Annotated in this window: 57 protein-coding genes, 1 pseudogene and 1 riboswitch (2 of these 59 only partly in view); of the genes and pseudogenes, 55 read left to right on the forward strand and 3 right to left on the reverse strand. The window is 54.9% G+C overall.

Annotated features, from left to right (window positions below; all coding sequences use genetic code 11):
* The 22 genes from ftsZ to KNP67_RS02220 form a co-directional block, all read left to right on the forward strand.
* Positions 1-1,099, forward strand: the 3' portion of a protein-coding gene (ftsZ, locus tag KNP67_RS02115) for a cell division protein FtsZ (protein WP_021067047.1). It extends 47 nt beyond the left edge of the window; only the last 1,099 of its 1,146 coding nucleotides appear in the window; its start codon lies off the left edge, out of view; it ends in the stop codon at positions 1,097-1,099.
* A gap of 54 nt (positions 1,100-1,153) precedes the next feature.
* The gene (gene pgeF / locus KNP67_RS02120; protein WP_214713829.1) at positions 1,154-1,915 is read left to right on the forward strand and encodes a peptidoglycan editing factor PgeF; all 762 of its coding nucleotides are present in this window, start codon (positions 1,154-1,156) and stop codon (positions 1,913-1,915) included.
* A complete protein-coding gene (locus KNP67_RS02125; protein ID WP_214713827.1) occupies positions 1,912-2,565 on the forward strand; it encodes a YggS family pyridoxal phosphate-dependent enzyme in 654 nt (217 codons plus the stop codon). Before pgeF ends, KNP67_RS02125 begins: the two co-directional genes overlap by 4 nt.
* 23 nt (positions 2,566-2,588) lie before the next feature.
* Positions 2,589-3,056 (forward strand): cell division protein SepF, encoded by a 468-nt coding sequence (locus tag KNP67_RS02130; RefSeq protein ID WP_029595732.1) that lies wholly within the window; start codon positions 2,589-2,591, stop codon positions 3,054-3,056.
* A gap of 4 nt (positions 3,057-3,060) precedes the next feature.
* Entirely contained in the window at positions 3,061-3,333 is a 273-nt protein-coding gene (locus KNP67_RS02135; protein ID WP_021067051.1) for a YggT family protein, read from the forward strand.
* Complete coding sequence (locus tag KNP67_RS02140) at positions 3,334-4,104, forward strand: YlmH family RNA-binding protein (RefSeq protein ID WP_214755774.1); 771 nt, start codon at positions 3,334-3,336, stop codon at positions 4,102-4,104.
* A gap of 18 nt (positions 4,105-4,122) precedes the next feature.
* Entirely contained in the window at positions 4,123-4,668 is a 546-nt protein-coding gene (locus KNP67_RS02145; protein ID WP_021067053.1) for a DivIVA domain-containing protein, read from the forward strand.
* A gap of 271 nt (positions 4,669-4,939) precedes the next feature.
* On the forward strand, positions 4,940-7,666 hold the full coding sequence (gene ileS / locus KNP67_RS02150) for an isoleucine--tRNA ligase (protein WP_214755775.1): 2,727 nt from the start codon (positions 4,940-4,942) through the stop codon (positions 7,664-7,666).
* Between the two features lie 58 nt (positions 7,667-7,724).
* On the forward strand, positions 7,725-8,198 hold the full coding sequence (gene lspA / locus KNP67_RS02155) for a signal peptidase II (protein WP_214710567.1): 474 nt from the start codon (positions 7,725-7,727) through the stop codon (positions 8,196-8,198).
* A complete protein-coding gene (locus KNP67_RS02160; protein WP_214755777.1) occupies positions 8,198-9,109 on the forward strand; it encodes an RluA family pseudouridine synthase in 912 nt (303 codons plus the stop codon). Before lspA ends, KNP67_RS02160 begins: the two co-directional genes overlap by 1 nt.
* Before the next feature lie 201 nt (positions 9,110-9,310).
* On the forward strand, positions 9,311-9,844 hold the full coding sequence (gene pyrR, locus KNP67_RS02165; protein WP_021067057.1) for a bifunctional pyr operon transcriptional regulator/uracil phosphoribosyltransferase PyrR: 534 nt from the start codon (positions 9,311-9,313) through the stop codon (positions 9,842-9,844).
* A gap of 49 nt (positions 9,845-9,893) precedes the next feature.
* On the forward strand, positions 9,894-11,195 hold the full coding sequence (locus KNP67_RS02170) for a uracil-xanthine permease family protein (RefSeq protein ID WP_058763338.1): 1,302 nt from the start codon (positions 9,894-9,896) through the stop codon (positions 11,193-11,195).
* A 130-nt stretch (positions 11,196-11,325) separates the two neighbouring features.
* Positions 11,326-12,231 (forward strand): aspartate carbamoyltransferase catalytic subunit, encoded by a 906-nt coding sequence (locus KNP67_RS02175; RefSeq protein WP_021067059.1) that lies wholly within the window; start codon positions 11,326-11,328, stop codon positions 12,229-12,231.
* Positions 12,228-13,508 (forward strand): dihydroorotase, encoded by a 1,281-nt coding sequence (locus KNP67_RS02180; protein ID WP_131471142.1) that lies wholly within the window; start codon positions 12,228-12,230, stop codon positions 13,506-13,508. The genes KNP67_RS02175 and KNP67_RS02180 overlap by 4 nt, the downstream gene beginning before the upstream one ends.
* Positions 13,486-14,568 carry a carbamoyl phosphate synthase small subunit gene (locus KNP67_RS02185; RefSeq protein WP_029595727.1) on the forward strand — a complete coding sequence of 361 codons (1,083 nt, stop codon included), beginning with the start codon at positions 13,486-13,488 and terminating at the stop codon, positions 14,566-14,568. The genes KNP67_RS02180 and KNP67_RS02185 overlap by 23 nt, the downstream gene beginning before the upstream one ends.
* A gap of 1 nt (position 14,569) precedes the next feature.
* Complete coding sequence (gene carB, locus KNP67_RS02190) at positions 14,570-17,773, forward strand: carbamoyl-phosphate synthase large subunit (protein ID WP_214713816.1); 3,204 nt, start codon at positions 14,570-14,572, stop codon at positions 17,771-17,773.
* Positions 17,770-18,489 (forward strand): dihydroorotate dehydrogenase electron transfer subunit, encoded by a 720-nt coding sequence (locus KNP67_RS02195; RefSeq protein WP_058763343.1) that lies wholly within the window; start codon positions 17,770-17,772, stop codon positions 18,487-18,489. Before carB ends, KNP67_RS02195 begins: the two co-directional genes overlap by 4 nt.
* Complete coding sequence (locus KNP67_RS02200) at positions 18,486-19,412, forward strand: dihydroorotate dehydrogenase (protein WP_214755778.1); 927 nt, start codon at positions 18,486-18,488, stop codon at positions 19,410-19,412. Before KNP67_RS02195 ends, KNP67_RS02200 begins: the two co-directional genes overlap by 4 nt.
* Positions 19,387-20,091: an orotidine-5'-phosphate decarboxylase gene (gene pyrF, locus KNP67_RS02205; RefSeq protein WP_214755779.1), complete on the forward strand. Its 705-nt coding sequence runs from the start codon at positions 19,387-19,389 to the stop codon at positions 20,089-20,091. The genes KNP67_RS02200 and pyrF overlap by 26 nt, the downstream gene beginning before the upstream one ends.
* On the forward strand, positions 20,075-20,704 hold the full coding sequence (gene pyrE / locus KNP67_RS02210; RefSeq protein WP_029595723.1) for an orotate phosphoribosyltransferase: 630 nt from the start codon (positions 20,075-20,077) through the stop codon (positions 20,702-20,704). Before pyrF ends, pyrE begins: the two co-directional genes overlap by 17 nt.
* Positions 20,705-20,805: 101 nt before the next feature.
* The gene (locus KNP67_RS02215; protein WP_214755781.1) at positions 20,806-21,636 is read left to right on the forward strand and encodes a DUF4097 family beta strand repeat-containing protein; all 831 of its coding nucleotides are present in this window, start codon (positions 20,806-20,808) and stop codon (positions 21,634-21,636) included.
* Entirely contained in the window at positions 21,633-22,568 is a 936-nt protein-coding gene (locus tag KNP67_RS02220) for an FUSC family protein (RefSeq protein WP_021067068.1), read from the forward strand. Before KNP67_RS02215 ends, KNP67_RS02220 begins: the two co-directional genes overlap by 4 nt.
* Before the next feature lie 200 nt (positions 22,569-22,768).
* Here the strand turns inward: KNP67_RS02220 and KNP67_RS02225 are convergent, their stop codons facing one another.
* Positions 22,769-24,457 carry an Rqc2 family fibronectin-binding protein gene (locus KNP67_RS02225; RefSeq protein WP_214755945.1) on the reverse strand — a complete coding sequence of 563 codons (1,689 nt, stop codon included), beginning with the start codon at positions 24,455-24,457 and terminating at the stop codon, positions 22,769-22,771.
* Between the two features lie 131 nt (positions 24,458-24,588).
* On the opposite strand from KNP67_RS02225, the gene gmk reads away from it, so the two are divergent.
* The 14 genes and pseudogenes from gmk (at position 24,589) to KNP67_RS02290 (ending at position 38,466) form a co-directional block, all read left to right on the forward strand.
* A complete protein-coding gene (gene gmk, locus KNP67_RS02230) occupies positions 24,589-25,236 on the forward strand; it encodes a guanylate kinase (protein ID WP_029595720.1) in 648 nt (215 codons plus the stop codon).
* Positions 25,236-25,445 (forward strand): DNA-directed RNA polymerase subunit omega, encoded by a 210-nt coding sequence (gene rpoZ / locus KNP67_RS02235; RefSeq protein WP_021067071.1) that lies wholly within the window; start codon positions 25,236-25,238, stop codon positions 25,443-25,445. Before gmk ends, rpoZ begins: the two co-directional genes overlap by 1 nt.
* 59 nt (positions 25,446-25,504) lie before the next feature.
* Positions 25,505-26,695 carry a bifunctional phosphopantothenoylcysteine decarboxylase/phosphopantothenate--cysteine ligase CoaBC gene (gene coaBC, locus KNP67_RS02240; RefSeq protein WP_214755785.1) on the forward strand — a complete coding sequence of 397 codons (1,191 nt, stop codon included), beginning with the start codon at positions 25,505-25,507 and terminating at the stop codon, positions 26,693-26,695.
* Positions 26,692-29,016, forward strand: coding sequence for a primosomal protein N' (gene priA, locus KNP67_RS02245; RefSeq protein WP_131471150.1), 2,325 nt, complete (start codon positions 26,692-26,694; stop codon positions 29,014-29,016). Before coaBC ends, priA begins: the two co-directional genes overlap by 4 nt.
* Before the next feature lie 11 nt (positions 29,017-29,027).
* Positions 29,028-29,453 (forward strand): annotated as a pseudogene (gene def / locus KNP67_RS15530) (peptide deformylase); the annotation flags it as partial.
* Positions 29,454-29,498: 45 nt separating this feature from the next.
* Positions 29,499-30,413 (forward strand): methionyl-tRNA formyltransferase, encoded by a 915-nt coding sequence (gene fmt, locus KNP67_RS02250; protein WP_353048041.1) that lies wholly within the window; start codon positions 29,499-29,501, stop codon positions 30,411-30,413.
* Position 30,414: 1 nt separating this feature from the next.
* Complete coding sequence (gene rsmB, locus KNP67_RS02255) at positions 30,415-31,743, forward strand: 16S rRNA (cytosine(967)-C(5))-methyltransferase RsmB (RefSeq protein WP_021067075.1); 1,329 nt, start codon at positions 30,415-30,417, stop codon at positions 31,741-31,743.
* 2 nt (positions 31,744-31,745) lie between these two features.
* Positions 31,746-32,831 carry a dual-specificity RNA methyltransferase RlmN gene (rlmN, locus tag KNP67_RS02260; protein WP_021067076.1) on the forward strand — a complete coding sequence of 362 codons (1,086 nt, stop codon included), beginning with the start codon at positions 31,746-31,748 and terminating at the stop codon, positions 32,829-32,831.
* Positions 32,832-32,839: 8 nt separating this feature from the next.
* On the forward strand, positions 32,840-33,574 hold the full coding sequence (locus KNP67_RS02265) for a Stp1/IreP family PP2C-type Ser/Thr phosphatase (RefSeq protein WP_021067077.1): 735 nt from the start codon (positions 32,840-32,842) through the stop codon (positions 33,572-33,574).
* Positions 33,575-33,579: 5 nt separating this feature from the next.
* On the forward strand, positions 33,580-35,523 hold the full coding sequence (gene pknB, locus KNP67_RS02270) for a Stk1 family PASTA domain-containing Ser/Thr kinase (RefSeq protein ID WP_029595717.1): 1,944 nt from the start codon (positions 33,580-33,582) through the stop codon (positions 35,521-35,523).
* A gap of 44 nt (positions 35,524-35,567) precedes the next feature.
* Positions 35,568-36,452 carry a ribosome small subunit-dependent GTPase A gene (rsgA, locus tag KNP67_RS02275; protein ID WP_021067079.1) on the forward strand — a complete coding sequence of 295 codons (885 nt, stop codon included), beginning with the start codon at positions 35,568-35,570 and terminating at the stop codon, positions 36,450-36,452.
* Position 36,453: 1 nt separating this feature from the next.
* Positions 36,454-37,110, forward strand: coding sequence for a ribulose-phosphate 3-epimerase (gene rpe / locus KNP67_RS02280; protein WP_029595716.1), 657 nt, complete (start codon positions 36,454-36,456; stop codon positions 37,108-37,110).
* Positions 37,111-37,129: 19 nt separating this feature from the next.
* Positions 37,130-37,230: riboswitch (TPP riboswitch) on the forward strand.
* A 76-nt stretch (positions 37,231-37,306) separates the two neighbouring features.
* Positions 37,307-37,879 (forward strand): energy-coupled thiamine transporter ThiT, encoded by a 573-nt coding sequence (thiT, locus tag KNP67_RS02285; RefSeq protein ID WP_021067081.1) that lies wholly within the window; start codon positions 37,307-37,309, stop codon positions 37,877-37,879.
* Positions 37,879-38,466, forward strand: coding sequence for a thiamine diphosphokinase (locus tag KNP67_RS02290; protein ID WP_029595715.1), 588 nt, complete (start codon positions 37,879-37,881; stop codon positions 38,464-38,466). The genes thiT and KNP67_RS02290 overlap by 1 nt, the downstream gene beginning before the upstream one ends.
* Positions 38,467-38,524: 58 nt before the next feature.
* Here the strand turns inward: KNP67_RS02290 and rpmB are convergent, their stop codons facing one another.
* A complete protein-coding gene (rpmB, locus tag KNP67_RS02295; RefSeq protein ID WP_015881349.1) occupies positions 38,525-38,713 on the reverse strand; it encodes a 50S ribosomal protein L28 in 189 nt (62 codons plus the stop codon).
* 253 nt (positions 38,714-38,966) lie between these two features.
* Here rpmB and KNP67_RS02300 point away from each other — a divergent pair, with 253 nt between their 5' ends.
* The 11 genes from KNP67_RS02300 (at position 38,967) to rnc (ending at position 49,143) form a co-directional block, all read left to right on the forward strand.
* Positions 38,967-39,329: an Asp23/Gls24 family envelope stress response protein gene (locus KNP67_RS02300; protein WP_016509701.1), complete on the forward strand. Its 363-nt coding sequence runs from the start codon at positions 38,967-38,969 to the stop codon at positions 39,327-39,329.
* Between the two features lie 22 nt (positions 39,330-39,351).
* Complete coding sequence (locus KNP67_RS02305) at positions 39,352-41,043, forward strand: DAK2 domain-containing protein (RefSeq protein ID WP_029595714.1); 1,692 nt, start codon at positions 39,352-39,354, stop codon at positions 41,041-41,043.
* 63 nt (positions 41,044-41,106) lie between these two features.
* On the forward strand, positions 41,107-41,769 hold the full coding sequence (gene sdaAB, locus KNP67_RS02310; RefSeq protein ID WP_021067084.1) for an L-serine ammonia-lyase, iron-sulfur-dependent subunit beta: 663 nt from the start codon (positions 41,107-41,109) through the stop codon (positions 41,767-41,769).
* A 12-nt stretch (positions 41,770-41,781) separates the two neighbouring features.
* The gene (gene sdaAA, locus KNP67_RS02315) at positions 41,782-42,669 is read left to right on the forward strand and encodes an L-serine ammonia-lyase, iron-sulfur-dependent, subunit alpha (RefSeq protein WP_021067085.1); all 888 of its coding nucleotides are present in this window, start codon (positions 41,782-41,784) and stop codon (positions 42,667-42,669) included.
* Entirely contained in the window at positions 42,656-44,686 is a 2,031-nt protein-coding gene (gene recG, locus KNP67_RS02320; RefSeq protein WP_214755787.1) for an ATP-dependent DNA helicase RecG, read from the forward strand. The genes sdaAA and recG overlap by 14 nt, the downstream gene beginning before the upstream one ends.
* Positions 44,687-44,778: 92 nt before the next feature.
* On the forward strand, positions 44,779-45,348 hold the full coding sequence (gene fapR / locus KNP67_RS02325) for a transcription factor FapR (RefSeq protein WP_021067087.1): 570 nt from the start codon (positions 44,779-44,781) through the stop codon (positions 45,346-45,348).
* A complete protein-coding gene (gene plsX / locus KNP67_RS02330) occupies positions 45,345-46,334 on the forward strand; it encodes a phosphate acyltransferase PlsX (protein WP_021067088.1) in 990 nt (329 codons plus the stop codon). The genes fapR and plsX overlap by 4 nt, the downstream gene beginning before the upstream one ends.
* Positions 46,335-46,352: 18 nt before the next feature.
* The gene (gene fabD / locus KNP67_RS02335; protein ID WP_029595712.1) at positions 46,353-47,273 is read left to right on the forward strand and encodes an ACP S-malonyltransferase; all 921 of its coding nucleotides are present in this window, start codon (positions 46,353-46,355) and stop codon (positions 47,271-47,273) included.
* Positions 47,266-48,006: a 3-oxoacyl-[acyl-carrier-protein] reductase gene (fabG, locus tag KNP67_RS02340; protein ID WP_021067090.1), complete on the forward strand. Its 741-nt coding sequence runs from the start codon at positions 47,266-47,268 to the stop codon at positions 48,004-48,006. The genes fabD and fabG overlap by 8 nt, the downstream gene beginning before the upstream one ends.
* A gap of 59 nt (positions 48,007-48,065) precedes the next feature.
* Complete coding sequence (acpP, locus tag KNP67_RS02345; RefSeq protein WP_021067091.1) at positions 48,066-48,305, forward strand: acyl carrier protein; 240 nt, start codon at positions 48,066-48,068, stop codon at positions 48,303-48,305.
* Between the two features lie 58 nt (positions 48,306-48,363).
* Entirely contained in the window at positions 48,364-49,143 is a 780-nt protein-coding gene (gene rnc, locus KNP67_RS02350) for a ribonuclease III (protein ID WP_021067092.1), read from the forward strand.
* 51 nt (positions 49,144-49,194) lie between these two features.
* Here rnc and KNP67_RS02355 read toward each other — a convergent pair whose 3' ends face one another.
* Entirely contained in the window at positions 49,195-49,389 is a 195-nt protein-coding gene (locus tag KNP67_RS02355) for a DUF1128 family protein (RefSeq protein WP_021067093.1), read from the reverse strand.
* 115 nt (positions 49,390-49,504) lie between these two features.
* On the opposite strand from KNP67_RS02355, the gene smc reads away from it, so the two are divergent.
* The 8 genes from smc to rplS all read left to right on the forward strand — a co-directional run.
* Positions 49,505-53,062 carry a chromosome segregation protein SMC gene (gene smc, locus KNP67_RS02360; RefSeq protein ID WP_214755789.1) on the forward strand — a complete coding sequence of 1,186 codons (3,558 nt, stop codon included), beginning with the start codon at positions 49,505-49,507 and terminating at the stop codon, positions 53,060-53,062.
* Positions 53,059-54,060, forward strand: a complete 1,002-nt coding sequence (ftsY, locus tag KNP67_RS02365; protein ID WP_021067095.1) for a signal recognition particle-docking protein FtsY — start codon at positions 53,059-53,061, stop codon at positions 54,058-54,060. The genes smc and ftsY overlap by 4 nt, the downstream gene beginning before the upstream one ends.
* 96 nt (positions 54,061-54,156) lie before the next feature.
* Positions 54,157-54,480 (forward strand): putative DNA-binding protein, encoded by a 324-nt coding sequence (locus KNP67_RS02370; RefSeq protein ID WP_021067096.1) that lies wholly within the window; start codon positions 54,157-54,159, stop codon positions 54,478-54,480.
* A gap of 11 nt (positions 54,481-54,491) precedes the next feature.
* Complete coding sequence (gene ffh / locus KNP67_RS02375) at positions 54,492-55,832, forward strand: signal recognition particle protein (protein WP_021067097.1); 1,341 nt, start codon at positions 54,492-54,494, stop codon at positions 55,830-55,832.
* 81 nt (positions 55,833-55,913) lie between these two features.
* Positions 55,914-56,189, forward strand: coding sequence for a 30S ribosomal protein S16 (gene rpsP, locus KNP67_RS02380; protein WP_021067098.1), 276 nt, complete (start codon positions 55,914-55,916; stop codon positions 56,187-56,189).
* Between the two features lie 53 nt (positions 56,190-56,242).
* On the forward strand, positions 56,243-56,758 hold the full coding sequence (gene rimM, locus KNP67_RS02385; RefSeq protein WP_214755792.1) for a ribosome maturation factor RimM: 516 nt from the start codon (positions 56,243-56,245) through the stop codon (positions 56,756-56,758).
* Positions 56,748-57,464: a tRNA (guanosine(37)-N1)-methyltransferase TrmD gene (gene trmD / locus KNP67_RS02390; protein ID WP_214755793.1), complete on the forward strand. Its 717-nt coding sequence runs from the start codon at positions 56,748-56,750 to the stop codon at positions 57,462-57,464. The genes rimM and trmD overlap by 11 nt, the downstream gene beginning before the upstream one ends.
* 113 nt (positions 57,465-57,577) lie before the next feature.
* Positions 57,578-57,671 carry the 5' portion of a 50S ribosomal protein L19 gene (gene rplS / locus KNP67_RS02395; protein ID WP_021067101.1) on the forward strand. It continues 260 nt past the right edge of the window, so only the first 94 of its 354 coding nucleotides appear in the window; the start codon lies at positions 57,578-57,580; its stop codon lies beyond the right edge, outside the window.

Raw genomic sequence — 57,671 nt, forward strand, 5'->3', positions numbered from 1 at the left:
AATTGGAGTCGGGGGCGGCGGGTCAAACGCTGTCAACCGCATGATCGAGCACGGAGTACAAGGTGTCGAGTTCATCGCCGTCAACACGGACGCGCAAGCACTCAACATGTCGAAAGCGGACGTTAAGCTTCAACTCGGAGCGAAATTGACGCGTGGCCTCGGTGCCGGCGCGAATCCGGATATCGGTAAAAAAGCGGCGGAAGAGAGCCGCGAGCAGTTGATTGAAGCGCTCGATGGCGCGGATATGGTCTTCGTCACAGCTGGTATGGGCGGAGGAACCGGAACGGGGGCAGCACCTGTCATCGCCGAGATTTCAAAAGAAATCGGAGCGCTCACGGTCGGTGTCGTCACGAAACCGTTCATGTTCGAAGGACGCAAACGGATGCAACACGCCCAACACGGGATTCAAGCGTTCAAAGAAAAAGTCGATACACTCATCGTCATTCCAAACGACAAGTTGCTTGAAATCGTCGAGCGCAACACGCCGATGATCGAAGCGTTCCGTGAAGCGGATAACGTCCTTCGCCAAGGTGTCCAAGGGATCACGGACTTGATCGCCATTCCTGGTCTCATCAACCTTGACTTCGCTGACGTCAAGACGATCATGACGGAAAAAGGTTCGGCACTCATGGGTGTCGGTGTCGCCACTGGCGAGAACCGTGCCGTCGAAGCAGCGAAGAAAGCCATCTCATCTCCACTTCTCGAGTCTTCAATCGAAGGCGCGAAAGGTGTCTTGATGAACATCACAGGCGGACTTAGCCTCAGCTTGTATGAAGTCACGGAAGCAGCTCAAATCGTTCAAAGTGCCGCAGATGAAGAAGTGAACTTGATTTTCGGTTCGGTCATCAACGAAAACTTGAACGACGAGATTATCGTTACCGTGATCGCAACTGAATTCGCAGAAGAAGCGCAAGGGACGAACCCGTTCCTTCAACAACCGAAGAAACAACCGGAAGCTGAAGTGAACCGTGAGGCTCAACCGAAAGCGCAAGAAGCTGCGCCACAAGATGAAGGGAACTTCCATAGACCGGTCTATGGTGGGGACGTCCCAGACGAGACGATCAACATCCCAGCGTTCGTAAGACAACGCCGTAACTAAACAACAGGGGGTGCCGGTTCTCGGCATCCCCTTTTTCTAAAAAAGGAGAATCATATGCGACTGTTACATACATGGGAAACCGAAACGTATCGCTATCAGGCTTATGTGACGACCCGGACGGACGGACATAATGAAGGCAACGTCGGACTCCACGTCGGCGATGACGCAGATCAGGTCGTCGCCAATCGGGAGTACTTCTTTGACGCGGCCGGTCTTGCCCTCGCGGATTCGGTGTGGGCCGACCAAGTCCATCAGACGAACGTCGAAGTCGTCGGTGACGCCGACCGCGGCAAAGGCGCGTATTCCTATGACGAGACGATTCCGGCGACGGACGGCCTCATCACGACGGCCGACGCGTTGCCACTCGCCCTCGTCTTTGCCGACTGTGTCCCGCTCTTCTTCTGTGCCGAGGACCATGGCGTCATCGGTGTGGCCCATGCCGGGTGGAAAGGGACGGTCGGGAATATCGTCGCCGCGATGACGGATGCGTTCGCCACGCTCGGCGTTCCGGCCGAAGCCATCGACATGTTCGTCGGGCCGGCCATCACAGCCGAACATTATGAGGTCGACCGCCGCGTCCTGGATGCGGTCGAAGCGGTCTCACCGGCTGCGTATGCATCAGCGGTCATGGACGAACGAGCGGGCCATGCCCGTCTATCCCTGCAGCAAGTGAACGAGACGCTCGCTGTGGAACGAAATATCGAGGTCACCCAATCGAACTTGTCGACCGTTTCTGATCAGACGTTTTTCTCGTATCGGAATGGAGACGCCAAGCGTCGTTTTGCGGCCGTCCTCGTCAAGGAGAAGAAATCGTGAGTATAGCCAATAATGTGAAGCAAGTCAGACAGACGATCGACGCGCATCGGGCCGATCAAGCGGTGACGCTCATCGCGGTCACGAAATCGGTCGGTCCCGACGTGGCGAACGCCCTCTATGCAGAAGGCATCCGCGACTTCGGCGAAAATCGTCCCGAAGGATTGCTTGAGAAAGTCGAGCAGTTGCCGGCTGATGCCAAGTTCCATTTCATCGGCAGCCTGCAGACACGTAAAGTGAGACAAATTATCGACCATGTGGCAGCGATTCATTCGCTCGACCGCATCTCGCTCGCCGAAGAGATCGATAAACGCGCCCAAGGCGTGATCGATTGTTTCGTGCAAGTGAACGTATCGGGCGAAGCGTCAAAACATGGTCTCGAAAAAGAGGAAGTCATCCCGTTCATCGAGAACTGTAAACAGTATCCTCACGTGCGGATCATCGGCCTGATGACGATGGCCCCGTTCACAGAGGACGAGACGGTGATTCGGGAGACGTTCCGAAACTTGAGACAGTTGCGCGATGACGTCGCGCGTCATGCCTATGCGCATGCACCGTGTACCGAACTGTCAATGGGTATGTCGAACGACTACACGTTGGCAATCGAAGAAGGCGCATCGTTTGTTCGTATTGGAACCGTACTTGTGCAATAATATATTTTAAGGAGGAATCCGTTATGTCAATCAAAAACAAAATGAAGGACTTCTTTGGACTCGAGGAAGATCCGAACAACCAGTTCGAAGGAGACGAGTATGCTGTCGCCGAAACGAAGACACAACCGATGACGGAGGCAATCGTCAAAACGGAGGACCGTCCGAAAACATCGAACAATATCGTCGCGTTGAACACGAAGAAGAAAGAACGTTCAAAAGTCGTCTTGGCCGAGCCGCGTGTATTCGCTGAGGCCCAAGACATCAGCGACCAGTTGAAAGAAAACCGGGCCGTCATCGTCAACCTTCAACGGATGTCGAAAGAGCAGTCTCGTCAAGTCGTCAACTTCTTGTCAGGTGTCGTCTATGCGTTAGAAGGGACGATGACGTCGATTGGACATAACACGATTCTATGTACTCCGAACAACATCGAGTTGACGGGGTCGATCTCGAACTTGATTTCGGAGGACGAACTCAATAGTAAAGGGTGGTAACTGAATGGAAAATGCTATACCTGCGTTAGGCAACACGATCGTTACATTGCTTGGATATTATAGCTGGGTCTTGATTGCCTATATTTTATTATCGTGGTTCCCGAATGCGCGTGAATCAAAATTTGGTCAAATCTTGTCGTATCTGTGCGAACCGTTTTTGAATCCGTTTCGTCGCATCATCCCACCAATCGGCGGGATGCTCGACATCTCCCCAATCGTCGCTTTATTTGTGCTACGGATGGCGCAATTTGGAGTGCGTGCGATTTTCGGTATTTAAATGAGCGTCTTCGATCATTATCGACCGAATGAACGGGCATTTATCGAGCAAGTGCTCGATTGGGTTCAACAAGTCGAGGACAACTATATGTTGAAAGTGACGGACTTTTTAGATCCACGCGAGCAACAAATCGTCCGGCAACTCGTCGGCAAGCAGCTCGCGATTTACGAGGATGGCGGATTTGTCGGCGCGGAACGGCGTCGTCTCATCCTGGCCCCGGATTATTACGAGCTCGACCCGAACGACTTCGAGATTGCGATTCGTCAAATCGACTATCCGACCAAATTCGTCGAATTGACGCACCGTCAAGTGACGGGGACGCTCTTGAACGCCGGGTTGAAGCGGCAGAAGTTTGGAGACGTCGTCCTCGACGAGGGCATCGCGCAATTCGCCACGACGCGTGAGGCGGCCGGTTTCATCGAGATGAACGTCGATCGGGTCGGCAAGGCCCGGATTCGCATCTCAGAAGTGGCGCCCGAAGCCGTGCTCGTCGTACCGGAAGTCAAATGGAGCGATGAGTTCGGCATCGTCTCATCACTCCGATTTGACACGGTCGTCAGCGAAGTGCTCGGGTTATCCCGACAAAAAGCCCAGGCGCTCGTCAAACATGGAGACTGTAAAGTGAACCATAAACCGATCGATGATCCGAGCTTCATCCTTGAACCAGACGATTTGGTCTCGATCCGAGGGTATGGCCGTGTCAAACTGACGGCGATTCTCGGCTCGACAAAGCGTGAGAAAATAAAAATCCAGTATGGCATCATACGTTGAACTTAGGAGGAAAGTCGAATGGCGTTGACACCGATTGATATTCATAATAAAGAGTTCTCGACTCGTTTTCGCGGGTACGACATCGATGAGGTCAATGAATTTTTAGATCAAATCATTAAAGAATTTGAACTATTGATTCGTGAGAATAGAAGGTACGAAGAACTCGTCAACGATATGCAAGCTCGCATTGACTACTTCTCCTCGATGGAAGACACGTTGAACAAATCGATTATCGTCGCCCAAGAGGCAGCCGAAGAAGTGAAGACGAACGCGGCCAAGGAAGCGAGTCTCATTTTGAAGCAAGCTGAACGTGAGGCGCTCGCCCGTGAGGAAGAAGCGTCACGCAAAGAGCAGCTCGCCGAACGTGAAGTCATTCAAATGCTCAAGAAAGTCGAATTGTACCGGACCCGGTTCCGCGTCCTCGTCGATGCTCAGATGGAGCTCTTGAACAGTACAGAATGGGACACGATTGTCGGGGAGCCGCCGGTCCAGACGGTTCTTGACGATACGACCGAACTTGCGTATAATGACGACGAAGTCATACCAACAAAACATCACGGATAATACACAATACGTCGATTAGGACACGTCGATAAAGTCATACCTACGAAGCGACTTAGGGAAGGTGCAAGCCTAAGAGAAAGACTTTATCGGTATCCCCTATGAGTGTCGGGCTGAAGTTAGTAAGCGCGACCGCCTGACCTCGTTATCGGTTACCAAGAGCGGTCTCGAGGGTTTCCTTGAGATTAGTAGGGTGGTACCGCGAGTCGACCAACTCGTCCCTATTAGGGGCGGGTTTTTTTGTTGTCAAAAAAAAGTTGCAGGAGGAGTTTCAATGAACTACAAAGACACACTATTGATGCCTGACACAGAGTTCGCGATGCGCGGAAATCTGCCAAAACGTGAGCCAGCGATGCATGAGGCTTGGGAACAAATGGACCTATACAACCGCGTCCAAGAGAAAAACGCCGGGAAACCGCAATACATCCTTCACGACGGACCTCCGTACGCGAACGGCGACATCCATATGGGCCACGCGCTCAACAAAGTATTGAAAGACATCATCGTCCGTTTCAAATCATTGAACGGCTACCAGTCACCGATGATTCCGGGCTGGGACACACACGGTCTCCCAATCGAGAACGCGCTTCAAAAAGCGGGTGTCAACCGCAAAGAAATGACGGTCGCCGAGTTCCGTGAGAAGTGTGCAGCGTATGCGATGGAACAAGTGAACTCGCAACGTGAACAGTTCAAACGCCTCGGGTTGCTCGCTGACTTTGACAACCCGTACATCACGCTCCTCCCAGAATACGAAGCGGCTCAAATCCGTCTCTTCGGGACGATGGCCGAAAAAGGCTACATCTATAAAGGGAAGAAACCGGTCTATTGGTCACCTTCTTCTGAATCGGCGCTCGCTGAGGCGGAAATCGAATATTATGACAAGAAGTCACCGGCCATTTACGTGGCGTTCCAAGTCGTCGACGGGAAAGACGTTCTTCAGACGACCGATCATTTCGTCATCTGGACGACGACACCATGGACAATTCCAGCCAACCTCGGGATCGCGGTCAGCGACGAGTTGACGTATACGCGTATCGAGCATGACGGCAAAGGCTATATCGTCGCCGAATCGCTCGTGGAAGAAGTGACGACGGCACTCAAGTGGACGGATTACACGGTGAGCGGTTCTTGGAACGGACGTGAGTTCGAACACATGACGGCGCAACACCCGCTTTACGACCGGACCTCGCTCGTCATGATTGGCGATCACGTCACGGCTGATGCGACAGGTCTCGTCCATACGGCACCTGGACACGGGGAAGACGACTATCGTGTCGGACAAGCGTACGGACTCGACGTCTTGTGCCCGGTCGACGACCGTGGTTATATGACGGATGAGGCGCCAGGTTTCGAAGGCTTGTTCTATGAAGACGCGAACAAACAAATCGGGATGAAGCTCGAAGAGAACGGCTATCTCCTCAACTTGAAATTCATCAAACACTCGTACCCGCACGACTGGCGTACGAAGAAACCGGTCATCTTCCGCGCGACACCGCAATGGTTCGCCTCAATCAAAGACTTCCGTGCCGATATGCTCCGTGAAATCGAAGAAGTGAACTGGGTGCCGGAATGGGGCATGACACGTCTTTACAACATGGTCCGTGACCGTGGGGACTGGGTCATCAGCCGTCAACGTGCCTGGGGTGTTCCAATCCCGATCTTCTATGCCGAAGACGGAACGGAGATCATCACGAACGAGACGATCGAACATATCGCCAACTTGTTCCACGAGCACGGATCGAACGTCTGGTATGAGCGTGAAGCGAAAGACTTGTTGCCAGCAGGCTTCACACACCCGAACAGCCCGAACGGCGAGTTCCGTAAAGAGCTCGACATCATGGACGTTTGGTTCGACTCAGGTTCGTCACATGCGGGCGTACTCGAACAGCGCGACAACTTGCGCCGCCCGGCCGACTTGTACCTTGAAGGATCGGACCAATACCGCGGCTGGTTCAACTCGTCACTCTCGACGGCTGTCGCGACGACTGGCAAAGCGCCGTATCGCAACGTGCTCAGCCACGGTTTCGTTCTCGACGGAGACGGACGCAAGATGTCGAAGTCACTCGGTAACACGATTGCACCGAACGACCTCGTCAAACAGTACGGAGCAGAAATCGTCCGTCTTTGGGTGTCGTCGGTCGACTATCAGTCAGATGTCCGCGCGTCACACGATAACTTTAAACAAGTGTCGGAAGTATACCGGAAAATCCGCAACACGTTGCGCTTCTTGCTCGGTAACTTGAACGGATTCGACCCGTCGATGCGTGTCGCGTTCGAAGACATGCCGGAAGCGGACCGCTTCATGGCGACAAAACTCAAACAGCTTCAAGCGAAAGTCGTCAAAGCATACGACACGTTCGACTTCATGGCCGTCTATCACTTGAGCCATAACTTCTGTGTCAACGAGTTGTCGTCATTCTATCTCGACTTCACGAAAGATATCCTGTATATCGAGCGCGAAGATGATGCGCGTCGTCGTGCCGTTCAAACGGTCATGTATGACACGGTCGTCACGCTCACGAAATTGCTCGCCCCAATCCTTCCGCACACGGCGGATGAGGTGTGGCAAGAAGTGCCGGCGAAACAAGGGGATAGCGTCTTCTTGACGGACCTTGACGAAGTAGCGGCATTGTCGGAAGACGAGAAGGCGTTGCTTGCGAAATGGTCGAAGTTCCTCACGTTCCGTGACGACGTCTTGAAAGCGATCGAGATTGCACGTGGTGAGAAATTGATCGGGAAACCGCTCGAAGCGAAGTTGCTCGTCGCGCCGAAAGGTGAGACGAAACAGTTGCTCGAGACGATCGACAACGTGCGCCAATTGCTACAAGTGTCACAGCTTGATTACGTCGACTCGGCTGATGTCGATTATGCGACAGCCGAAATCAGCGTCTTGAAAGCTGATGGTGCCGCTTGTGCCCGCTGCTGGACGTACTCGATTGAACTTGGTCAAGACGAACAGCACCCAGAGCTTTGCCCGCGTTGTACAGAAGTCATCGCATAAGCCGGACCGGAGTGGCGATCGTCCACTCCGGTTTCTTATGACTTGAAAGGAGAATCTGATGAAACGTTACTACGGATTAGCACTTTTCCTCATTTTGCTCGACCAAGTGACCAAATGGATCGTCGTCCAGACGATGACGATCGGACAGTCGATTGAACTCATCCCTGAGTTGCTTTATTTGACGTCTTACCGTAATAAAGGTGCGGCTTGGGGCATGCTCGAAGGGCAGATGGTGTTCTTCTTTATCGTCACGGCCATCGTCGTCGTCGGTTTGATTTACTTCTTGCATAAAGAAGTGAACGGGTTCGATTTGCTCGGTTATAGCGTCGGGTTACTACTCGCCGGTGCCATCGGGAACTTTATCGACCGTCTCTTCCGCGGAGAAGTCGTCGACTTTGTCGACACGTACCCGTTCGGATACAACTTCCCCATTTTTAATGTCGCCGATATGGCGCTCACGTTCGGGGTCATCTTTATGATCATCGGCGTCTTGTTCGAAGAAAAATTAAACAAAGAAAGGGGACAATCGTAATGGAAACTTACACATTTGTCGCCGAAGAAAAGGCTCGTATCGATAAATGGATGAGCGAACAAAGTGATTGGTCACGTTCGCAAATCCAAGACTGGATCAAGGCGGGAGACCTGCTCGTCAATGGACAGATCGTCAAGCCGAACTATAAATTGCAAGAAGGCGACGAAATCGTCGTGACGGTCCCAGATGCCGTCGAACTCGAAGTATTACCTGAGAATATCCCGCTCGACGTCGTCTATGAGGACGAGGATGTCATCGTCGTCAATAAGGCACGCGGCATGGTCGTCCATCCGGCGGCCGGCCATACGTCAGGGACGCTCGTCAACGCGCTCCTTTACCACTGTGACGATTTGTCAGGCATCAATGGCGTCAAACGTCCAGGCATCGTCCACCGCATCGACAAAGACACGACCGGTCTTCTCATGGTCGCGAAAAACGATGTGGCCCACGAATCGCTCGCGAGCCAGTTGAAGGATCGTAAAATCAAGCGTGAATATATCGCCCTCGTCCACGGCGAAGTCGCCCATGAACTTGGGACAATCGAAGCGCCAATCGGGCGTGACACGAACGACCGTCAACGGATGACGGTGACCGACAAGAACGCGAAAGAAGCGATCACGCACTTCCGTCTGCTCGAGCGGTATAAAGATTTCACGCTCGTCGAGTGTAAATTGGAGACGGGACGGACGCACCAAATCCGCGTTCACATGCGTTATATCGGCCATCCGCTTGCTGGTGACCCGAAATACGGTCCACGCCGTACGATTCAATTGAACGGTCAGGCGCTCCACGCGGCGACGCTCGGTTTCTTCCATCCGCGCACGAACGAATGGCTTGAATTCGAGGCGAAACTCCCAGCCGACTTCGAGGCGGAGCTTGCCAAATTAGACAAAATCGAGAAAACGCGTTGACTTTCAACCGATTCCGATTTATAGTCTAGGAAGCATAACACCTTTAAACCCAGTCCAGAGAGGCTGTGAAAGGATTGTGGCCGCGGCCACGACACGTCGATTATTTGAGGCAGAGGTCTGCCCTCACATATGAAGACTTCCTTTTCCAGCCGGATGAGGAAGTCTTCTTTTTTTATATAATTTGTGAGAGGGGGGAACTAGTTGAAACGTTCCACCATTTTAGACGAAGCGGCCATCCGCCGCGCACTTACCCGAATCGCCCATGAGATTATCGAGCGAAACAAAGGGACGGACAACGTCGTACTCGTCGGGATTAAAACCAGAGGCGAGACGCTCGCCGACCGGCTCGCCCGCCGAATCGAAGAAATCGAAGGCAAACCGATTGCCCTCGGCAACTTAGACATCACGCTCTACCGGGATGACTTATCAAAGAAATCACTCGACCCGGAAGTGAAAGCGACCGAGTTACCGCATGATATCAACGGCAAGACGGTCGTCTTGATTGACGACGTCCTTTATACAGGCCGGACAGTGCGGGCTGCCATGGACGCGCTCGTCGACCACGGTCGGCCGGATTATATCCAGCTCGCCGTCTTGATCGACCGCGGACACCGCGAGTTACCGATTCGCCCCGACTTTGTCGGCAAGAACGTCCCGACGTCGAAGTCGGAACAAGTCGTCGTCAGACTCAGTGAAGTCGATGCGACAGACGAAGTATTCATCAAACAGCAATAATCAAAAAACCTTTAAGGTGGTCCAGAGAGGCCAGGAAGGAGAACCACATATGAAACCCATCCTCAACATCCACGAGCGTCCCGCTCACTTACCGCAATGGCTGCTCTTCAGCCTGCAACACGTCTTCGCCATGTTCGGAGCGACGATATTAGTCCCGATTTTGACGGGCCTAAGCACGTCCGTCGCCCTCGTCGCTTCCGGTGTGGCCACGCTCTCATTCCTAGCAATCACACGCTTCAAAGTCCCAACTTATCTCGGATCGAGCTTCGCGTACATCGCGCCGATTATCGCCGTCAGCCAACAATGGGGTGTCGAAGCCGCCTTGTTCGGAGGCATCATCGCCGGTTCCGTCTACGGCGTCGTCTCGCTCGTCATCTATAAGACCGGCGTGAACTGGTTGCTACGCTTGCTGCCGCCGGTCGTCGTCGGTCCAGTCATCATGGTCATCGGCTTATCGCTCGCACCGGTCGCCATCGACATGTCGATGAATAAGGACGGGGCATACAACGGAACGTTCATCACCGTCGCGTTGCTCACGCTCGGTATTACGATTCTCGCCATGACGACGCTCAAAGGAGTATGGGGCGCTGTTCCGATCTTGTTCGGAATCATCGGCGGTTACCTCATCGCCGCACTGTTCGGAATCATCGACTACTCGGCGCTCGGACAAGCGAGCTTGTTCCAACTGCCTGACTTCACGATGGTGTTCGTCGACTACATGCCGATGTGGCAAGTCGGGGCACTCCTCGCCATCGTCCCAGTCGCACTCGTCACGATGACGGAACATATCGGCGACCAGATGGTCACGTCGAAAATCATCGGCCGCGAGACGATGAAAGACCCAGGTCTCCATCGGACCCTCCTCGGCGACGGGGTCGGGAAAGCGGTCGCCTCGGCACTCGGTGGTCCACCGTGTACGACTTACGGTGAGAACAACGGGGTCATGGCTATCACGAAAGTGTATAGCGTCTACGTCATCGCCGGAGCGGCGCTCATGGCCATCAGTTTCGGATTCCTCGGACACGTCGAAGCGTTCATCTCGACGATTCCGAACCCGGTCAAAGGCGGCATCTCGATCCTCTTGTTCGGGGTCATCGCCTCGAACGGTCTCCGGACGATGGTCGAGAGCAACGTCGATCTCGCCGAGAAACGCAACCTCATCATCGCCTCGGTCATCCTCGTCATCGGACTCGGTGGGGCGATGGTCCAACTCGGTAGCTTCCCGGTCCAAGGGATGGCGCTCGCAACGGTCGTCGGGATTCTCTTGAACGCCTTCTTGCCAAAAGCGGAAAGCGTGGAAGAACCTGCTGCCGAAACAACTGAAGACACACGACAAGCAAGTAACTTTTAATTCGATCCCGTGAGGTCGGCAAAGTGAAGGCTCGTTTATTTGGGTGTGTTCTGCCCAGATAAAGGCGTCCCTTCACGTAGGTGAAGAGACGCCTTTTCTCTTTGCCTTCACATAAAAGGAGGAGACGAACATGAACATCATCAAACAACAACCGAAGCATTTTGTCAGCCTGGACACGCTATCCCTCGACGAGATTATGGGTTTAATCGAGGAGTCGCTCCGCTATAAACAAGGGAACATGCCCCCATTGTTCGATGGGAAGACGGTCGCGAATTTATTCTTTGAAAACTCGACGCGAACGAAAAATTCGTTTCAAATGGCCGAACGGCACTTGAAGGTCCAGGAGATCCCGTTCGACGTGGCGACGTCATCGGTGACGAAAGGTGAAACGCTCTACGACACGTGCAAGACGCTCGAGGCGATCGGGGTCGATGCCCTCGTCATCCGCCATCCGGAGTCGGGCTACTACCATGAACTCGTCGAAACATTGAATATCCCGGTGTTGAACGGCGGTGACGGGAGCGGGGAACATCCGTCCCAGTCACTCCTCGACCTCGTCACGATCTTTGAAGAGTTCAAGACGTTCGAAGGATTGAATATCGCCATCTGCGGTGACCTCGTCCATAGCCGTGTCGCCCGCTCGAACGCCTCGGTGCTCAAGCGGCTCGGCGCGAACGTCGTCGGCTGCAGTCCCGCCTCCTGGTGGGACGAGTCGATGGGGCTCGAGCATCGTGACCTCGACGACGTGTTGGCCGACTGTGACGTCATCATGTTGCTGCGCGTCCAGCACGAACGCCACATTATGGGCGATATCTTCTCGAAAGAAGATTACCATGTACGCTACGGCTTGACGCCGGAACGCGTCGAGCGGATGAAACCGCAAGCCATCATCATGCATCCGGCCCCGGTCAATCGGGACGTCGAGATTGCCGGCAGTTTAATCGAACATCCACAGTCGCGTATCTTTCCACAGATGACGAACGGTGTTTACGCCCGGATGGCCATCTTAAATCGAGCATTAGGGGGACAATTATGATACTTCAACACGCAACTTGGTATGACGGGAACACGAAACGGACGACGACGCTATTGATTGAAGACGGCGAGATCCGCTCGGTCGACTATAACGGCACGACTGAAGGACACGAAGTGATTGATGCGACAGGGATGCTACTCATCCCAGGACTCGTCGATGTCCACGTCCACTTGCGCGAACCGGGTGGGGAGAAGAAAGAGACAATCAAGACCGGGACAGAGGCGGCTGCAGCCGGCGGATTCACCACAATCTGTGCGATGCCGAACACGCGTCCGGTCCCAGACGACCGCGAAACGATGGACCAGCTGTTGGCTAAAATCGAGCAAGACGCCATCGTGCGTGTCCTGCCATACGCCGCCATCACGAAACGACAGCTCGGTACCGAGCAAGTCGACATGGCCTCGCTCGCAGATTCATTCGCCTTCACCGACGACGGAGTTGGCGTCCAATCGGCAGCGATGATGCGCGCGGCGATGCGGGAAGCGAAACGACTCGACAAGGCGATTGTCGCCCATTGCGAGGACAATACGCTCAAGGCCGGTTCGGTCCACGAAGGCCGGTTCAGTGAAGAACATGACATCCAAGGCATCCCGAGCCTCGCCGAGAGCATCCATATCGCCCGGGACGTTTTGATCGCCGAAGAGACAGGCTGTCACTATCACGTCTGCCACGTCTCGTCACGACAGTCGGTGCGCGTCATCCGCGACGCCAAACGAGCCGGCATCCGGGTCACGGCCGAAGTGACACCGCATCACCTCATCCTCTGTGAAGACGATATCCCAGGCCTCGACCCGAACTTTAAAATGAATCCACCGCTCCGGAGTGCGGACGACCGGGAGGCGCTACTCGAGGGCTTGTTCGATGGCACGATCGATATGATCGCGACCGACCACGCCCCGCACACGGCCGAGGAGAAAGCGGCCGGCATGGAACGGGCCCCGTTCGGGATCACCGGTTTCGAGACGGCGTTCCCGCTCTTGTACACGACGTTCGTCAAAACGGGACATATGGAAGAGGCGGCGCTCATCGAGTGGATGACGAAACGACCGAGCGACGTGTTCGGGTTGCCGTACGGTGTGATTGAAGTCGGCCGGGCGGCGGACCTCGCCCTCATCGACCCGGAGACGGAGCGGGTCGTCGATCCGACGACGTTCCGCTCGAAAGGGAAGAACACACCGTTCGCTGGGAAGAAACTAGTTGGCTGGCCGGTGATGACCATCGTGGCTGGAAAAATCGTATATAAGGGGAGATTCGATGAAACGAACATTATGGCTTGAGGACGGTACTTCATTTGTAGGAACAGCGTTTGGTGCAAGTGTGGAGACGATCGGGGAAGTCGTCTTCCAGACTGGGATGACCGGATATCAAGAGATGTTGTCTGACCCGTCTTACTGTGACCAACTCATCGTGTTGACGAATCCGTTGATCGGGAACTATGGCGTCAACCGCGAAGATTTCGAGACGACCGTTCCGATGGCGAAAGGGCTCATCGTCAAAGAAGTGTGCGACACACCGTCGAACTTCCGCTCGACCGCGACGCTTCATGATACGCTCAAACGCTTCAACATCCCGGGTCTAGCAGGAGTCGACACACGCATGTTGACGCGTCACTTGCGCTCACTCGGCGTCATGCGCGGTGTCATGGTCGACGGCGACTCGACGTGGGAGACGGTCCAACATCGCTTCGATGTTCTCCTGCCGACCAATCAAGTCGAGCGTGTCTCGACGAAGCGGGCGTATGTCAGCACCGGCAGCGGTCCACGGATTGCCCTCATCGATTTCGGCGCGAAGCTCGGCATCATGCGTGAACTCGTGAAACGCGACTGTGAAGTCGTCGTCTTGCCGCACGACGTGACGGCAGAAGAAGTGATGCGCTATGAGCCGGACGGCGTCATGCTGTCGAACGGACCGGGGGATCCGAAAGACGTCCCGACGGCGTTACCGCTCATCGAGCGCCTCATGCCGACACTCCCGATCTTCGGAATCTGTCTCGGCCATCAGTTGATTGCACTCGCGAGCGGTGCCAACACGTTCAAACTCCCGTTCGGTCATCGCGGTGCCAACCATCCCGTGGTCGAACTAGAGACCGGAGCGGTGACAATCACGTCCCAAAACCACGGCTACGCAGTCGATGAAGCGTCGCTCGCGACGACAGGACTCGTCGTCACGCATCGCGCCGTCAACGATGGCACGGTCGAAGGTGTGAAGCATCTACATCATCCGACGTTCTCGGTCCAATACCATCCCGAGGCGGCACCGGGTCCATACGACGCCAACGATTTATTTGACCGTTTCATGCAACTCGTTCAAGAAAACAAACAGAAAGTAGGAATGTGACATGCCAAAACGACCAGATATTCAGAAAATCCTTGTAATCGGATCCGGCCCAATCGTCATCGGACAGGCGGCAGAATTTGACTATGCTGGTACCCAGGCGTGTCTTGCCTTGAAAGAAGAAGGATATGAAGTCATCCTCGTCAACTCGAACCCGGCGACGATCATGACCGACCCGACGACGGCGGACCGTGTCTATATCGAACCGCTCGAACCGGAGTTCGTCGAACGGATTATCCGTCAAGAGCGACCGGACGCGCTCCTGGCCACACTCGGCGGCCAGACCGGCCTCAACTTGGCGATGGAACTCGATCGTCGCGGCGTGCTTGAAGATTGCGGCGTCGAATTGCTCGGGACAAAATTATCGGCCATCGAACAAGCTGAGGACCGGGAACAGTTCCGCGACCTCATGTATAAGCTCGGCCACGGGGTCCCGGAAAGCGAGATCGTGCAGTCGCTCGAGTCGGCTTGGGGCTTTGCCGACCGGATCGGCTATCCGATTATCATCCGTCCGGCGTACACGCTCGGAGGAACCGGTGGCGGGATTGCCCATGACCGGAATGAATTCGAACAGTTCGTCGAATCAGGGCTGAAAGCGAGTCCAGTGACACAAGTGTTGCTCGAGAAATCGATTGCCGGCATGAAAGAAGTCGAGTATGAAGTGATGCGCGATTCGAGCGACCAGGCCATCATCGTCTGTGCGATGGAAAACTTTGATCCGGTCGGGGTCCATACGGGCGACTCGATCGTCTTCGCTCCGACGCAGACACTGTCGGACCGCGACTATCAGATGCTCCGCAGCGTCTCACTCGACATCATCCGCGCTCTCGGCATCGAAGGGGGATGCAACATCCAGTTCGCCCTTGACCCGGACAGCTTCACGTACTACGTCATCGAGGTCAACCCACGTGTCTCCCGCAGTTCGGCGCTCGCCTCGAAAGCGACGGGATATCCGATCGCCAAGTTGGCTGCGAAAGTAGCGGTCGGATACAAGTTGTCAGAATTGAAGAACCCGGTGACGGAGACGAGTTACGCCTCGTTCGAACCGGCGCTCGACTATGTCGTCGCTAAGATTCCGCGCTTCGCTTTCGATAAGTTCGAGACGGCTGACCGCCGGCTCGGCACTCAGATGAAAGCGACCGGGGAAGTGATGGCGATCGGCCGCAACTTGGAGGAAGCGCTCCTTAAGGCTGTCCGTTCGCTTGAACTCGGGACAGAAGACTTGGCCGTACCACGGCTCGCACAATTGACGACGGATGAGCTCAATCGCGAGTTGACGACGCCGACTGATGAGCGACTCTGGATGCTTTATGAGGCACTCCGTCGCGGTTATTCGACGGAACAGTTGCATGAGCTGACGAAAATCGACCGTTTCTTCCTATCGAAACTCGCACGGATTTGGCAACATGAAGAGACGCTCCGGCTTGAGCCGCTCACGAAAGAACGACTCGTCGAAACGAAGCGTCTCGGGTTCAGCGATAAGATGATCGCCCGCATCATAAACGAGAACGTGGAGACGGTGACGTCGCTTCGGAACGACTGGGGCATCCGTCCGGTGTACAAGATGGTCGACACGTGTGCGGCTGAGTTCGCCTCGGAAACACCATACTTTTACGGGACGTACGAAGTTGAGAACGAGGCCGTGAAGACGGACAAGCCGTCGATTCTCGTCCTCGGTTCGGGCCCGATCCGCATCGGTCAAGGTGTCGAGTTCGACTACGCGACCGTCCACTCGATTCAGACGATTCGTGACGCAGGTTATGAAGCGATCATCATTAACAACAACCCGGAGACGGTGTCGACCGACTTCTCAATCTCGGACCGACTCTACTTCGAACCGCTTACGACCGAGGACGTACTCGAGGTCATCCGCAACGAACAGCCACTCGGCGTCATCGTCCAGTTCGGTGGCCAGACGGCCATCAACTTGGCAGCCTCGCTCGAAGCAGAAGGGGTCCAGATTTTAGGGACATCGCTTGAAGACATCGACCGCGCCGAAGACCGGAAAGCGTTCGAAGCGACGCTCTCGGCCGAACAGCTCGCCCAGCCTCCAGGCAAGACGGCGGTCACGGTCGAAGAGGCCGTCGCGTGTGCCGACATGCTTGGCTATCCGGTACTCGTCCGCCCATCATACGTCCTCGGCGGCCGGGCGATGGAAATCGTTTATGAGCGCTCGGAGCTCGAGCGGTATATGCGCCACGCCGTCGTCGCCTCGAAAGACCGTCCCGTCCTGATCGACCGCTACTTGACGGGCATCGAGATTGAAGTCGACGCCATTTGTGACGGGACGGACGTCTACATCCCGGGCATCATGGAACATATCGAACGGGCCGGGGTCCACTCGGGCGACTCGATTGCCGTGTACCCGCCGCAGCGGTTGAGCGAAGCGTTGAAACAGAAGGTCGTCGATTACACGATTAAACTCGCCAAGGCGTTCCGGATCAAAGGGTTGCTCAATATCCAGTTCGTCTACGCGGACGACTTATACGTCATCGAGGTCAACCCGCGGGCGAGCCGGACCGTCCCGTTCATCTCTAAAGTGACGGGCCTTCCGGTCGCACGCATCGCCACGCAGACGATTCTCGGAACGAGTTTGAAAGACCTCGGTTTAGGGACCGGCTTACATCCGGAAGCGGACGCGATTTCGGTCAAAGTCCCGGTATTCAGTTTCGCGAAACTGAAAGAAGTCGACCCATCACTTGGGCCGGAGATGAAATCGACCGGTGAAGTCATGGCGACAGATCGCACGCTCGAAAAGGCGTTATATAAAGGACTCGTCGCCGCCGGCATGACGATCGCCTTGAAAGGGAACGTCCTGTTGACGGTCGCCGACCAAGACAAGGAAGAGGCGCTCGACATCGCCCGCCGTTTCAACCGACTCGGATTCCGCCTGATGGCCACGTCTGGCACGGCGCAGGCGCTCTCGGCAGATGGCTTGCCGGTCCACCCGGTCGGGAAAATCAATGAGGCCGGAGAGACGATGCTGAGCGTCATCGAACGAGGGGAAGTCGATATCGTCTTGAACACGACGACGCGTGACGCCCTTGCGACGAAAGACGGGTTCATCATCCGTCGGGCCGCGGCCGAGCAAGGGGTGCTCTGCTTGACGTCGCTCGACACGGTCGAGGCGCTGCTCCAAGTCATCGAGAGCCTGTCGTTCCAAACGACGAGTTTACCGGCCTTCACGACATTCGGGGTGACCGTATGAGACAACTCGCGACCATTTTATCGAACCGATTGATTGCGACGGCGACGATGGAGATGAAAATCGAGATCGCACCGCAGGCCGTTGCGCCGGGCACGTTCTTCCATGTGAAGACGTCAGAGCTGTTGCGCCGGCCGCTCTCGGTCGCGAACGTCGAAGACAACGTCGTCACATTCCTGTATAAAGTGATCGGCAGCGGGACGGCAGATTTGGCCGCGCGTCGGACGGGAGACGTCTTAGACGTCCTCGGACCGCTCGGCAACGGTTTCCCGCTTGAACAGACGGGTAAACGGGTCGTGCTCGTCGGCGGGGGCATCGGGGTGCCGCCGCTCTACTACACGCGGCGCCTGCTCGCCGCCCGTGGCATCGAGACGGTAGCAATTCTCGGGTTTGATACGAAAACAAGCATTTTTTATGAAGACGCGTTCCGTGAACTTGGGGAGACGATCATCACGACGGTCGATGGAACGTATGGAGAAATGGGATTTGTGACCAGTCCGCTCGCGCGGGTCGACGCCGATGTCTTATTCAGCTGCGGGCCGGAACCGATGCTGAAGGCGGTCGCCGCGTCACATATCGAAGAGCGATATATCTCGATTGAGAATCGGATGGGGTGCGGCATCGGCGCTTGTTTCGCTTGCGTGTGCGAAGCGCCAGGCGGTTACGTCAAAGTGTGCAGTGACGGACCGGTATTTCGGGCAGAAGAGGTGACGCTATGAGACTACACGTCGATTTGCCAGGCTTACAGTTAAAGAATCCGATTATGCCGGCATCAGGCTGTTTCGGATTCGGGGAAGAGTTCGCCAAACTCTATGACTTATCGATGTTAGGCGGTATCATGATTAAGGCGGCGACAGGCGAGTCGCGATTCGGCAACGGGACGCCGCGGGTCGCCGAGACGGCACAAGGCATGTTGAACGCCATCGGCCTCCAAAACCCGGGTGTCGACGCCATCATCGAACAAAAACTACCGTTCTTGTCCGCGTTCGATACCGAGATTATCGCCAATGTGGCCGGTTCGACGCCCGAAGAGTACATTCATGTCGCGCGAGAGCTCAGTGCCGACCCGACCATCAAGGCGCTCGAACTGAACATCTCGTGCCCGAACGTGAAGTGCGGCGGGATGCAGTTCGGGACCGATCCCGACATGGCGGCGGAATTGACCCGACTCGTCAAAGCAGCATCAACAAAACCGGTATACGTCAAACTGTCACCGAACGTCACGTCAATCACAGCGATGGCGAAAGCGGTCGAAGCGGCTGGGGCCGATGGCATCACGATGATTAACACGCTCGTCGGGATGCGCATCGACGTCACGACCGGGCAGCCGATTCTCGCCAACCGCATCGGTGGTTTGTCTGGACCGGCCGTCAAACCGGTCGCCATTCGGATGGTCTATGAGGTCGCCCAGGCCGTCGATATCCCCATTATCGGGATGGGCGGCGTGCGGACGGTCGACGACGTCTTGGAGTTCATTTATGCGGGTGCTTCGGCAGTCGCGGTCGGAACGGCCAATTTTGAAAATCCTTACGTCTGTCAGGAAATCATCGAAGCGTTGCCAGGGCGGCTCGACGAACTTGGGATTGATCAGATTTTAGACATCAGGGGGAAAGCTTATGAACAGACTGTATCTCGCGCTTGATGTCGAAACTGGCGCCGACGCGTTCCGTTTATTGGAACGAATCGAACAAAAACCGGCCGTCAAAGTCGGGATGGAACTGTTCTATCGGGAAGGGGGCCGCTTTGTCGAGCAACTCGTCGACAGCGGGTACCCGGTCTTTTTAGACGTCAAAGTTCATGACATCCCGGAGACGGCACGGCGGACGCTCCGTCAAATCGGGCGCCTCGGCGTCGAGTTGACGAACGTCCATACGCTCGGCGGCGAGACGATGATGCGTTACGCCTTGGACGGCTTACGCGAGGTGACCGATACGACGAAATTGATTGGGGTCACCCAGTTGACGTCGACCGATGAACGAATGCTCGCCGAAGAGCTACACATCGAAGGGGGATTGGAACAGGCCGTCCTTCGCCAGGCTGCTATGGCCGACCAAGCCGGGCTCGACGGAGTCGTCGCGTCCGTGCATGAGGCCCACTCGATTCGCCAAGCGCTCGGCTCGTCATTTTTGACCGTGACGCCCGGTATCCGCATGAACGAGACAGCGGACGATCAAGTCCGGATCGCCACGCCGAAAGCGGCTCGTGACGCAGGTGTGTCGGCCATCGTCGTCGGCCGACCCATCACCCGGGCCGAAGATCCGAACGCTGCCTATGCATACTACTTACAAGAATGGAGTCGAACTTATGAGACAAATCGCTGAAGCTTTATTACAAATCGAGGCCGTGACCCTGTCACCGGAAAACCCGTATACGTGGTCGAGCGGGATGAAGAGTCCGATTTATTGTGACAATCGCTTGACGCTCAGCTATCCTGACGTCCGCAACCTCATCATCGACGCGCTCGTTGAGGTGGTCCGTCCGCTCGATGTCGACGTCATCGCCGGGACAGCGACAGCGGGAATTCCCCATGCGACGCTTGTCGCCGACCGGCTCGGGTTGCCGCTCGTCTACGTCCGTTCGAGTGCGAAAGGACATGGGAAAGGGAATCAAATCGAGGGTCGGTTTGAACCGGGGGCTCGTGTCGTCGTGATTGAAGACTTGTTGTCGACCGGCTCGTCGAGCATCGAGGCCGCCAAAGCGATTGAGGAAGCCGGCGGGGAAGTCGTCAAGATTCAAGCGATTTTCTCCTACAGTCTGAGCCGCCTCGCCATCAATCTGTTAGACTCCGGCTTCACTGCGCATGCACTGATTACACTTTCGGATTTGCTCGACGTTGCCGTCAAGAAGCGAATCATCAGTAAAGAAGAATATGCTTCCTTACGGGACTGGCGAAACGATCCGACAGGTTGGAGCGAACGTGTCTTATCTTCATAATCTGTAACGAGAATCCACCTCCGGGCGGATTCTTTTTCTATTCGGTACATGGCATACTGAACATGTTAGAATAGGGAAAGCAGTCAATAAAGGAGATGTGTATGGCGTATTCTAGAATGAAGGGAAAATCCTTGAAAGTCCGTTTTCAAGCGATCCCGAAACATCGTAAACTTGCGTTCGGACTCGTCCTCACCGTCTTGCCCCTCATTTTCTTCTTGAATTTATTCATATTCAGTCACGTGTTGGCACTTGGGGACACGTACGAGGACCGCTATCAAATGAAGAAACTTCGGTTCGAGACGGCGCACGGCAATGTCGAATTCGTTCGTAGCACGAATGAGAAAGTCCACATTGATGTGTTACAGACGAACTCGAAAGAACGTCGCATCAAAGTCAAATCGGTCGGCGATACGATTTCGGTCGTCGAGCGCTACGGCCAATTCAGTCAATTTGGTAGTCGGGCGAGTGCTGAACCATCCCGTTATAAAATCCGAGTCGCCTTGCCGAGCTCGATGACATCGATTGAAGTCGAGGCCGAGCAAGTGACCGGCCAAGGATTGATTGCCAAGACGATTGTCTTGGAGGCGAACGCCGTTAATGTAAAAAAACTCGAAAGTGATCGGCTTCACGTCGAAACACGGAGTGATACGACACTCGAAACCGTCCGTGTCGTCACGGGAGATATTCGTTCATATCGGAACGCGACCGTGAGCGACATCGTCGTCAATCAAAGCATGACGATTCAGACGGAGGCGGGGACGCTCGCGTACGCGCCGCGTAATGCGACCGGACAAGTGAACGTCACGACCACAGGCAACGTGACGGCGTCGGAACGGTTCAACGAAATCGGGGGCGGCGTGTACCATCTGTCGAACTCGAACCGACCAAACATCGAACTCATTTCCGAGACAGGAAAGGTCGAGCTTAAATGATGAACAAACGTTACATCCCAAAAGTCGGACTTCGAACTTTGAAAACCGGCATCGCCGTCGCCATCACCATCGCTTTGTCCTGGTACGTGTTCGGCATCTATTCAGGCATGGGGGCCATCGCGGCCGTCGTCGCGATGCAACCGACCGTGAAGCGGTCATCGAAAATCGTCTTCAGCCGCATCTTCGGAACGATGGTCGGGCTCATGTGCGGTCTCCTGATCGTCTATGCGTTCGGGGTCAACCCGATTTCAATCGGGCTTGCCGTCATCGTCGCGCTCACGCTCAATACGACGTTCGATAAGACGCACATGTCGACGTATGCGGCGTTCGCGATCGTGCTCATGCTCGAGAATCCGACGACCGACTTCTTCCACTATGCGTGGACCCGTTCCCTGTTGACGGCCGTCGGTGTCTTCGTCTCGCTCGGTGTCAACTATGCGTTCATGCCGCCTCGTTACGAGGAGCGGTTGCTCAGTGAGATTCGGAAGACGTCGGCGTATATGTTCCAGCACTGGCGCGAGCTCGTCGGGTCCCCGTCCGAGTTGCTCGAGACACGGGCCCGTATCCTCGGCCATCAGGAGCTGCACATGATGCTCCAAGAGGATATGAAAGTGACGAACGTGAAATTGAAGCATTTGACGATGAAGCAATACCGGTTATTGATTCACCTTGAGGACAAGCTCGTCTTGTTGCTCGAGAGTCTCGCTGAACATCGGGAGGCGCTATTGGTCATGGACGAGGAAGAACGCCGGGTGTTCGAGTCCGAGTTTTTATACCTCCTCGCGCATCACCACGATATCCTTTATACGTGTGACAAGCCGCATGCGCTGTTCACGTTGCCGCATGAGGATTTATCCGTTTCTGAAATCTTACACGGGCACTTGCTCGACTATCATGAACAGCTCGAAGCGTTCAAACATAATCCGAAATAAACGAAGGCCCCATTTTAGCGACGGGGCCTTTATTTGTTGTCAATGTAAGTGGACATGTCATATTTACACATGCCTTTGGCGACACCCTCCGTTCCTGGGGCGATGCGGCTCCGGGGTTGCCTGCGGAAAGCGTAGGCGCCGAGAGGACGAGTGACCATGGGCTAACAAGAAAAAGCCACGTCATGTGACGTGGCCAGAACTCATTGCTGGAGTGATTTGACGAGCCGCTCATCCGGCGTGACGTACACCGTCTGCTGGTCCGTATAGATGACGAATCCAGGCTTGGCACCGCTCGGCTTTTTCACGTAACGTGCTTTCGTGTAATCGACCGGCACACCGCTCGAGGCACGGGCCTTCGAGAAATAAGCGGCGACGGTCGCCGCCTCGAGCAACGTCGTCTCGTCAGGTTCGCCCGAACGGATGATGACGTGAGATCCGGGTATGTCTTTCACATGGAGCCAAATCTCGTCGCGACGGGCGAACTTGAACGTCAAATGATCGTTTTGTGTATTGTTCTTCCCGACGAAGAACTCTGTCCCCGTCGACGACGTATACGCCTCGAGCGAAATTTTCTTCGTCTGTTTCTTCTTTTGATTCCGTTGCTTCATGTAGCCGCCTTCGGCCAACTCTTCTCGAATCTCGACGATATCGGCCGGTGAGGCGACGTCGAGCTGGGCGACGAGCGTCTCTAAATACTCAATCTCGGCGTCGTTCAATTCAATTTGTTTCTGCACTTCGACTTTGGCGACTTTCAACTTGTTGTATTTCTTGTAGTACGCTTGTGCGTTTTCGTTCGGTGTCTTGAGCTTGTTGAGCGGGATGTCGATCATGCCGCCTTCCTCGTCGTAATAATCGACGACGTGGGCGACGGTCATGCCTTTCTCGAGCTGGAACAAGTACGTTGTCAACAGCTCCCCGTATTTCTGAAGCTCGTCGGACCGTTCCGTCGCCTTCAAATCGTCAAGCAGTCGCTTACGCTTCAACAGGTTTTTCTCAAGCTCGGACTTGAGCAGACGCTCGACATCGTGGGCTTGTTGTTTGACACGGTCGCGGTTCGCTTTCTCATAGAAGAAACGGTCGAGCACGTCTTTGCTCGTCTCATAGCGCTCTTCAGAGGTGATCTCACCGGACGTGAGCACGATCGGACTGAAGCGCTCTTTGCCCGACGCGAGCTGTTGGAAGACGTAAGGGCCTTCGAGGTCGCTCATCACGCTGACGAACGACTCCTCGATGCTGGCCCGGTTCGGGAGTTTGGCCCGGTGGACGATCTCTTGGGCGATTTGCGGGCTAAGCCCGGCGAAACTGGACACGAGCTGCTTGTCGAGCGAGCCGGCGTTCCAGTCGATACGTTTCAAACCGGCTTCACGCTCCGTCAACGGATCGCACTTGTCTTGGGCCGGTGGCAGTAAGTACTCGCTGCCCGGCATGATTGTCCGGTACGTGTTTTGTGACGGCGGGAGATGTTTGATGGCGTCTAAAATCTTGCCGTCCTCGTTCGTCAAGACGACGTTCGAGTGACGCCCCATCAGTTCGATATACACTTTCTTATTCTCTTCGTCGCCGAGCTCGTTTCGTGAACGGATCGACAGGACGATGACACGGTCACGTCCGACTTGTTCGATTGCCGTGATGAAGCCGCCTTCGATGTGTTTTCGGAGCATCATACAAAACATCGGCGGTTCTTGCGGGTTCTTGGTCGGGTTGTCGGTCAGTTGGAGCCGTGCGTACATCGCATTCGCCGAAACGAGCAATTGGACGCTTTGGCGGTTCGAGCGGACTTGAATCATCAAATCGAGCGAATACGGTTGGTGCACGCGATTGATGCGCCCCCCGACGAGCGCTTGTAATTCTGTTACGACACGATATGTCATTAATCCATCATATGCCACTAGTCTCATCACCTTTGTTCTTTTTCTGTCTCTACGTTATCAGATTCACGGAAAATATGGTACGATGAAGTAGGAAATCCGAACTTCTTCTTGCCGGAACAATTGATTGACTGCTATTATAATTAAATGTGATGTTAGAAGATGGAGGTCTTGCAGTGAATTTTAAAGAACGAGGATTATTAATCGTCTTGTCTGGCCCGAGCGGCGTCGGGAAAGGTACCGTTTGTCGAGTACTCCGTGAAGAGAAGGACAACAACCTTCAATATTCGGTCTCGGCGACGACCCGCAAACCGCGCGAAGGAGAAGTGGAAGGCGTACACTACTTCTTTAAGACGAGAGAACAATTTGAACACATGATCGAGCATAAACAATTGCTCGAGCACGCTGAATTTGTCGGCAACTATTATGGGACACCGGTTGAATGGGTTCGTGAGACACTCGAAAGCGGGAAGGACGTCATCCTCGAGATTGAAGTCCAGGGCGCTTTCCAAGTGAAAGAGCGTTTCCCGGAAGCGGTCTTTTTATTCTTGGCTCCGCCAAGCCTGCAAGAACTACGTAACCGCTTAGTCGGTCGAGGCACGGAATCGGAAGACGTGATCAAGCAACGCTTGCTCGTCGCCCGGGAAGAAATTGAATTGATGGATGCATACGATTACGTCGTTACGAATGATGAAGTGGATAAAGCGATCGATCGTATCAAAGCGATCGTGACGGCCGAACATTGTAAACGTGAACGTGTCGCGTCTCTCTATAAAAAAGCCATGATGGAGGTCATTTAATGTTATACCCTTCGATTGATGCCTTACAACGTATCATCCCGTCGAAATACACAATCGTCACGGTGGCCGCGAAGCGGGCCCGCCAAATCCAGGACGGAAAAGCAACAAAAATCGCCGCGCCAAAATCGTATAAGCCGGTCGGTCAAGCGCTAGAAGAATTGTATTCGGGTGACACGACAATCATCACGAACGAAAAAAACAACGGATGAAGTGTGACCCAAGTCGGATGCGACTTGGGTCTCATTGTCTATAAGGGGGAGAATTGTGAATGTTGAACGATCGGAATATCTTGCTTTGTGTGAGCGGCGGTATCGCGGCGTATAAGGCGTGCGCGCTCACGTCGAAACTCGTCCAGGCCGGTGCGAACGTTCGAGTGGCGATGACCGCGTCAGCCGAAGAATTCGTCGGCAAAGCGACGTTTCAGGCGCTCAGCCGAAATCCGGTATACACCGACGTGTTCGAGGAACACGATCCGACCAAAATCGCCCACATCGACGTCGTCGATACGAGTGACTTGATCGTCGTTGCACCCGCCACGGCGAACATGATTGCGAAACTCGCAGCCGGTATTGCCGATGACTTCATCACGACCTCGATTTTAGCGGCCAAATGTCCCGTCATCGTCTCACCGGCGATGAACGTCAATATGCTCGAACATCCGGCCACGCGCCGCAATATCGAGACGCTCAAAACGTTCGGCTATCAAATCATCGAACCGGGCGTCGGCAATCTCGCGTGCGGGTGGATCGGTGGCGGACGCCTTCCGGAACCGGAAGACCTCGTCCGTATCGTCGAGAGCCAGTTCGTCCCGAAACATCTGCTCGGGAAACGCGTGCTAATCACGGCCGGTCCGACGGTCGAACGCATCGACCCGGTCCGCTTTTTATCGAACGACTCCTCTGGCAAGATGGGCGTCGCGCTCGCCGCGGCTGCCCGCGATATGGGCGCACACGTCACGCTCGTCCACGGACCGCTGCAAGTACCCGTACCGGACGGCGTGACCGCCATCGCCGTCGAATCAGGCACGGATATGCTCGAGACGGTGCTCGCGCGTTTCGATGACCAAGACCTCGTCATCAAATCGGCCGCCGTCGCCGACTATCGCCCGAAGACGGTCCATAGCGAGAAACATAAAAAAGTGCACGGCCCGTTGACGATCGAACTCGAAGAGACGACCGATATCTTGAAGACGCTCGGGGAGAAGAAGACGCATCAGCTCCTCGTCGGTTTTGCGGCCGAGACGGAGAATCTCGAGCAACACGCCCGCGATAAAATCGCCCGTAAACGGGTTGACTATCTCGTCGCCAACGATGTGTCCCAGCCAGATATCGGCTTCCGCGCCGATGACAACGAAGTCACGTTGTTTCGGGCGGACGGGGCTTATGTCCGCTTACCGCGACAGAGCAAACGTGAACTCGCTGTCGAGTTGCTCACACATTTTAAGGAAGATTTGCGATGATCGCCCACGTCCATGTCGATGCGCCCGTCATCACGATCGACCGTCCGTTCGATTATGAAGTGCCGCCCCAGTTCGAGACGTTAATCGAACCGGGCATGCGTGTCTCGGTCCCGTTCGGCTCACGACGCCTGCTCGGAATCGTCACCGGTGTCTCAGAAGGGACGCGCGAAGGGTTGAAACCGCTCGAAGCCCTATTAGATGAAGAATCATCACTGACGGACGAGTTGCTCGACTTATCGACCCATGTGAAAGAGACGACGCTCTGTTTCCGGTCGTCGGCACTCCTCGCCATGTTGCCGGCAGCGCTGAAAGTGAGTTACGACAAAGAGATTAAAGGCGAGACGCTCCCGGACGGCGTTCGAGCCGGCACCCATCTTTCGGAGTATCCGAAAGAGACGCAGTCCATCATCTTGGCGCTCGCCAAAAAAGGGGACATCTTGCTCGCGCCGGTGTTAAAAGAGAAACGGACGGTGAAGACGGACCTCGTCATCGAACTCATCGATGCGACGCTCATCCCGGCCCGGGCGAAGAAACAACAAGAAGCGATTCAGTTGCTAAAGGACGTCCCGCGGATGTATTGGTCGTCGTTACGTCAAATTGGCTTGTCGCGCGCACAACTGCAAAAGATGGAGTCGCTCCGTGCCGTCAAAGTGACCGAGGTCGAACTGAACCGCGACCCGTACGCCACGATTGAACAGGTCATCGAGACGGTCGAACTGAATGAAAGTCAAGCCACGGCTGTCCATGCCATCCGCGATGCGGAAGCCGGGGAGACGTTACTCTTGCACGGTGTCACCGGCAGTGGGAAGACCGAGGTCTATTTAGAAGCGATCGGTCAAGTCGTCGATGACGGCAAGCAGGCGATTTTGCTCGTCCCGGAAATCTCGCTCACGCCGATGATGGTCAAACGATTCAAACGTCGCTTCGGAGACCGGGTCGCCGTGCTCCATAGCGCCTTGTCACAAGGAGAGAAATATGACGAGTGGCGCAAAATCAAACGACGTGAAGTCGATGTCGTCGTCGGGGCACGCTCGGCGATTTTCGCACCGCTCGAAAACATCGGCCTCATCATCTTGGACGAAGAGCATGAGACGACGTACAAGCAAGAAGAGAACCCGCGCTATCACGCGCGTGACGTCGCGATTTGGCGGGCCGAGTACCACGAGTGCCCGGTCGTCCTCGGAAGTGCGACCCCGTCACTCGAGTCTTACGCCCGCGCCCAAAAAGGCGTCTATCGCTATTTGCAACTGAGCGAACGGTACGGTGGCGAGATGCCGCCTGTCCATATTATCGACATGCGGCGTGAGCTCGCCAAAGGCAACACGACGATGTTTTCAGAAGATTTATTTGTCGCCATCAACGACCGCATCGCGAAAAAAGAACAGTGCGTCATCTTGCTCAACCGTCGTGGTTTCACGACGTTCGTCATGTGTCGCGACTGTGGGGAAGGGCTTACCTGTCCGCACTGCGCCGTCAACTTGACGTATCACCAACACGGCGACCGGCTCAAATGCCACTACTGCGGCTATGAGATCGGTATGCCGTCGAAGTGCCCGTCGTGTGACAGCAAGAAAATCAAACAGTTCGGCACCGGGACGCAAAAGATCGAGACCGAGCTGTTGAATCGCATCCCTGAGGCGCGGATCATTCGGATGGACCAAGACACGACGTCACGCAAAGGGTCGCACGAACAACTGTTGAAACGCTTTGAGGATGGGGAGGCCGACATTTTGCTCGGTACCCAGATGATCGCCAAAGGGCTCGATTTCCCGAACGTCACGCTCGTCGGCGTGCTCGCGGCGGATGCGACGCTCGGCATGCCCGATTTCCGGGCGACCGAGCGTACGTTCCAACTCGTGACCCAAGTCGCCGGTCGGGCCGGACGCGGTAGTCTGCCGGGTGAGGCGTACGTTCAGACGTACAACCCGGACCATTATGTCATCGAGACGGCGAGTGAACATGATTATGAATCGTTTTACGCCCGGGAGATGCAACTGCGCCAAGTCGGTAATCATCCCCCATATTGGTACGTCACGCTCGTCACGTTCGCGGCGGAAAGTCCGCTCGTCGCCCAAGCCGAGGCCGAGCTGTTCGCCGCCGATTTCGTCGAGGCGCACGTGGCCCAGTCGCGACTGAACGGGCCGATGCCGGCACCGTTGTCGAAACTGAAGAACTTGTTCCGCTATCAGTTGTTCATCAAGACGAAACATCCGGAAGCGTTATATCCGGTCCTCGCCACGCTGCAACAGGCACGGGCAAAGGCGATTAGCAAAAAAGAATATCAATTGAGTATCGACGTAAACCCATACGTATTCATGTGAGGTGGAACCAGATGTATAAAGTAGTAGAGATTCCAAATGAGATTTTACGGGTCACGTGTGATCCGGTGACAAAGTTTGATAAAAAATTGCGTCAGACGGTCGATCGACTGTTCGACACGATGTATGAATATGATGGGGTCGGCGTGGCCGCCCCACAGGTCAATTTGAATCAACGGCTCGCTGTCGTCCATACGGATGATGAGACGGGACCGCTCGTGTTGATCAATCCGGAAATCATCGAGACGTCCGGGACCGAGATCGGTCTTGAAGGCTGCTTGAGTATCCCGGGTGAGTTCGGTTTCGTCGAACGGCATGAGACGATCGTCGTCAAGACGCAGGATTTGAAAGGCCGCACCCAACAAGTGAAGGCGAGCGGATTCTTCGCTCGGGCGATTCAACATGAGATCGACCATTTGGACGGAGTATTGTTCACGGACAAGCTCGCCGTGCCGGACAAAGGGACGGATCAGCGTATCGTCTTCATGGGGACGCCGACGTTTGCCGTATCCGTACTTGAGCGCTTGCTCGAAGAAGGATACAATGTCGTAGGTGTCGTCTCGCAACCGGACAAACCGGTCGGCCGTAAACGCGAACTGAAACCGACGCCGGTGAAAGAGTGTGCCCTGCGCCACAATATCCCGGTGTTACAGCCTGAAAAGGTGCGGACCGATTTCGCGGATATCTTGGCACTCGAACCGGACTTGATTGTGACGGCGGCGTACGGACAAATCGTCCCGACCGAACTGTTAGAAGCACCAAAACATGGCGCCATCAACGTCCATGCCTCGCTGTTGCCGAAATATCGAGGTGGCGCGCCGATTCATCAAGCCATCCTCGATGGGGACAAAGAGACGGGTGTCACCATCATGTATATGGTCGATAAGCTCGATGCTGGCGACATGATTGCCAACACGGTCGTCCCGATTGAAGAATTGGACACGGTCGGTACGTTGTTCGACAAGCTCGCGGTCGCAGGATCAGACTTGTTGCTCAAGACGCTTCCTGCCTTCCTCGCTGGTTGGATTGAAGCCGTACCGCAAGACGAGCGTGACGTCACGTTCGCACCGAACATTAGCCGAGAGCGGGAACAGATTGACTGGACCCGTGCCGGTGCAGATATTTATAACCACATCAGAGGGATGAATCCGTTCCCGACGGCGTATACGACGATTGCCGGGGAACGGGTCAAACTGTTCTTCGGGTCGAAAACGACAGGGACGGGTGAACCGGGAACGATTGTACGACTTGAAGAGGATGGATTTGTCGTCGCGACAGGCGACGCGGTCGCCATTAAAGTGGTCGACTTGCAACCATCTGGTAAAAAACGAATGGACGGGGCCACATTTATGCGTGGGGCCGGCCAAAAGTTACAAGTCGGCGATCGACTAGGAGGATAATATGAACGTACGAGTTGCAGCACTGGATACGCTAATCAAAATCGAACAAGGCGGCGCCTATTCGACGATTGCGGTCAACGATTTATTGAAACAGAAGAAATTGGCGACGAAAGATGTCGGCCTATACACAGAGCTCGTCTATGGGACGCTCGGCCGGAAACGGACGCTCGATTATATTTTAGAGAAGCGGGTTCAAAACCCGAAAAAATTGGACCGTTTCGTCTTGCCGCTCTTACGGATGAGTGTCTATCAACTGTTTTACCTCGACAAGATTCCGGATCGGGCCGTCTTGCACGAAGCGGTCGAGATTGCGAAAAAACGGGGCCATTCGGGTACCGGTAAGTTCGTCAACGGCGTGTTGCGCAACGTCATTCGGGACGGGTTCCCGGATTTGAGCACGCTTCCGGACGCTGAACGGATTGCCATCGAACATAGCCATCCCGATTGGCTCGTCGCCGAATGGGTGGAAACGTACGGTGTCGAAGCGACCGAGGCGATGTGTAAATTAAACAATGAGCCGGCTCCGGTCACGGTTCGGGTCAACCGCCAGCGCGTCACGGTCGAAGAGATGATTGAACGGCTCGCCGAAGTCGATGTCGTCGCGACACGCTCGGAGCTGTCAGCGGACGGACTCATCATCGAATCCGGAAACGTGCACTCGACAGCGTTCATCGATATGGGCTTGTTGTCGATTCAAGACGAGAGCTCGATGATCGTCGCCGATGCGCTTCAAGCCGGGAAAATGGAACGCGTCCTCGATGCGTGTGCCGCACCAGGTGGAAAAGCGATGCATACGGCAGAACGCATGGACGGTGGAACGCTCGTCGCCCTCGACTTGCATCCGCATAAAGCGAAGTTGATTGAACGTCAAGCGAAGCGTCTGCATATCGATGGAGTGACCGCACTTGCCCTCGATGCCCGCCAGGCCGGGGACAAATTTGAACCGGAGAGCTTCGACCGGATTTTACTCGACGTCCCATGTTCGGGACTCGGTGTCATCCGTCGCAAGCCCGATATCAAATGGACGAAAGACAAGTCCGCCCTCGCTGGACTGCCGAAAGTCCAACGTGAAATCATTGACGCCGTCTTGCCACTGCTTAAACGAGGTGGTACGCTAGTGTACTCGACATGTACCATCGACCCTACTGAGAATGAACAGCAGGCCGATTACATTTTGTCGAACGGATTGACGTGGGATGAGACACTCCAAGACCGTCTTCCACAAGTATTGCACCCGATGATGTCATCGGACCGCGCTGAACTCAAATTACTCCCGACGTCGTTCGGGACGGACGGTTTCTATATCGCCGCATTCAAGAAAGAGGTATAAACATGAATCCAAAAGCAGTTGAAAAAAATCCATTAGTCGGTGCCAAGCCGTCACTCTATTCCCTCACGTACTCAGAGCTCGAACAATGGCTGATTGAGGCAGGAGAAAAATCGTTCCGCGCGAAACAGTTATATGACTGGATGTACGTCAAGCGTGTGACATCGTTCGACGATATGACGAACGTCTCGAAACCGCTCCGCGAGAAATTAGACGCGGCGTTCCAATTGACGACATTGAAAGAACTCGTCCGTCAAGAATCAAAGGACGGGACAATCAAGTTCTTGTTCGAGCTTCAAGACGGTTATTCCATCGAGACGGTACTCATGCGCCATGAGTACGGAAACTCGGTCTGTGTCACGACGCAAGTCGGCTGCCGCATCGGTTGCACGTTCTGTGCTTCGACGCTCGGTGGTTTGAAACGTAACTTAGAGGCCGGTGAAATCACGGCCCAAGTCCTCGACGTCCAGCGCGCGCTCGACGCGAGCGAAGAGCGGGTCGACTCGGTCGTCGTCATGGGAATCGGCGAACCGTTCGATAACTACGACGAATTGATGCGCTTCTTGCGCACGGTCAACCACGATGACGGCTTGAACATCGGTTCACGTCACATCACCGTGTCGACGAGTGGGATCGTACCGAAGATTTACAAGTTTGCCGATGAAGGCATGCGCATCAACTTCGCGATCTCGCTTCACGCGCCGACGACGGAGATTCGGACACGCCTTATGCCAATCAACCGTGCTTACAACTTGGACAAGTTGATGGAAGCCGTCAACTACTATACAGAGAAGAGCGGTCGCCGCATCACGTTCGAATACGGTCTATTCGGCGGGGTTAACGACACGGAAGAACACGCGCATCAACTCGCTGACTTGTTGAAAGGCGTCAAATGCCACGTCAACTTGATTCCAGTCAACCACGTGCTCGAGCGCGATTACGTCCGCACACCACGTAAACAAATTTTTGCCTTTGAAAAAGTGCTCAAAGATCGAAAAGTGAACGTGACGATTCGTCGCGAACAAGGTTCGGATATCGATGCGGCTTGTGGGCAGCTTCGAGCGAAGGAGCGCGAACAAGAAACGAGGTAATCACGAAGATGGAATTAGCATACCGAACCGACCGAGGCCAAGTGAGAGCACAGAACGAGGATGCCGTCTTGATTTTAGGGGACGAACATGCCGGAATTGCTCTCGTGGCCGACGGGATGGGGGGACATGAAGCCGGGGAGGTCGCGAGTCAGCTCGTCATCGAGCAGTTTCGCCGTGCCTTCTCGACGCTTCCGGCCTCGCCGATGGAGATGGAGAATTGGTTCCGCCAAAACGTGGAACTGGCCAATGATCAAGTGCTCGATTTCTCGAAACAAGCCAACCTCCTCATGATGGGGACGACGATTGCCGGTGTCTGTTGGCACGACGAGACGATCGTCATCGTCCACGTCGGGGATAGTCGTGTATATGCCTTGAGAGATGATAAGCTGCAGCAATTGACGGAAGATCATTCCTACGTGAACGTGTTGAAACAACTCGGCGAATTGACCGAGGAAGAGATGCGCGTCCATCCGAAACGTAACATTATCACCCGTTCAATCGGCTCGAATGAGCATGTCGAACCTGATCTGCAAGTGTTTGCCGAACCCGAGTTTGACACGATTTTAATCTGTACGGACGGCTTGACGACTCATTTGACTGATGAGGAAATCAAGCAAGTCTTGAAACGTCCCGTCTCGGCGGACGTCAAGGCGGATCAATTGATCGATCAAGCCAACCGTTTGGGTGGGAGTGACAACATCACCGTTGCCCTCGTCCAGTTCACAGATAGAAAGAGAGGATGAATCCGATGCGAAGTGGAGAACGAATCAACGATCGTTATCGGATCGAACAGCAAATCGGCAGCGGCGGCATGGCAAATGTCTACCGGGCTCACGATGAGATTTTAAACCGAACCGTCGCCATCAAGGTGTTGCGATCTGAATTCTCGCATAACGAACAATTTATACGCCGGTTCGAACGGGAAGCCCACGCGGCGACTAGTCTGAACCATCCGAATATCGTCGCCATCTACGACGTCGGAGACGAGCGTGACATCTATTACATCGTCATGGAACACGTCGATGGGATGACGCTCAAACAATATTTGCAAGAAGAGTACATATCTGTCGACGAGGCGCTTCGCATCATGGGACAGATTTGTGATGCCATCGACCATGCCCATGCGAATCGAATCATTCATCGGGACATCAAACCGCAAAACATGATGATTGATCAGAGCGGCAACGTCAAAGTGACGGACTTTGGGATTGCGGTGGCCATGTCGAACGCGACGCTGACCCATACGATGTCAGTGCTCGGCTCGGTCCATTACTTTTCTCCAGAACAGGCGCGCGGAAAGTTCGCCGATGAGAAGTCAGATATTTATTCACTCGGTGCCGTCCTGTATGAACTCGTGACCGGACGCGTTCCGTTCATCGGGGAGACGCCAGTCGCCGTCGCACTTCAACATTTGCAAGACGACCCGATTCGACCGATGGATTTGAACCCGAACATCCCGCAAGCGCTTGAGAACTGCATCATGCAGGCGCTGGCGAAATCACCGGGCGCCCGTCACACATCGGTCGCCGCCTTTAAGAAGGATTGCATGACGGCGCTCGACCCGGAACGTGCGAACGAACCGAAACGCCTCAGTACGGAACAGGACGCATTCGATCAGACGCTCGTCATGTCACCGGTCGTCCCGGACGAACCGAACGTCAAAGAGACACCGGAACAACCGGTCGCACCGACCGAACCTGAGACAGCGAACCCGAAGCCGAAACGGAAGAAGAAGTGGTGGCTTTGGCTCCTACTCCTCTTCTTGTTGATTGGCGGCGGAATCGGGGCATATGTCATCGCCGATGAGATGTCCCGTGCCGTCGTGCCAGACGTCGTCGGGATGACGAACGACGAAGCGACGACCGAACTCGAAACAGCCGGTTTTGTCGTCGAAGCGACAGAGCGGGCGAGCGATAACATCGCCGCTGGCGACGTCATTTCGCAGACACCGCAAGCCGGTCGGAAACCGAAACGCGGAACGACCGTGACGATTGTCGTGTCGGCCGGGAAAGAGACGGTCGCGATGCCGGACGTCGAAGGATTGTCTCAGTCGGCGGCCGAGCGGACGCTCAAAGACCTCGACTTTGCGGATATCGAAATTCAATCCGAGGCGTCGGAGACGGTCGATAGCGGCGATGTCATCTCCCAGTCGATTGCTCCGGACAACGAGGTCGTCCCGTCTGAAGAGACGGTGACGCTCGTCGTCTCGACCGGTAGCAATAAAGTCGAACTCGCCAATTTAGCCGGGTATACGTTTGAGGAAGCGACGACGTACGCCGAACAGAATAGCTTGAAAATCGTCAAACGAGACGAGTATTCAACGAGCGTGCCCGCCAACCAAATCATTCGTCAGTTACCGACGGCCGGAACAGCCGTCGACCCGGGGACGGAATTGACCGTCATCGTGTCGCAAGGGGTCGAACCGACCGACGTCTCGATTGAACGGGAAGTCAACGTCGAAATCGATCCGCCTGCTGAAGGCGAAGAACCTGTGGCACTCGAGGTCGTCATTCGGACGGTAGACGCCCGTGGCGAAGTCGAAGTGTTGCGTGATAAGATAACGGAGACGACGACTTACTCGTATACGCTCGTCATTGCACCGGACGAAGTCGGAACCGCGACGATCGAAGTCGACGGGGAAGTCGTCCGGACGGATACGGTGACGTACGCACAAGCAAAAGATTCACAATGAAGAGGTGGCGCGCGCGTCGCCTCTTTTTCTAAGGAGGTCATAGGATGAAAGGTACGATTATTCGATTACAAGGCGGGTTTTATGATGTCATGACGGAAGAGAAACAAGAGATCCGTTGTCGCGCCCGCGGCAATTTCCGCAACCGGAACATCTCGCCGGTCGTCGGCGACGATGTCGATATTCAAGACCAAGGGGACGGCACAGGCTATATCTTGGCCGTCGATGAGCGGTCGAACCATCTCGTCCGCCCGCCGATCGCTAACATCGATCAAGCGTTCTTGCTGTTCTCGGTCAAGGAACCGGCGTTCTCGTTCCATCTGCTCGACCGTTTCCTCGTCTTAATCGAATCGAAGCAAGTCCATCCGATTATTGTCTTAACGAAAATGGACTTGTTGACGGAGTCGGAACTCGAAACGATTCAAGCGGCAGCGGCCTTATATCGGTCAATCGGCTATGAGGTCATCGAGACGTCGACGGAGACCGGGTCGGGGATTGAACAAATTCGTGGGTCGTTTAAAGAGAAGACGAGCGTGTTTGCCGGACAGACCGGAGTTGGCAAGAGTTCGCTCTTGAACGCGGTCGCGCCGGAACTAGAACTCGCGACCGGGAAAATCTCGAAGTCGCTCGGCCGAGGCAAGCACACGACGCGTCACGTCACGCTCATCACGCTCGCTGACGGGCTCGTCGCTGACACGCCTGGTTTCTCAAGCCTCGAGTTCCCAGAAGAACTCGAAGTCGAGGAGATGCGCTGGTGCTTCCCTGAGTTCGTCGAGCGGCATGACGACTGTAAGTTCCGAGGCTGTGCCCATTTGAACGAACCGGGTTGTGCCGTCAAAGCGGCCGTCGAGGCGGGAGAAATCGCTTCCACCCGTTATGAGAATTATGTTACGTTTATGGCAGAGTTAAACGATAGACAACGGAGGTACTGACATGATTAAAATTGCACCCTCGATTTTAGCGGCGGACTTCGCCAACCTAGAGGCAGAAGTGAAGGCGGTCCAAGAGGCCGGCGCGGATTATATCCATTTTGACGTCATGGACGGTCAATTCGTCCCGAACATCTCGATCGGTCTCCCGGTGCTCGCGAGCTTACGGAAGAAGTCGGACATGGTGTTAGACGTCCACTTGATGATCGACCAACCGGAGCGCTTCGTCGAAGACTTCATCAAGGCGGGAGCGGACATCGTCACCGTCCACGTCGAAGCGACGAACCATTTGCATCGCGTGCTTCAACAAATTAAGGCGGCCGGAGCCAAGTGTGGCGTCGTTCTCAACCCGCATACGCCGCTGTCATTGATTGAACACGTGCTCGGTGACGTCGACATGGTACTTCTCATGACGGTGAACCCTGGCTTTGGGGGTCAGAAGTTCATCGAATCGGTCGTGCCGAAAATCGCGGCGTTGAACGAGATGCGCCAAGCGCGCCGTCTCGACTTTGAAATCGAGATTGACGGAGGCGTCAACGCGGAGACTGCGAAATTATGTATCGATGCCGGTGCTGACGTGCTCGTGGCCGGCTCGGCCATCTATAACGAGCCGAGCTATAAAGACGCAATCGATAGCATTCGCAACGCATCTCGTGTATAATCGTCCATAGAACAACAAATATTGTCGCAAGGGGTGTCACATTCTGTGGCTGAGAGGCATACGCTAACCCTTTGAACCTGTTCCGTTCACACGGACGTAGGGATGTGGCGAAAATGCACGTTGCTACTCGATAGCAGCATGGCGTTTACGTCATGCTGCTTTTTGTCGTTCGCTCATATTTTAAGGAGGGAAATAGATGAAACAACGTTTAAAATTACAGGCGCTCATTGAAATCTCATTGTTCGCCGCACTCGGTTTGATTTTTGATTTGCTCATCCCGTTCCGGATGCCGCAAGGCGGGTCAATCAGCTTGGCGATGTTGCCGATTTTCGTCATGGCGTATCGTCACGGTTTGAAAGGCGGACTTGCGACCGGTGCACTTGTCGGAACGCTGCAACTGCTGTTCGGGGCCTATATCTTCACGCCGGTCCAGTTCCTGCTCGACTACACGTTCGCTTACGGTGTCGTCGGGATGGCGGGGCTGTTCGCTGGTCAAGTGAAACGAGCCGCCAAGGATGAGGCGAAAAAGACGCTCGTCGTTTATTTGGTGCTCGGCGCGCTCCTCGGTTCACTGCTTCGTTACGGGGCCCACGTCTTGTCGGGGATCGTCTTCTTCGCCGAATACGCGGAAGGTCCGGTCGTCGCCTACTCGTTCGCCTATAACATGACGTACATGCTCCCGTCCTTCCTCGTGTCGGCCGTCGTCCTCGTCCTCTTGTTCGTCTCGGCACCGCGCTTCGCGACGCTCGCGACCCGGGACGTCCGCTAATGCGGGTGTTGATTGTGGCGGCCAGCCCGGAACCAATCTCGGGACTCCCGCGTGACGTCGATTACATCATCGGCGTCGATGGGGGGTACGAGACACTGTTGAACCACGGGCTGAACCCAGATCTCGTCGTCGGCGATTTCGACTCCTTCACGGGCGAAGTGCCGATCGACGCCGTCCGTTATCCATCTGAGAAAGATGTGACCGACCTCGAGATCGCTCTCGAGGCGGCACGGGGGCATGGCGCGACGGAAATGCTCGTCTACGGTGCGCTCGGCGGCCGGCTCGATATGACGCTCAGCAATATCGGTCTGCTCGAGGCGTATCCTGAGATGCGTCTCGTCACGGCAGGGCAGACGGTACGACTCGTCGGGTCGGGACGCTATGAACTCCCGCGTCAAGACGGTCACTATTTGTCGCTCATCCCATGGAAGCAGGCGAACGTGACCATCCGCGGCGTCAAATATCCGCTCGACCGTCACGATGTCGTCAGCCATGAGGCGCTCACCATCTCGAACGAATGGGACGATGAAGCGGCGGACTTGATCGTGCACGACGGTATGGTGCTCGTGCTGTCTATCAAAAAATGAACACAAAAAAATCCCATCGGCGAATGCCGCTGGGATTTATTTCGTTCGTGTATAAAAATTATACGCGTTCAACGAGACCTGATTTAAGAGCGCGAGCTGAAACCCAAACTCGTTTAGGTTTACCGTCAACGAGAATACGAACTTTTTGTACGTTTACACCCCAAGTGCGTTTTGTCTTGTTGAGTGCGTGCGAACGGTTGTTACCTGATTTAGGTGATTTACCTGTTACGTAGCATTTACGTGCCATGCGTTTCCCCTCCTTTTTTATGTGGGTTCGTCCTAATAGACACTCGTTTATATTAGCACGGGTTTTTTCACGATGCAACTAGAAAATCATAGGATGACAAGAAAAAAACTTGACATTACTGGAAAGGATTTTAATAATGAATGAGGGTTACGGCTACAATTGACCGAGTTTATGGAGCAGGTTCTTTTAATAACTAGGTACTTATTGTAGAATGTAGTGAAGGAATCATTCCGAATAAAGGAGGCTACTCCATATGGCAATTGAAATGAAGACAACATATGGCAATATTGACATCACGAACGACGTGGTCGCGACACTCGCAGGCGGTGCGGCGATGGAATGTTTCGGCGTTGTGGGAATGGCGTCTCAAGCTCAATTGAAAGACGGGATCGCAGAACTATTGAAACGTGAAAACTACGCCCGAGGCGTGGTCGTACGTCAAGATGGAGAAGACGTACATATCGACATGCACATCATTGTAAGCTACGGGACGAAAGTGTCGGAAGTCGCATACAACGTGCAAAGCCGTGTAAAATACACGCTCGGTGAAACTTTAGGATTAAACGTTTCGTCGGTAAACATATTCGTACAAGGCGTTCGTCTGACGAATGACTGACGAGAACGAAGGAGGATTTGGTGTGGGTTTAAAACGTTTAGATGGATTGGTGTTCGCGAACATGGTCGCGAACGGTGCAGCCAACTTGAGCCAGAATGCGGATTATGTAGATTCGCTTAACGTCTTCCCGGTGCCGGACGGCGACACGGGGACGAACATGAATTTGACGATGACATCGGGTGCGAAAGAAGTGGCCGCACTCAACTCGGCGAATATCGCTGACGTCTCATCGAAGTTTGCACGCGGTCTCTTGATGGGGGCACGTGGGAACTCGGGCGTTATTTTGAGCCAGTTGTTCCGTGGTTTCGGTAAAGCAATCGAAGGCAAGACAGAAGTGTCGACAGTCGATTTCGCCGAAGCGTTGAAACGTGGCGTCGATACGGCATACAAGGCGGTTATGAAACCGGTTGAAGGAACGATTTTGACGGTTGCTCGTGAAGCGGCCGACGAAGCGCTCCGTGCTTCAGAGTCGACGAGCGACTTCAACGAGTTCATGGAACTCGTGATTGTCGAAGCGAAAGCTTCACTCGAACGGACACCGGACTTATTGCCGGTCTTAAAAGAAGTCGGCGTCGTCGATTCAGGCGGCCAAGGCTTGCTCGTCATTTATGAAGGGTTCCTCGCTAGCCTCGAAGGCAAAGAACTTGAGAAACCACATGCACCGGTCATGGATGCGCTCATTGAAGCTGAACATCATGCCCACGCTGCACAAGGATTCATGTCGACGGAAGACATCGAGTTCGGCTATTGCACGGAAATCATGGTCCGGTTCCAAGACGAGAAATTGAAGGACGCGCCGTTCAACGAGGACGCGTTCCGCAATGAATTGTCTGAACTCGGTGACTCGCTCCTCGTCGTCGCAGACGAAGAGTTGCTCAAAGTTCACGTTCACGTCGAGACGCCAGGTGACGTCATCACGAAAGGACAGCGTTACGGGGAACTCGTCGCTGTCAAAATCGAGAACATGCGTCAACAGCACTCGACCATCTTAGAAGAAGAGCATGGCGCCAACCAGCACGGCGTTCAAACGGCTGCTCCGACGGCTCCGAAGGCGAAAGCGCCGTTCGCGATCGTTACGGTCGCGATGGGCGAAGGTGTCAGCGAATTGTTCCGTTCACTCGGGGCGGCCCACGTCATCGAGGGCGGTCAGACGATGAACCCATCGACGGAAGATATCGTCAAGGCGATTGAAGCGGCCAACGCGGATCACGTCTTCATCTTCCCGAACAACTCGAACATCATCATGGCTGCTGAACAAGCGGCCTCGGTCGCACCTTGCGGCGTCTCGGTCATTCCGACGAAGACGGTGCCACAAGGACTCGCGGCAGCGATCGCCTTCAATCCGGAAGCGGATGTGGAAACGAACGAGAGCGTCATGAAGGCTGCGGCAAGCGCCGTCAAGTCTGGTCAAGTGACGTATGCGGTTCGTGATACGAGCATCGACGGTGTCGAGATTCGTAAAGACGACCACATGGCGATTGCCGAGAAGAAAATCGTCGCCTCATCGGCTTCGAGCCTCGAAGCGGCGAAAGCGCTTGTCGACGCGCTCGTGGATGCCGATGACGAAATCATCACGATTTTGACGGGCGAAGGTTCGTCAGCGGAAGACGTCGCAGCACTCTCGGCGTATATCGAGTCGAAGAACGACGAGATTGAAATCGAGGTTCATGACGGGAAACAACCGCTCTACTCCTACATTTTTAGTGTGGAATAAGCTGTAACTCAGCCCTACCTTCTGTATAATGAAGGTAGGGTTTTTTTGAAAGGGGGAAATGCGATGAAATATCGCAGTGTGTTTGATATCATCGGTCCGGTCATGGTCGGTCCTTCGAGTTCGCATACGGCCGGAGCCGCACGCATCGGCCTCATGGCTGGGAAGTTGTTCGGGCGTACGCCACGGCTCGCGCACATCACGTTTTATGGGTCGTTCGCCGATACGTATCGGGGGCACGGTACCGATGTCGCCATCGTCGGCGGCATCATGGGCTTCGATACGTTCGATTTGCGCATCCCGCAAGCACTCGATATCGCCAAAGAGCGCGGCATCGAGGTCGTCTTTGAGACGAGCGATGCGTTGACAGACCATCCGAACACGGCCCGGGTCCACCTCGAGGACGAGGATGGAACGTTCGAAATCGTCGGGATTTCAATCGGCGGCGGGACGATCGAGATTACCGAGTTGAACGGATTCCCGCTCAAACTGTCAGGCGGTGGTCCGGCACTCGTCGTGTTGCACCATGATCGCTTCGGGGCGATCGCGGCCGTGACCGGCATCTTGGCCCGGCATGAGTTGAATATTGGGCATATGGAAGTGAGTCGTCACGAGAAAGGCAAGCAAGCGCTTATGGCGATTGAGATTGATGAACATCTGTCAAAAGACGTGTTAGCGGAAATTGAACGGTTACCTCAAATCGAGCGGGTAGCCATCTTTGGGGAATAAGGAGAAACCAATATGTTTAAATCAGTAGAAGAATTAGTCAGAACGGCAACAGAGCGAGGCATTCCGATTTCAGAAGTGATGATCGAGCAAGAAGTGCACGTCAGACGCTCGACGCGGGAAGAAGTCGTCGGCATGATGGAGCGCAATCTAGAAGTGATGGAAGAAGCGGTCGCCCGGGCACTCGAAGGCGTGACGTCCGTGACGGGTCTCACGGGGAACGATGCCGTGCTCATGACCGACTATATCCGTTCCGGCAAATCGCTCGCCGGAGACTTGATTTTAGATGCGGTCGCAAAAGCGATCGGCACGAATGAAGTTAACGCGGCGATGGGACGCATCTGCGCGACCCCGACCGCCGGAAGCGCCGGCGTCGTACCGGGTACGTTGTTTGCGGTCAAAGAACGTCTGGAGATGGACCGTGACGCGATGGTCCGCTACTTGTTCACGTCAGGAGCGTTCGGCTTTGTCGTCGCAAACAACGCCTCGATTTCAGGAGCGGCTGGTGGTTGTCAGGCGGAAGTCGGCTCAGCGACCGGGATGGCCGCCGCGGCCATCGTCGAAGCGGCCGGCGGGACGCCGGAACAATCGGCGACGGCGTTTGCAATCGCACTGAAAAACATGCTCGGTCTCGTCTGTGACCCGGTTGCGGGGCTCGTCGAGGTGCCGTGCGTCAAACGGAACGCCATGGGCGGGGCGAACGCCATCGTTGCGGCCGATATGGCACTCGCCGGGATCACGTCACGGATCCCTTGCGACGAGGTCATTTCCGCGATGCATGAGATTGGCCAGATGATGCCGACCGCGTTGAAAGAGACAGCGCGTGGTGGTCTCGCCAATACGCCGACGGCACGCCGTCTCGAACGAAACATCTTTGGAGAGAAAGAAAATGTCCAGAAGTGAGGCGTTGACGACGCTGAAAGGGGTCGGGCCAGAAATGGCCAAAAAATTAGAGACGATGGGTCTCGAACGAATCGAGGACGTGCTGGAGCACGTCCCGTTTCGTTATGAAAATTATAATAGCGGCACGGTGACGACGGCCATTCACGGCGACCTCGTCAAATGGAGCGGCACCGTCCAGGCGGCACCGCTCGTACGCTATTACAGTAAAGGCAAGAACCGTCTCCAATTCCGCTTGTTGCTCGAGGAGCGCTACGTCGTCCACGTGACGATGTTCAACCGGGCCTTTTATAAAGACAAGCTCGCGCTCGGCGCCACGGTGACGGTCAAAGGGAAATGGGATATGAACCGGATGACGATCAGTGCGACCGACCTCGAGTTCGGTGAGCTCTCGGATGGGTTGCAACCGATTTATTCGCTCCGGGCCGGACTGACCCAAAAGAATTTCGGACGCATCGTCAAACTCGCATTCGAACAGACGACCTCGTTCGAGAATCGCCTGCCCGAATCGATTCGGCAACGTTATCGTCTCGAGGACCGGGAGACGATGTTGAAAGGGATGCATTTCCCTGATTCGGTCGAGACGTATAAACAGGCACGCCGAAGTTACGTCTATGAAGAGTGTCTGCTCTATCAATTGAAACTCCAGGCGTTCCGTAAGATGGAGCGGGCGGGGAAAGGGCGCGCGCTCACGCTCGACAAGCAGCGGTTGAACGAGTTCGTCAAACAGCTCGCGTTCCCGTTGACAGGGGCACAGACACGTGTCATCCGGGAGATTGTCGGCGACTTAGAAAAGCCAGAACGGATGAATCGGTTGTTACAAGGGGATGTCGGGAGCGGAAAGACAGTCGTTGCCGCGATCGCCTTGTATGCGACGGTGTGCGCCGGCTATCAAGGGGCGCTCATGGTCCCGACGGAGATTTTGGCCGAACAGCATCTCGCCTCGTTGCAGGCGCTGTTCGAACCTTACGGGATGCGCGTCGGGCTACTGACGAGTTCGGTCAAAGGCAAGGCTAGGAACGAATTGCTCCAGGCGATTAAAGACGGCGACGTCGATATCATCGTCGGGACGCACGCCTTGATTCAAGGGCCGGTCGAGTTTTCGCGTCTGCATCTGGCCATCACCGATGAGCAACACCGGTTCGGGGTCGAACAGCGGAAAATGCTCCGTGACAAGGCGGAACTCGCCGACGTGCTCTATATGACAGCGACGCCGATTCCACGGACGCTCGCCATCAGCGCTTTCGGGGAAATGGACGTCTCGACGATTGATGAGTTGCCGGCCGGGCGGAAGCCGATTGAGACGTATTGGGCCAAGACCGATCAAATTGACCGGGTCCATGCGATGGTGAACCGTGAGCTCGCCCTCGGACGTCAAGCGTACGTCATCGCGCCGCTCATCGAGGAATCGGACACGCTCGAAGTCGAGAGCGCGACCGCGCTCTACGACATGTTACGGGAGCGCTTCCCGAATTATGCGGTCGGTCTCATGCACGGTAAACTGTCGAGCACCGAGAAAGACGAGGTCATGAAGGCTTTCGCTAGCAACGCCCTCCAAATCCTCGTCTCGACGACGGTCGTCGAGGTCGGGGTGAACGTGCCGAACGCCTCGCTCATCATCATCCACGACGCCGAACGATTCGGCTTGGCGCAACTGCACCAGCTGCGTGGGCGTGTCGGTCGAGGCGCCGATCAATCTTATTGTATATTGGTAGGGGATCCAAAGTCCGACGTCGGGAAACTTCGTTTAAAGACGATGACCGAGACGAATGACGGATTCGTGCTCGCCGAGAAAGACTTGGAACTCCGCGGGGCCGGTGACTTCTTTGGGACGGCCCAGAGCGGTCTGCCAAGCTTCCGCGTCGCTGATCCAGTACTCGATTTAAAAGTGATGGAAGTGGCGATGCAAGACGCCGTCCGGCTGCTCGGGAGCGAGGCGTTTTGGAACGAGGCGACGTATGCCCCGCTCCGACACTATTTGAAACGACTCGACTTACTCGTCGGAGAACGATTGGAATGACAAACAACACTTGAAAATAAAATCTAAAGAATATATACTGCTATTAGTACCAGGTATTAAGTTCTTTAGCATAGAGTTTAGGAGGGAACTGAATGCGGGTACCTAAGAAAGAGCGGCAACGCTTATTGCAAGAAACGATTGATCGCAACCCGTTCATCAAAGACGAAGAGCTGTCGAAACAGTTTGCAGTCAGTATTCAAACGATTCGACTCGATCGGATGGAGTTAAAGATTCCGGAAGTGAGAGAACGGATCAAGCACGTTGCCTCAGAACACCTCGATGAAGTGAAGTCGCTCGCCATGAGCGAGGTCATCGGTGATATGATTGACTTGAAGCTCGATGAATCGGCCATCTCGGTTCTCGACATTGAGAGAGAACACGTCTTTAGCCGCAACGAGATCGCCCGGGGACACGTATTGTTCGCCCAGGCCAACTCGTTAGCGGTGGCGCTCATCAATGATGAATTGGCGTTGACCACTAAAGCGGACATCCGGTTTAGTCGCCAGGTCCATCTTGGAGAGCGAGTCGTTGCCAAGGCTCGTGTGATCAAACTACGTCGGGACGGAAGAACGGACGTCACAGTGGATAGTTATGTCGGCGAAGAGTGTGTCTTTAGCGGAGACTTCACGATCTATCGTCGCGGTGAGGAGGAACAGGCATGAAATTAGCAATCGATGCAATGGGCGGGGATCATGCCCCGAAAGCGATCGTGGAAGGCGTCAAACAGTTTGCCGACGCGTTCCCGAATGAGCAGATGGAACTGTTTTTAGTCGGAGATGAGGTCAAACTCGCCTCTTATGGGTTGACCGACCCGCGAATCAAAATCGTTCCGGCAAGTGAAGTCATCACCGGAGACGATGAGCCGGTCCGGGCCGTCCGCCGTAAAAAGGACAGCTCGCTCGTCGTGGCGGCCAAACTCGTCAAAGACGGAGAGGCCGACGCCCTCGTCTCGGCTGGGAATACCGGCGCCCTCATGGCGGCGTCACTATTCGTCATCGGACGGATTCCCGGCATCGAGCGTCCCGCGTTGTCACCTACGTTCCCTACATATACGGGTAGCGGTGTCGTCATTTTAGACGTCGGGGCCAACCCGGACGCTAAGCCTGAGCACTTGGTCGACTATGCGATCATGGGCTCGCTCTACGCTGAGCACGTCCGCGGCGTCAAGCGCCCGCGCGTCGCGCTACTGAACATCGGGACCGAGGCTGGGAAAGGAAACGCCCTCACGAAAGAGGCGTACCCCCTCCTTGAACAAGCACCGGTCCACTTTGTCGGCAACGTGGAAGCACGTGAGGCGATGTCCGGTGACGTGGACGTCATCGTCACCGAAGGGTTCGCCGGAAACATTTTGCTCAAAGGTGTCGAAGGTTCGTCATCGATGCTCATGAAGATGATGAAAGAGCAGTTCACGAGCGATTTCGTCTCGAAGCTCGCCGCTCTCGTCTTAAAACCGAAGTTGAAACGATTGAAACAAACATTAGATTATCGGGAACACGGTGGAGCCGGGTTATTCGGCATCAACGCCCCGGTCATTAAAGCGCACGGTTCGAGCGATGCGCTCGCCATCATGAGCGCGCTCAAACAGGCGAAAATCATGGTCGATCACGACGTCGTCGCGAAGATCAAGCAAGCCAAAGCCACAAACTAATTCAAAGAAGGTGAGTACATGGGGAAAACAGCATGGGTATTTCCAGGACAAGGGTCACAAGCCGTCGGCATGGGCCAAACGTTCCTCGACAATCCTGAGCAACTGCACGCGATCGGCCGTCGCCTCGGATTTGATTTACTCGACGCCATGGCGGCAGGATCAAAAGAAGAGCTTCAACGGACAGAACTGGCCCAACCGGCCATCGTGGCGCATGCGGCATCACTCGCACAAGCTCACGCCAAAACAGGGGCCGCGCCAGACATGGTGATCGGTCACAGCGTCGGAGAATATGCGGCACTCGTCATCGCCGGCGTCATCGATTTGGAAGAGGCGAGCGTGCTCGTCCACGAACGCGGTAAGCTCATGTCAGAAGTGAAGGATGGGGCGATGGCAGCCGTCATCGGGATGACCGATGTCGACGAGGCGTTCCATGTGACGGAGAAAATCAGTGCTAGCGGGAACCTTGTACAAATCGCCAACTACAACTGTCCGGGTCAGTTCGTCATCTCGGGACACGTCGACGCGGTCAAACAAGCCGAGACGGACTTGAAACAGGCCGGCGCGAAACGCGTCTTACCGCTCAACGTCTCTGGTGCGTTCCACAGCTCGTACATGATGCCAGCCGCGACGCGGTTCAAAGACGTGCTCGCTTCGTCACCGTTCAAACCGGCGGCGATCGGGGTTATCTCGAACGTCGATGCCGAGGTCCACACCGACCCGGAGAAATTGAAAGCACTCCTCACCGAGCAACTGTACGCATCGGTCCGATTCGAGGCGTGTGTCCGCAAAGCGATCGACGCTGGCGTCGACACGTTCATCGAATTCGGTCCGACGTCGCCATTGTCGGGTCTCATCAAGCGAATCGACGCGAACGTGACGATCAAACAGGCGACGACGCTCGAAGAGGTGGCCGCGTTAGGAGGAGAAGTACGTGCATGACCAAGTAGCAATCGTGACAGGCGCGTCCCGGGGGATCGGGGCCGCCATCGCGAAGCGTTTAGGGGAAGACGGCTTTCGGGTCGTCGTGAATTACTCGGGTAGTGTTGAGAAAGCAAAGGCTGTCGTCAGTGAGATTGAAGCGAACGGGGGCGAGGCCATCGCCGTCAAAGCGGACGTCTCAAACGCGGATGACGTGAAGGCGCTCATCAAGACGACGGTCGACACGTTCGGCCGCATCGATTGCCTCGTCAACAATGCGGGCATCACGCGTGACGGTCTACTCATGCGCATGAAAGAGGCTGACTTTGACGATGTCTTGTCGACGAACTTGAAAGGTGCGTTCTTGACGTCGCAAGCCGCGACGCGGACGCTCTTGAAATCGAAGTCGGGCCGCATCATCAATATCGCCTCGGTCGTTGGTATCACGGGCAACGCCGGACAGGCCAACTATGCGGCGGCGAAAGCCGGGCTGATCGGCCTGACCAAATCAGTCGCGCGTGAACTCGCCGGACGCCATGTCACGGTGAACGCCGTCTGTCCTGGATTTATCCAGACGGATATGACCGATGCCTTGACCGACGCCCAGCGTGAGGCGACGCTCGGACAAATCCCGTTCAACCGCTTCGGCCAAGTCGAAGACGTGGCGAACGTCGTCTCATTCCTCGCTTCACACCAAGCGGCTTACGTGACGGGTCAGACGATCGCCGTTGACGGCGGGATGACGATGGCTTAAAATCAGAACTTTACCAATCGAATCACATTTTATATACTTTAATTTGGAGGGATTTTATCATGACAACAGAACAAATCTTAGTAGACGTACAAGCAGCAGTGGCAGAGAAACTCGGGAAAGATGTATCTGAGATCACAGCCGACAAATCATTCAAAGACGACCTCGGTGCGGATTCGCTCGAAGTTATGGAAATGGTCATGGACCTTGAAGACAAATTCGATATCACAATCGAAGATGAAGATGCAGAGAAACTTGCAACTGTCGGCGACGTTGTCGCTTACATCGAAACTAAATTGTAATCAAGCCTCCCACCGCTCGTCATGAGCGGTGGGCTTGTGCTTATTCACGGAGGGAATTATGACAAAGGACAAGCGACGGTTTGACCGTCAAGGGTCGGCGCAACGACGCCGACGAAATGAGCTCGAACGGTCTCGGATTCTCGAGCAGTTCAAGACACTTGAAGAACGGCTATCTGTTCGATTCACGAATCAAGATTTATTGATGCAAGCGTTCACCCACTCCTCATACGTCAACGAACAACGCGGTCTGAAAAAAGACAATGAGCGCTTAGAGTTTCTAGGCGACGCGGTGCTCGAGTTGACGGTGTCTCGGTTTTTGTATGAGACGTATCCGGAGCGCTCCGAGGGGGAATTAACGAAGTTGCGGGCGGCCATCGTCTGTGAGCCGTCACTCGTCAACTTCGCGGAAGCCTATGCTTTCTCTGATTTTATCTTGCTTGGGAAAGGCGAAGAGTTGACCGGCGGTCGCAAGCGTCCGGCGTTACTCGCCGATGTGTTCGAATCCTACATCGGTGCGCTCTATCTGGACCAAGGGATTGAACCAGTCGAACAGTTCCTCGCCGAAGCGGTTTTTCCGAAAGTCTTAGCCGGTGTGTTTGAAGAACAGACTGATTATAAGAGCCAGCTCCAAGAGAGCGTGCAACGCGAAGGGCTCGGGCCCGTCTCGTACACGATTATCGAAGAGCGCGGGCCGGCCCATAGCCGGGAGTTCGTCGCCCACGCCCGTCTGTCTGACGACATCGTCGGGGAAGGCATCGGCCGATCGAAGAAAGAAGCCGAGCAGCTTGCGGCGAAAGAAGCGTTAATCGAATTCAATCGGCAATACGCCGGCCTCTAATACAAAAGGAGTGGACCTCTCAACGGGTCCACTCCTTTTTGTATCATCTAGTTACGTCAATTGCCCGAGTTCTTCGACGATTCCATCCACTTCAGAAATCGACAACGATGAACGATTCATCACGTAGTCGTAAATCTCTTTGACGGCCGAGGCGTCGGCACGGTTATATTCTTCCGCTTTGATAGCGCCGCGGTTGATGATGTTCATTTTGTCGAGAATTTCCTCAATCATTTGTTCGTTAGTCATCGGTCGTACCCCTTTCTACAGTTCTTTTTAGAATAGCATGATTCTAGCATTTTGACGAACTGGCAACTGTGGTAAAATAAACAAATGAATGCTTACTGAGGATAGGATGGTCACGATGCACTTAAAACGAATCGAACTCGCTGGCTTTAAATCGTTTGCCAAGCGGATTGAACTGGATTTTCGTCCCGGCGTCACAGCCGTGGTTGGACCGAACGGGAGCGGAAAATCAAATATATCGGACGCTGTTCGCTGGGTACTCGGTGAGCAGTCGGCCAAATCGCTCCGCGGAGCGAAAATGGAAGATGTTATCTTTGCCGGCAGTGAAGGGGAGAACCATCGTAACGTCGCCGAAGTGACGCTCGTGTTGGACAATACGGACGCCCATTTGCGGCTGCCGTATGAAGAAGTGAGCGTCACGCGCCGCGTCACGCGGAGCGGCGACAGCGACTACTTTATGAACAAGAAGCCGTGCCGTCTCAAAGATGTGATTGACCTGTTCATGGATACGGGTCTGTCGCGTGATGCGTTTGCCATCATCGGCCAAGGCCGGGTCGAGCAGGTCATCTCCGGGAAACCGGAAGACCGCCGGGCCGTCATCGAAGAAGCGGCCGGTGTCTTGAAATACCGCCAGCGTAAAAAACAAGCGGAACGGAAACTGCAGGACACTGAATTGAACTTGTCCCGCGTCGACGATATCTTGTATGAACTCGCCGACCGGGTCGAACCGCTCCGTGAACAAGCCGCGCTCGCCCGTGAGTATCAAGTTGCAAAAGCTCGGCACGATGAGCTCGAGACAGGTATTCTCGGTGCCGAGATTACGGAACTCGGAACAGGAATCACCCGTACGAACGAACAACTCGGGACGGCGTCCGCCCATCTCGCCGAGCAAGACGGCGCGTTGAACGCGATTGTGGCGGAACGGACGGAGCTCGAGGCGACACTCGCCGTCGATCGGGAAACGCTCGATACGCTCCACCAGGACGAACGGACGCAGGCGACCGAACTGGAACGATTGACCGGCGAAATCAAGCTCGCGAAAGCCCGGGAAGAGCACGGGGCGGAAACGAAAGAACGTCTCGAGCGCCAGCGGGTCGAGTTGGCCGAAGAGGCCGAACAGTTGACGCAGAAATTGCACGTGGCCGAGGCGGATTTGGCGTCTCAAACCGAGGCGTTACATACCGTCGAATCGGCACGCGTCAAACTCGACACACAATTGACGGCAGCGACACGCGATTTTAACGCGGAAATCGAACAGCTCCAAGGTGAGGCGTTCGAACTGGCGACGACTCGCGCCACGCTCAGCAATCAACAGAAGCGGGAACGCCGGGATATCGAACAAGCCGAGGAAGCGAAAGCCCGCCTCCTGCGTGAGAACAAGGATCGCCTCGATGTGCGGACCGAACAGACGGCTTCGCTCGAGGCCGAGCAGGCTCGTCTTGACGAAGCGCGTACGACGTGGGAAACGCTGCTCGCGCAAGAAGCCGATTTGACCGAACAAGAGACGACACTGCGGGACAAGCTGGCCCGGGCCGAGCAGTCGTACCACGACCTCGACCGCCGGCGTCAGAAGACCGAGGACCGCATCGAATTGCTCGAGCGGATGAAGCAGTCATATGAAGGCTATTTCCATGCCGTTAAATTCGTGTTGAAAGAACGGGGGCCGGGCGTGCTCGGTGCGGTCGCGGAATTGATTCGCGTTCTCCCGTCCTACGAGGCCGCCATCGAGACGGCGCTCGGTCAGACGCAACAACATATTGTCGTCGAGACGGATGTGGTCGGTCGCCGAGAAATCGACCGGCTACGGAAGGCGAATGCTGGACGGGCCACGTTTGTGCCGATGACGAGCGTGAAGGAACGTTACGTCCCGAGTGAAGTCGCGCACCGGCTCGAATCGCTCGACGGATTCGTCGGCATCGCCGCCGACCTCGTCGAGACGGACCCGGCCTACGACAAATTGAAACGGTCCCTTCTCGGTGCCGTCATCGTCGCCAGCTCACTCGAAGTCGCCAACCGGATCGCCCAGACGACCGGGTATCGCTATCGCATCGTCACGCTCGACGGGGACATCGTCAACGTCGGCGGTTCGATGACCGGGGGTAGCCGGAAGCAAGGCGTCGCCTTGTTCACGCAATCGCGTGAACTCGATGACTTGAAGCACGGATTGACGCAAGGGCTGGCCATGCTCCATGAGCAACAGTTGCGCGTGACGACGTATACCGATGAGATGTCCCGGTTGCGGGAGTCGCTCCAGTCAATCAGGCTCAAGAAACGCGAGGCCGAAGAGACGCTCCGGTCGACGGAACAGGCGTACCGAAGCTTGGAGAGGGTGTCACAAGACGCCAAGGCGCAACTTGAACTGTTCGACCATGAAATGGCCCGCTATGCCCATACGATTGAAGCCGCGACGAACGAATTGACGCGGCTCGCACAAGAGCTCGAGGCGACCGATGCGTTGCAAGCCTCGATTCGGACCGAGCTCGAGGTGCTCCGCGGTGAGCAGGCGAAAGGTGCCGCGACGACGGGGCAACTGCAAGAAGCCATCCGTCAAAACGAACTCGATCGCCAACGGCACACGCTCGACCTCGACCGGGTCCGCTCGGAAGTCGAACGACTCGAGGCCGAGGTCGCCAAACAGACGGCACGCCTTCATCAAATCGAACGTGAGCTCGAACATGTGGCGAGCGGCCGGGTCGTCTCTTCAGCCGAACTCGAGCTCGAACATGTCGAGGCGGTCAAACAGATGGATGCGCTCAAAGCGCGCCTGACGCAACAGTTGAACCAGCTCCATGCCGAAGAAGAATCATATCGGATTCTAAGGCAGCGCGAACAACAGGCGACGGACGTGCGCCGTCGACTCGATGCGGACGTCCGTAAACTCGAGACCGACGTGAACGAACTGGAGTTGAAACGGAAGTGGAAACTCGATGCGCTCGATGAACGTGGACTCGTCTTCGATTTGCTGCCGACGCTCACGATCCCGCTCGATGAGGCGAAAGAGGAGTTCAAACTGCTCGTCCGCCAAATTGAGGAGATTGGTCCGGTCAATTTGAATGCGATTGAGGAGTTCGACCTCGTCAATGAGCGGTTCATGTTCTTGTCTGAACAGCGGGACGACCTCGTCAGCGCCAAAGAGGATTTGTACGACATCATCAACGAGATGGACCGCGAAGTGACACGATTGTTCAAAGAGACGTATACGCTCGTCCGCGGTCACTTCAAACAGACGTTCCAGGAACTGTTCGGTGGCGGCGAGGCCGATTTGAAATTGGTCGATGAATCCGACTTGCTCAATACGGGCATCGATATCGTCGCCAAACCACCCGGTAAGAAACTGCAGACGCTCAGTCTGCTCTCGGGGGGAGAACGGGCCTTGACGGCGATCGCGCTCTTATTCGCGATTTTGAAGACGCGTCCGGTGCCGTTCTGTGTGCTCGATGAAGTCGAGGCAGCGCTCGATGAGGCGAACGTCCATCGGTTCGGGGAGTATATCCGGACGCTGTCGATTGATACGCAGTTCGTCATCATCACGCACCGGAAAGGGACGATGGAGGCGGCGGATACGCTCTACGGCGTGACGATGCAACAAAACGGGGTCTCCGAGGTGCTTTCGGTCGAACTATCTGAAGCGAAGCGCGTCGTTGAGACGGAAGAAGAGATGGAGGAATTAAGTTGAGTTTTTTTAAGAAGCTAAAAGATAAATTGACGACCTCGACGCAAGAAGCGTCACAAAAGTTTACCGATGGATTGACAAAGACCCGCGACGGGTTCGCGAATGCCGTCAACGATCTCGTCTATCGGTTCCGCGAAGTCGATGAGGATTTCTTCGATGAACTCGAGGATCTGCTCATCCAGGCGGACGTCGGGGTGACGACGACGATGGACCTCGTCGAAGATTTGAAAGAAGAAGTGAAGCGCCGCAACTTGAAAGATCCGGTCGCTGTCCGCGATGCGCTCGTCGAAGTCGTGGCGAAGCGACTCCAAGAGGACGAGTCGGACCGTGAGTTGAACATGCAAGACGGATTGACGGTCATCTTGTTCGTCGGCGTCAACGGCGTCGGCAAGACGACGACGATCGGCAAGCTCGCCCATCAATTGAAGTCGGAAGGCCGTTCGGTCATGCTTGCGGCGGGCGACACGTTCCGGGCAGGTGCCATCGACCAGCTCCAAGTATGGGGCGAACGCGTCGGAGTCCCGGTCATCCGTCAAGCCGAAGGTTCGGATCCGGCCGCGGTCGTGTTCGACGCCGTCCAGGCAGCGAAATCACGCGGTGTCGACGTCTTGATTTGTGACACGGCCGGACGTTTGCAAAACAAGGTCAACTTGATGAACGAGCTTGAAAAAGTGAAGCGGGTCATCGAGCGTGAAGTGCCGAACGGACCGCATGAAGTGTTGCTCGCGCTTGACGCGACGACAGGGCAGAACGCGATGGTCCAGGCGAAAGCGTTCAAACAAGCGACGAACGTGAGCGGCATCGTCTTGACGAAGCTCGATGGCACGGCCAAAGGCGGTATCGTGCTCGCGATTCGAAACGAGCTCGATATTCCGGTCAAATACGTCGGGCTCGGCGAGAAAATCGATGATTTACAAGCGTTCGACCCGGAACAGTTCGTATACGGATTATTCGGGGACATCTTCGAAGAAAAACAACAGACAAACGATGACCTCGCCTAAGTTTCTCTGTTAAGAAAAAAACTTGACAAGAGCTAGGGACGGCTGTACTATTGGTAGTTGTAAAGGGATTTCACTTAACATGTGGAGGTGGAGGTCATGTCGCTCGAAAAGACGAATCGAATGAACTACTTGTTCGATTTTTATCAAGCACTACTCACACCGAAACAGCGCAACTATATGTCTCTTTATTACCTAGATGACTACTCGCTCGGAGAGATTGCGGAAGAGTTTGAAGTCAGCCGTCAAGCGGTCTACGATAACATAAAGCGTACCGAAGCGATGCTTGAGCAGTATGAGGAAAAGTTGGCCTTGTTCGAGAAGTTCGAACAGCGGCAACAACTGCTTCAGACGCTCAAACGTCAAGTCGAGCATTCGCCCGACGCGACGGAAACGATTTCGGCGCTTGAGAATTTAGAGTAGGGGGCTGAAGCATGGCATTTGAAGGATTATCCGAACGGTTGCAATCGACACTGGCGAAAATGCGGGGGAAAGGTAAAATTTCCGAAGCAGATGTCAAAGAGATGATGAGAGAAGTTCGTCTCGCTCTCCTTGAAGCCGATGTCAACTTCAAAGTGGTCAAACAGTTCGTCAACGACGTGAAAGAACGGGCCATCGGCCAAGACGTCATGAAATCGTTGACACCGGGCCAACAAGTTGTCAAAATCGTTCATGAAGAGCTAACGACTTTGATGGGGAGCGACGTCGTCCCGATCACATTTAACCCAAAACCACCGACAGTCGTCATGATGGTCGGGTTACAAGGTGCGGGGAAAACGACGACGACCGGAAAGCTCGCGAACTTGATTCGCAAAAAGCATAACCGGAGTCCACTTCTCGTCGCGGCGGATATTTATCGGCCCGCGGCCATCAAACAGCTCGAGACACTCGGCAAGCAACTCGATTTACCGGTGTTCTCACTTGGCGACCAAGTGAAGCCGGAAGAAATCGTCACAAAAGCGCTCGAGTACGCCAAAACCAATCATCACGATTTCGTGTTGATCGATACGGCCGGTCGCCTTCACATCGACGAGACGCTCATGGGCGAACTCGAAAACGTGAAGACGATTGCCAAACCAAATGAAATCTTCCTCGTCGTCGATGCGATGACGGGTCAAGATGCGGTCAATGTGGCCGACAGCTTCAATGAGAAACTCGGAATCACCGGCGTCGTGCTCACAAAGCTCGACGGTGATACACGTGGTGGGGCAGCCCTTTCAATCAAGGCAGTCACGGGAGCGCCGATTAAGTTCGTCGGTCTCGGTGAAAAGTTGGATGCCCTCGAACCATTCCACCCGGAACGCATGGCGTCACGGATTCTTGGGATGGGGGACGTGCTCACACTCATTGAAAAAGCCGAGTCACAGATGGACCAAGATGCTGCGAAGGAGCTTGAAAGCAAAATTCGCGATGCATCGTTCACGTTCGATGATTTTATCGAGCAGTTGGGTCAAGTGAAAAACATGGGCCCAATTGATGAATTGCTCTCGATGTTACCTGGTGCAGGTAAGATGAAAGGGTTGAAGAACGTCCAAATCGACGAGAAGCAACTCGATCATGTCGAGGCGATCATTCGCTCGATGACAAAGCATGAGCGCTCCAATCCTGAAGTGCTCAACGCGAGTCGTCGCAAGCGAATCGCAAAAGGGAGCGGTCGTTCCATCCAGGAAGTGAACCGTCTCATCAAACAGTTCGATGACATGAAGAAGCTCATGAAGCAGATGTCAGGACAAATGAAAGGGAAGAAAAAAGGTCTCGGCCTTCCGTTCTTCTAAGAAAACTTTTGTCAGTCGGGCAAAAAAACAGTATACTATTAAAGTTGTCAATTCTTAAACACATGATGGAGGTATATTACCATGGCAGTTAAAATTCGTCTCAAGCGCATGGGCGCAAACAAATCACCTTTCTACCGGATCGTTGTAGCTGATTCACGTTCACCACGTGATGGCCGTTTCATCGAGCAACTCGGTCACTACAACCCGGTTGCAAAACCAGAAGCAGAAGTTCGCATCAACGAAGAACTCGCTCTCAAATGGTTGGCAGACGGCGCGAAGCCATCTGACACAGTACGTAACTTGTTCTCTAAAGCAGGGATCATGGAGAAATTCCACAACGCGAAAAACGCGAAGTAAGGATGTGGCCGACCTTTTATGAGGTCGGCCCATTTTTTTGAGGAGGCATAACAATGGAATGGTTACACGTAGGTAAGATCGCCAATACCCACGGCTTGAAAGGGGAACTGAAGTTGCTCGCCGCGACCGATTTCCCGGCCGAACGCTTCAAGAAAGGCGAGACGCTCTATTTGGACGTCGATGGCAAGAAGCTCCCGTTCGAGGTGACGACGTATCGTCCGCATAAGCAGTTCCATCTCGTGACGTTCAAAGGGCTTGAGAATATCAATCTCGTCGAGAAGTATAAAGGGATGAAACTATACGTTCACGTCGAGCACGTTCACGAGTTACCGGAGCATGAGTTTTACTATCATGAGATTATCGGTTGCGAGGCCGTCGTCGACGGTGAGGTCATCGGTGTCGTCGACGATATCTTCGAGACTGGTGCCAACGACGTCTGGGTCATCAAACGCCCTGGCAAGTCGGACGCCCTCATCCCGTACATCGAATCGGTCGTGAGCGACATCGATGTCGAGGCGAAACGTGTCGTCATCACCCCGATTCCGGGAATGATTGACGATGAAGATTGATGTTTTAACGTTATTCCCCGAGATGTTCGCCCCGCTCGATCATTCAATCGTCGGACGGGCCCGTGCCCTCGGACAAGTCGAGATGGCGTTCACGAACTTCCGTGACTTCTCGACGAACAAACACCATAAGGTCGACGACTACCCGTACGGAGGCGGGGCGGGCATGTTGCTCACCCCGCAGCCGATCTTTGACGCCTTCGACGCCATCGACAAGAAGCGTCCCCGCGTCATCGTCACGACGCCGACCGGACGCCGTTTCGACCAACAGATGGCGGAAGCATGGGCGTCCGAGGAACACTTGATCTTTTTATGCGGCCATTATGAAGGGTTCGACCAACGGATTCATGATGAGCTCGCGACGGACGAAGTGTCAATCGGTGACTTCGTCATGACCGGCGGTGAGCTCGCCGCGATGGTCATGATCGATGCGACGGTCCGTCTCATCCCGGAAGTACTCGGCGATCAGGCGAGCCATGAAGATGACTCGTTCTCGACAGGGCTACTCGAATATCCGCACTATACACGCCCAGCGGAGTTCCGTGATCTGAAGGTGCCTGACGTCCTCTTGTCGGGCAATCACGCCAAAATCGAAGCGTGGCGCCGAGAGCAGTCGCTCCTGCGCACGTATCGCCGGCGACCGGACCTGCTCGAGCGCATCGAACTGTCGAAGGCAGATAAAAAATTCATTGAATCGTTGCGCGATTGACCGAATTGTGCTATGTTTGAGCATGTGGGTTAACCCCACCAATTACCGATGTTCCGCTGTTGGATGCTTGGGCAGATGAAGATATGAACATTGAAGAAAAAGGAGAACTATTCATGAACACACAAAAACTGTTCCGTGAAATCACAGAAGAACAATTCAAATCAGACGTACCTGCTTTCCGTCCTGGTGACACAGTACGTGTCCACG

Origin of the sequence: Exiguobacterium sp. s157 (assembly GCF_018618205.1) — a bacterium.
GTDB classification, from domain to species: Bacteria; Bacillota; Bacilli; order Exiguobacteriales; family Exiguobacteriaceae; genus Exiguobacterium; species Exiguobacterium chiriqhucha.

Excerpts from the sequence above, each read along its gene's own strand:
- KNP67_RS02175 (WP_021067059.1), top strand. The coding sequence starts at position 11,326 with ATGAACATCATCAAACAACAACCGAAGCATTTTGTCAGCCTGGACACG.
- rsmB (WP_021067075.1), top strand. The coding sequence starts at position 30,415 with ATGAACGTACGAGTTGCAGCACTGGATACGCTAATCAAAATCGAACAA.
- fmt (WP_353048041.1), top strand. The coding sequence starts at position 29,499 with ATGGGGACGCCGACGTTTGCCGTATCCGTACTTGAGCGCTTGCTCGAA.
- pknB (WP_029595717.1), top strand. The coding sequence starts at position 33,580 with ATGCGAAGTGGAGAACGAATCAACGATCGTTATCGGATCGAACAGCAA.
- thiT (WP_021067081.1), top strand. The coding sequence starts at position 37,307 with ATGAAACAACGTTTAAAATTACAGGCGCTCATTGAAATCTCATTGTTC.
- priA (WP_131471150.1), top strand. The coding sequence starts at position 26,692 with ATGATCGCCCACGTCCATGTCGATGCGCCCGTCATCACGATCGACCGT.
- rnc (WP_021067092.1), top strand. The coding sequence starts at position 48,364 with ATGACAAAGGACAAGCGACGGTTTGACCGTCAAGGGTCGGCGCAACGA.
- acpP (WP_021067091.1), top strand. The coding sequence starts at position 48,066 with ATGACAACAGAACAAATCTTAGTAGACGTACAAGCAGCAGTGGCAGAG.
- rpmB (WP_015881349.1), bottom strand. The coding sequence starts at position 38,713 with ATGGCACGTAAATGCTACGTAACAGGTAAATCACCTAAATCAGGTAAC.
- KNP67_RS02195 (WP_058763343.1), top strand. The coding sequence starts at position 17,770 with ATGAGACAACTCGCGACCATTTTATCGAACCGATTGATTGCGACGGCG.
- sdaAA (WP_021067085.1), top strand. The coding sequence starts at position 41,782 with ATGTTTAAATCAGTAGAAGAATTAGTCAGAACGGCAACAGAGCGAGGC.
- ileS (WP_214755775.1), top strand. The coding sequence starts at position 4,940 with ATGAACTACAAAGACACACTATTGATGCCTGACACAGAGTTCGCGATG.
- rsgA (WP_021067079.1), top strand. The coding sequence starts at position 35,568 with ATGAAAGGTACGATTATTCGATTACAAGGCGGGTTTTATGATGTCATG.
- KNP67_RS02370 (WP_021067096.1), top strand. The coding sequence starts at position 54,157 with ATGTCGCTCGAAAAGACGAATCGAATGAACTACTTGTTCGATTTTTAT.
- KNP67_RS02300 (WP_016509701.1), top strand. The coding sequence starts at position 38,967 with ATGGCAATTGAAATGAAGACAACATATGGCAATATTGACATCACGAAC.
- KNP67_RS02220 (WP_021067068.1), top strand. The coding sequence starts at position 21,633 with ATGATGAACAAACGTTACATCCCAAAAGTCGGACTTCGAACTTTGAAA.
- plsX (WP_021067088.1), top strand. The coding sequence starts at position 45,345 with ATGAAATTAGCAATCGATGCAATGGGCGGGGATCATGCCCCGAAAGCG.
- rlmN (WP_021067076.1), top strand. The coding sequence starts at position 31,746 with ATGAATCCAAAAGCAGTTGAAAAAAATCCATTAGTCGGTGCCAAGCCG.
- rpoZ (WP_021067071.1), top strand. The coding sequence starts at position 25,236 with ATGTTATACCCTTCGATTGATGCCTTACAACGTATCATCCCGTCGAAA.
- KNP67_RS02170 (WP_058763338.1), top strand. The coding sequence starts at position 9,894 with ATGAAACCCATCCTCAACATCCACGAGCGTCCCGCTCACTTACCGCAA.
- KNP67_RS02355 (WP_021067093.1), bottom strand. The coding sequence starts at position 49,389 with ATGACTAACGAACAAATGATTGAGGAAATTCTCGACAAAATGAACATC.
- KNP67_RS02265 (WP_021067077.1), top strand. The coding sequence starts at position 32,840 with ATGGAATTAGCATACCGAACCGACCGAGGCCAAGTGAGAGCACAGAAC.
- rpe (WP_029595716.1), top strand. The coding sequence starts at position 36,454 with ATGATTAAAATTGCACCCTCGATTTTAGCGGCGGACTTCGCCAACCTA.
- KNP67_RS02160 (WP_214755777.1), top strand. The coding sequence starts at position 8,198 with ATGGAAACTTACACATTTGTCGCCGAAGAAAAGGCTCGTATCGATAAA.
- rimM (WP_214755792.1), top strand. The coding sequence starts at position 56,243 with ATGGAATGGTTACACGTAGGTAAGATCGCCAATACCCACGGCTTGAAA.
- KNP67_RS02290 (WP_029595715.1), top strand. The coding sequence starts at position 37,879 with ATGCGGGTGTTGATTGTGGCGGCCAGCCCGGAACCAATCTCGGGACTC.
- rpsP (WP_021067098.1), top strand. The coding sequence starts at position 55,914 with ATGGCAGTTAAAATTCGTCTCAAGCGCATGGGCGCAAACAAATCACCT.
- carB (WP_214713816.1), top strand. The coding sequence starts at position 14,570 with ATGCCAAAACGACCAGATATTCAGAAAATCCTTGTAATCGGATCCGGC.
- ffh (WP_021067097.1), top strand. The coding sequence starts at position 54,492 with ATGGCATTTGAAGGATTATCCGAACGGTTGCAATCGACACTGGCGAAA.
- coaBC (WP_214755785.1), top strand. The coding sequence starts at position 25,505 with ATGTTGAACGATCGGAATATCTTGCTTTGTGTGAGCGGCGGTATCGCG.
- sdaAB (WP_021067084.1), top strand. The coding sequence starts at position 41,107 with ATGAAATATCGCAGTGTGTTTGATATCATCGGTCCGGTCATGGTCGGT.
- KNP67_RS02130 (WP_029595732.1), top strand. The coding sequence starts at position 2,589 with ATGTCAATCAAAAACAAAATGAAGGACTTCTTTGGACTCGAGGAAGAT.
- KNP67_RS02135 (WP_021067051.1), top strand. The coding sequence starts at position 3,061 with ATGGAAAATGCTATACCTGCGTTAGGCAACACGATCGTTACATTGCTT.
- KNP67_RS02140 (WP_214755774.1), top strand. The coding sequence starts at position 3,334 with ATGAGCGTCTTCGATCATTATCGACCGAATGAACGGGCATTTATCGAG.
- fabD (WP_029595712.1), top strand. The coding sequence starts at position 46,353 with ATGGGGAAAACAGCATGGGTATTTCCAGGACAAGGGTCACAAGCCGTC.
- KNP67_RS02180 (WP_131471142.1), top strand. The coding sequence starts at position 12,228 with ATGATACTTCAACACGCAACTTGGTATGACGGGAACACGAAACGGACG.
- smc (WP_214755789.1), top strand. The coding sequence starts at position 49,505 with ATGCACTTAAAACGAATCGAACTCGCTGGCTTTAAATCGTTTGCCAAG.
- KNP67_RS02215 (WP_214755781.1), top strand. The coding sequence starts at position 20,806 with ATGGCGTATTCTAGAATGAAGGGAAAATCCTTGAAAGTCCGTTTTCAA.
- pyrE (WP_029595723.1), top strand. The coding sequence starts at position 20,075 with ATGAGACAAATCGCTGAAGCTTTATTACAAATCGAGGCCGTGACCCTG.
- lspA (WP_214710567.1), top strand. The coding sequence starts at position 7,725 with ATGAAACGTTACTACGGATTAGCACTTTTCCTCATTTTGCTCGACCAA.
- pgeF (WP_214713829.1), top strand. The coding sequence starts at position 1,154 with ATGCGACTGTTACATACATGGGAAACCGAAACGTATCGCTATCAGGCT.
- gmk (WP_029595720.1), top strand. The coding sequence starts at position 24,589 with ATGTTAGAAGATGGAGGTCTTGCAGTGAATTTTAAAGAACGAGGATTA.
- KNP67_RS02145 (WP_021067053.1), top strand. The coding sequence starts at position 4,123 with ATGGCGTTGACACCGATTGATATTCATAATAAAGAGTTCTCGACTCGT.
- fapR (WP_021067087.1), top strand. The coding sequence starts at position 44,779 with ATGCGGGTACCTAAGAAAGAGCGGCAACGCTTATTGCAAGAAACGATT.
- recG (WP_214755787.1), top strand. The coding sequence starts at position 42,656 with ATGTCCAGAAGTGAGGCGTTGACGACGCTGAAAGGGGTCGGGCCAGAA.
- KNP67_RS02185 (WP_029595727.1), top strand. The coding sequence starts at position 13,486 with ATGAAACGAACATTATGGCTTGAGGACGGTACTTCATTTGTAGGAACA.
- trmD (WP_214755793.1), top strand. The coding sequence starts at position 56,748 with ATGAAGATTGATGTTTTAACGTTATTCCCCGAGATGTTCGCCCCGCTC.
- pyrF (WP_214755779.1), top strand. The coding sequence starts at position 19,387 with ATGAACAGACTGTATCTCGCGCTTGATGTCGAAACTGGCGCCGACGCG.
- KNP67_RS02200 (WP_214755778.1), top strand. The coding sequence starts at position 18,486 with ATGAGACTACACGTCGATTTGCCAGGCTTACAGTTAAAGAATCCGATT.